The organism is Micromonospora zamorensis, assembly GCF_900090275.1.
Lineage (GTDB): Bacteria > Actinomycetota > Actinomycetes > Mycobacteriales > Micromonosporaceae > Micromonospora > Micromonospora zamorensis.
This window is the reverse complement of sequence record NZ_LT607755.1, coordinates 4,278,905-4,336,111: the sequence shown is the minus strand read 5'-3', so window position 1 is coordinate 4,336,111 and position 57,207 is coordinate 4,278,905. Positions and strand designations below refer to the sequence as shown.

General features: G+C 71.0%; 49 protein-coding genes, 1 tRNA gene and 1 pseudogene (2 of these 51 only partly in view). 31 read left to right on the top strand and 20 right to left on the bottom strand.

What is annotated here, in order from left to right; translation table 11 throughout:
- Positions 1–2,257 carry the 3' portion of a rhamnogalacturonan lyase family protein gene (locus GA0070619_RS18980; protein WP_088949301.1) on the top strand. Its footprint begins 5 nt before the window's first position, so 2,257 of the gene's 2,262 nt are visible here — the last part of the coding sequence; its start codon lies beyond the left edge, outside the window; its stop codon occupies positions 2,255–2,257.
- Positions 2,258–2,457: 200 nt separating this feature from the next.
- Here the strand turns inward: GA0070619_RS18980 and GA0070619_RS18975 are convergent, their stop codons facing one another.
- Together GA0070619_RS18975 and GA0070619_RS18970 are read right to left on the bottom strand one after the other, a co-directional pair.
- Positions 2,458–3,453, bottom strand: coding sequence for an LLM class flavin-dependent oxidoreductase (locus GA0070619_RS18975; protein ID WP_396679660.1), 996 nt, complete (start codon positions 3,451–3,453; stop codon positions 2,458–2,460).
- 87 nt (positions 3,454–3,540) lie between these two features.
- Entirely contained in the window at positions 3,541–4,020 is a 480-nt protein-coding gene (locus tag GA0070619_RS18970) for an Lrp/AsnC family transcriptional regulator (RefSeq protein ID WP_088949299.1), read from the bottom strand.
- Positions 4,021–4,103: 83 nt separating this feature from the next.
- Here GA0070619_RS18970 and GA0070619_RS18965 point away from each other — a divergent pair, with 83 nt between their 5' ends.
- A complete protein-coding gene (locus GA0070619_RS18965) occupies positions 4,104–5,282 on the top strand; it encodes a trans-sulfuration enzyme family protein (RefSeq protein ID WP_088949298.1) in 1,179 nt (392 codons plus the stop codon).
- 9 nt (positions 5,283–5,291) lie between these two features.
- Here GA0070619_RS18965 and GA0070619_RS18960 read toward each other — a convergent pair whose 3' ends face one another.
- From GA0070619_RS18960 to GA0070619_RS18950, 3 genes are all read right to left on the bottom strand, one after another.
- Positions 5,292–5,942, bottom strand: coding sequence for an NAD-dependent epimerase/dehydratase family protein (locus GA0070619_RS18960; protein WP_088949297.1), 651 nt, complete (start codon positions 5,940–5,942; stop codon positions 5,292–5,294).
- 92 nt (positions 5,943–6,034) lie between these two features.
- Entirely contained in the window at positions 6,035–6,538 is a 504-nt protein-coding gene (locus GA0070619_RS18955) for a hypothetical protein (protein WP_231927101.1), read from the bottom strand.
- A 279-nt stretch (positions 6,539–6,817) separates the two neighbouring features.
- Positions 6,818–6,895: transfer RNA gene (locus GA0070619_RS18950), tRNA-Leu, on the bottom strand.
- A gap of 97 nt (positions 6,896–6,992) precedes the next feature.
- On the opposite strand from GA0070619_RS18950, the gene GA0070619_RS18945 reads away from it, so the two are divergent.
- From GA0070619_RS18945 to polA, 8 genes are all read left to right on the top strand, one after another.
- Positions 6,993–7,616 (top strand): ANTAR domain-containing response regulator, encoded by a 624-nt coding sequence (locus GA0070619_RS18945; RefSeq protein ID WP_088951901.1) that lies wholly within the window; start codon positions 6,993–6,995, stop codon positions 7,614–7,616.
- Between the two features lie 65 nt (positions 7,617–7,681).
- Positions 7,682–8,869: a hypothetical protein gene (locus GA0070619_RS18940; RefSeq protein WP_088949296.1), complete on the top strand. Its 1,188-nt coding sequence runs from the start codon at positions 7,682–7,684 to the stop codon at positions 8,867–8,869.
- 365 nt (positions 8,870–9,234) lie between these two features.
- Complete coding sequence (locus GA0070619_RS18935) at positions 9,235–10,386, top strand: branched-chain amino acid ABC transporter substrate-binding protein (protein WP_088949295.1); 1,152 nt, start codon at positions 9,235–9,237, stop codon at positions 10,384–10,386.
- Positions 10,387–10,453: 67 nt separating this feature from the next.
- Positions 10,454–11,437 (top strand): branched-chain amino acid ABC transporter permease, encoded by a 984-nt coding sequence (locus GA0070619_RS18930; RefSeq protein WP_088949294.1) that lies wholly within the window; start codon positions 10,454–10,456, stop codon positions 11,435–11,437.
- Positions 11,434–12,612, top strand: a complete 1,179-nt coding sequence (locus GA0070619_RS18925; RefSeq protein ID WP_088949293.1) for a branched-chain amino acid ABC transporter permease — start codon at positions 11,434–11,436, stop codon at positions 12,610–12,612. Before GA0070619_RS18930 ends, GA0070619_RS18925 begins: the two co-directional genes overlap by 4 nt.
- On the top strand, positions 12,605–13,546 hold the full coding sequence (locus GA0070619_RS18920) for an ABC transporter ATP-binding protein (protein WP_088949292.1): 942 nt from the start codon (positions 12,605–12,607) through the stop codon (positions 13,544–13,546). The genes GA0070619_RS18925 and GA0070619_RS18920 overlap by 8 nt, the downstream gene beginning before the upstream one ends.
- Entirely contained in the window at positions 13,533–14,246 is a 714-nt protein-coding gene (locus tag GA0070619_RS18915) for an ABC transporter ATP-binding protein (RefSeq protein WP_088949291.1), read from the top strand. The genes GA0070619_RS18920 and GA0070619_RS18915 overlap by 14 nt, the downstream gene beginning before the upstream one ends.
- Before the next feature lie 134 nt (positions 14,247–14,380).
- Positions 14,381–17,080 (top strand): DNA polymerase I, encoded by a 2,700-nt coding sequence (polA, locus tag GA0070619_RS18910; protein WP_088949290.1) that lies wholly within the window; start codon positions 14,381–14,383, stop codon positions 17,078–17,080.
- A gap of 460 nt (positions 17,081–17,540) precedes the next feature.
- Here polA and GA0070619_RS18900 read toward each other — a convergent pair.
- From GA0070619_RS18900 to GA0070619_RS18885, 4 genes and pseudogenes are all read right to left on the bottom strand, one after another.
- A pseudogene (locus GA0070619_RS18900) lies at positions 17,541–17,888 on the bottom strand (DUF3140 domain-containing protein); the annotation flags it as partial.
- A complete protein-coding gene (locus tag GA0070619_RS18895) occupies positions 17,875–18,093 on the bottom strand; it encodes a hypervirulence associated TUDOR domain-containing protein (RefSeq protein ID WP_088949287.1) in 219 nt (72 codons plus the stop codon). The pseudogene GA0070619_RS18900 and the gene GA0070619_RS18895, both read right to left, overlap by 14 nt.
- 52 nt (positions 18,094–18,145) lie before the next feature.
- A complete protein-coding gene (locus tag GA0070619_RS18890; RefSeq protein ID WP_231927100.1) occupies positions 18,146–18,748 on the bottom strand; it encodes a Uma2 family endonuclease in 603 nt (200 codons plus the stop codon).
- A gap of 56 nt (positions 18,749–18,804) precedes the next feature.
- Positions 18,805–19,632 carry a class I SAM-dependent methyltransferase gene (locus GA0070619_RS18885; RefSeq protein WP_088949285.1) on the bottom strand — a complete coding sequence of 276 codons (828 nt, stop codon included), beginning with the start codon at positions 19,630–19,632 and terminating at the stop codon, positions 18,805–18,807.
- A gap of 469 nt (positions 19,633–20,101) precedes the next feature.
- Between GA0070619_RS18885 and rpsA the strand changes: the two genes are divergently transcribed.
- Together rpsA and coaE are read left to right on the top strand one after the other, a co-directional pair.
- Positions 20,102–21,610, top strand: coding sequence for a 30S ribosomal protein S1 (gene rpsA / locus GA0070619_RS18880; RefSeq protein ID WP_030337999.1), 1,509 nt, complete (start codon positions 20,102–20,104; stop codon positions 21,608–21,610).
- Positions 21,611–21,850: 240 nt separating this feature from the next.
- Positions 21,851–23,032 (top strand): dephospho-CoA kinase, encoded by a 1,182-nt coding sequence (gene coaE, locus GA0070619_RS18875; protein ID WP_088949284.1) that lies wholly within the window; start codon positions 21,851–21,853, stop codon positions 23,030–23,032.
- 10 nt (positions 23,033–23,042) lie between these two features.
- Here coaE and GA0070619_RS32500 read toward each other — a convergent pair whose 3' ends face one another.
- Entirely contained in the window at positions 23,043–25,121 is a 2,079-nt protein-coding gene (locus GA0070619_RS32500; protein WP_157744049.1) for a hypothetical protein, read from the bottom strand.
- A gap of 208 nt (positions 25,122–25,329) precedes the next feature.
- On the opposite strand from GA0070619_RS32500, the gene uvrB reads away from it, so the two are divergent.
- The 4 genes from uvrB (at position 25,330) to GA0070619_RS18850 (ending at position 30,021) form a co-directional block, all read left to right on the top strand.
- A complete protein-coding gene (gene uvrB, locus GA0070619_RS18865) occupies positions 25,330–27,438 on the top strand; it encodes an excinuclease ABC subunit UvrB (RefSeq protein WP_088949283.1) in 2,109 nt (702 codons plus the stop codon).
- A gap of 84 nt (positions 27,439–27,522) precedes the next feature.
- On the top strand, positions 27,523–28,377 hold the full coding sequence (locus tag GA0070619_RS18860; RefSeq protein ID WP_088949282.1) for a helix-turn-helix domain-containing protein: 855 nt from the start codon (positions 27,523–27,525) through the stop codon (positions 28,375–28,377).
- Between the two features lie 79 nt (positions 28,378–28,456).
- Complete coding sequence (locus GA0070619_RS18855) at positions 28,457–28,825, top strand: VOC family protein (protein WP_088949281.1); 369 nt, start codon at positions 28,457–28,459, stop codon at positions 28,823–28,825.
- Positions 28,826–29,163: 338 nt separating this feature from the next.
- On the top strand, positions 29,164–30,021 hold the full coding sequence (locus GA0070619_RS18850; protein WP_088949280.1) for a helix-turn-helix domain-containing protein: 858 nt from the start codon (positions 29,164–29,166) through the stop codon (positions 30,019–30,021).
- A 102-nt stretch (positions 30,022–30,123) separates the two neighbouring features.
- On the opposite strand, the gene GA0070619_RS18845 is transcribed toward GA0070619_RS18850, so the two are convergent.
- A complete protein-coding gene (locus GA0070619_RS18845) occupies positions 30,124–30,417 on the bottom strand; it encodes an antibiotic biosynthesis monooxygenase family protein (protein WP_088949279.1) in 294 nt (97 codons plus the stop codon).
- 488 nt (positions 30,418–30,905) lie between these two features.
- Between GA0070619_RS18845 and GA0070619_RS18840 the strand changes: the two genes are divergently transcribed.
- Complete coding sequence (locus GA0070619_RS18840) at positions 30,906–31,904, top strand: TerC family protein (protein WP_088949278.1); 999 nt, start codon at positions 30,906–30,908, stop codon at positions 31,902–31,904.
- Positions 31,905–31,942: 38 nt separating this feature from the next.
- On the opposite strand, the gene GA0070619_RS18835 is transcribed toward GA0070619_RS18840, so the two are convergent.
- Together GA0070619_RS18835 and GA0070619_RS18830 are read right to left on the bottom strand one after the other, a co-directional pair.
- Positions 31,943–32,869 carry a C40 family peptidase gene (locus tag GA0070619_RS18835; protein ID WP_088949277.1) on the bottom strand — a complete coding sequence of 309 codons (927 nt, stop codon included), beginning with the start codon at positions 32,867–32,869 and terminating at the stop codon, positions 31,943–31,945.
- A gap of 58 nt (positions 32,870–32,927) precedes the next feature.
- Positions 32,928–34,025, bottom strand: coding sequence for a mandelate racemase/muconate lactonizing enzyme family protein (locus GA0070619_RS18830; protein ID WP_088949276.1), 1,098 nt, complete (start codon positions 34,023–34,025; stop codon positions 32,928–32,930).
- Between the two features lie 44 nt (positions 34,026–34,069).
- Between GA0070619_RS18830 and GA0070619_RS18825 the strand changes: the two genes are divergently transcribed.
- Entirely contained in the window at positions 34,070–34,867 is a 798-nt protein-coding gene (locus GA0070619_RS18825) for a tyrosine-protein phosphatase (protein ID WP_088951900.1), read from the top strand.
- On the opposite strand, the gene GA0070619_RS18820 is transcribed toward GA0070619_RS18825, so the two are convergent.
- The 3 genes from GA0070619_RS18820 to typA all read right to left on the bottom strand — a co-directional run bounded on the left by GA0070619_RS18820 (position 34,836) and on the right by typA (position 38,430).
- Positions 34,836–35,537, bottom strand: coding sequence for a lysoplasmalogenase (locus GA0070619_RS18820; protein ID WP_088949275.1), 702 nt, complete (start codon positions 35,535–35,537; stop codon positions 34,836–34,838). The genes GA0070619_RS18825 and GA0070619_RS18820 overlap by 32 nt on opposite strands.
- Before the next feature lie 53 nt (positions 35,538–35,590).
- Positions 35,591–36,442 carry a serine hydrolase gene (locus GA0070619_RS18815; protein WP_088949274.1) on the bottom strand — a complete coding sequence of 284 codons (852 nt, stop codon included), beginning with the start codon at positions 36,440–36,442 and terminating at the stop codon, positions 35,591–35,593.
- Positions 36,443–36,561: 119 nt separating this feature from the next.
- Positions 36,562–38,430: a translational GTPase TypA gene (typA, locus tag GA0070619_RS18810; protein ID WP_088949273.1), complete on the bottom strand. Its 1,869-nt coding sequence runs from the start codon at positions 38,428–38,430 to the stop codon at positions 36,562–36,564.
- A 133-nt stretch (positions 38,431–38,563) separates the two neighbouring features.
- Between typA and GA0070619_RS18805 the strand changes: the two genes are divergently transcribed.
- Both GA0070619_RS18805 and GA0070619_RS18800 read left to right on the top strand, forming a co-directional pair.
- Positions 38,564–39,982 (top strand): DedA family protein, encoded by a 1,419-nt coding sequence (locus GA0070619_RS18805; protein WP_088949272.1) that lies wholly within the window; start codon positions 38,564–38,566, stop codon positions 39,980–39,982.
- Between the two features lie 35 nt (positions 39,983–40,017).
- On the top strand, positions 40,018–40,899 hold the full coding sequence (locus GA0070619_RS18800; RefSeq protein ID WP_088949271.1) for a lytic transglycosylase domain-containing protein: 882 nt from the start codon (positions 40,018–40,020) through the stop codon (positions 40,897–40,899).
- Between the two features lie 52 nt (positions 40,900–40,951).
- On the opposite strand, the gene GA0070619_RS18795 is transcribed toward GA0070619_RS18800, so the two are convergent.
- Positions 40,952–43,075: an MMPL family transporter gene (locus tag GA0070619_RS18795; RefSeq protein ID WP_088949270.1), complete on the bottom strand. Its 2,124-nt coding sequence runs from the start codon at positions 43,073–43,075 to the stop codon at positions 40,952–40,954.
- A gap of 122 nt (positions 43,076–43,197) precedes the next feature.
- Here GA0070619_RS18795 and GA0070619_RS18790 point away from each other — a divergent pair, with 122 nt between their 5' ends.
- The 5 genes from GA0070619_RS18790 (at position 43,198) to GA0070619_RS18770 (ending at position 48,386) form a co-directional block, all read left to right on the top strand.
- Positions 43,198–43,713 carry a MarR family winged helix-turn-helix transcriptional regulator gene (locus tag GA0070619_RS18790; protein ID WP_088949269.1) on the top strand — a complete coding sequence of 172 codons (516 nt, stop codon included), beginning with the start codon at positions 43,198–43,200 and terminating at the stop codon, positions 43,711–43,713.
- Between the two features lie 3 nt (positions 43,714–43,716).
- Positions 43,717–45,393 carry a CocE/NonD family hydrolase gene (locus GA0070619_RS18785; RefSeq protein WP_088949268.1) on the top strand — a complete coding sequence of 559 codons (1,677 nt, stop codon included), beginning with the start codon at positions 43,717–43,719 and terminating at the stop codon, positions 45,391–45,393.
- Between the two features lie 159 nt (positions 45,394–45,552).
- Positions 45,553–46,422, top strand: coding sequence for a hypothetical protein (locus GA0070619_RS18780; protein WP_088949267.1), 870 nt, complete (start codon positions 45,553–45,555; stop codon positions 46,420–46,422).
- A gap of 111 nt (positions 46,423–46,533) precedes the next feature.
- Entirely contained in the window at positions 46,534–47,109 is a 576-nt protein-coding gene (locus tag GA0070619_RS18775) for an ArsR/SmtB family transcription factor (protein WP_088949266.1), read from the top strand.
- Complete coding sequence (locus tag GA0070619_RS18770) at positions 47,106–48,386, top strand: MFS transporter (protein WP_088949265.1); 1,281 nt, start codon at positions 47,106–47,108, stop codon at positions 48,384–48,386. The genes GA0070619_RS18775 and GA0070619_RS18770 overlap by 4 nt, the downstream gene beginning before the upstream one ends.
- A 48-nt stretch (positions 48,387–48,434) precedes the next feature.
- Here GA0070619_RS18770 and GA0070619_RS18765 read toward each other — a convergent pair whose 3' ends face one another.
- The gene (locus GA0070619_RS18765; RefSeq protein WP_007462771.1) at positions 48,435–48,638 is read right to left on the bottom strand and encodes a cold-shock protein; all 204 of its coding nucleotides are present in this window, start codon (positions 48,636–48,638) and stop codon (positions 48,435–48,437) included.
- A 193-nt stretch (positions 48,639–48,831) separates the two neighbouring features.
- Between GA0070619_RS18765 and GA0070619_RS18760 the strand changes: the two genes are divergently transcribed.
- Together GA0070619_RS18760 and GA0070619_RS18755 are read left to right on the top strand one after the other, a co-directional pair.
- Positions 48,832–49,515: a class I SAM-dependent methyltransferase gene (locus GA0070619_RS18760; protein WP_406083423.1), complete on the top strand. Its 684-nt coding sequence runs from the start codon at positions 48,832–48,834 to the stop codon at positions 49,513–49,515.
- A gap of 102 nt (positions 49,516–49,617) precedes the next feature.
- A complete protein-coding gene (locus GA0070619_RS18755) occupies positions 49,618–50,226 on the top strand; it encodes a DedA family protein (RefSeq protein WP_088949263.1) in 609 nt (202 codons plus the stop codon).
- A 137-nt stretch (positions 50,227–50,363) separates the two neighbouring features.
- On the opposite strand, the gene GA0070619_RS18750 is transcribed toward GA0070619_RS18755, so the two are convergent.
- A complete protein-coding gene (locus tag GA0070619_RS18750; RefSeq protein WP_088949262.1) occupies positions 50,364–51,017 on the bottom strand; it encodes an MBL fold metallo-hydrolase in 654 nt (217 codons plus the stop codon).
- Between the two features lie 7 nt (positions 51,018–51,024).
- On the bottom strand, positions 51,025–51,741 hold the full coding sequence (locus tag GA0070619_RS18745; protein WP_088949261.1) for a maleylpyruvate isomerase family mycothiol-dependent enzyme: 717 nt from the start codon (positions 51,739–51,741) through the stop codon (positions 51,025–51,027).
- Positions 51,742–51,920: 179 nt separating this feature from the next.
- Between GA0070619_RS18745 and rsgA the strand changes: the two genes are divergently transcribed.
- The 4 genes from rsgA to uvrC all read left to right on the top strand — a co-directional run.
- Positions 51,921–52,991, top strand: a complete 1,071-nt coding sequence (gene rsgA, locus GA0070619_RS18740; RefSeq protein ID WP_088949260.1) for a ribosome small subunit-dependent GTPase A — start codon at positions 51,921–51,923, stop codon at positions 52,989–52,991.
- Between the two features lie 271 nt (positions 52,992–53,262).
- Positions 53,263–56,208, top strand: a complete 2,946-nt coding sequence (gene uvrA, locus GA0070619_RS18735; protein ID WP_088949259.1) for an excinuclease ABC subunit UvrA — start codon at positions 53,263–53,265, stop codon at positions 56,206–56,208.
- A gap of 228 nt (positions 56,209–56,436) precedes the next feature.
- Complete coding sequence (locus GA0070619_RS18730; protein WP_088949258.1) at positions 56,437–56,928, top strand: Rieske (2Fe-2S) protein; 492 nt, start codon at positions 56,437–56,439, stop codon at positions 56,926–56,928.
- Between the two features lie 172 nt (positions 56,929–57,100).
- Positions 57,101–57,207: the beginning of an excinuclease ABC subunit UvrC gene (gene uvrC, locus GA0070619_RS18725; RefSeq protein ID WP_088949257.1), read on the top strand. It continues 1,882 nt past the right edge of the window; 107 of the gene's 1,989 nt are visible here — the first part of the coding sequence; the start codon lies at positions 57,101–57,103; its stop codon lies beyond the right edge, outside the window.

The following is a 57,207-nucleotide window of genomic DNA, read 5'->3' as shown; positions in this document are numbered from 1 at the left end:
CCCGTCCAGACATCGGCTGATCCTGCTCGCCGGTACGACGGCCGCCGCCGTCGTGGCCGGCACCCTCGGCACGGTCGCCGCTTCGGCCGCCGCCGTCGGCTGCCGGGTCGACTACCAGATCACCAACCAGTGGCAGGGCGGTTTCGGCGCCAACGTCACCGTCACCAACCTCGGCGACCCGGTCAACGGGTGGGCCCTCACCTGGTCGTACACCGCCGGGCAACAGGTCACCCAGGCGTGGAACGCCACCGTCACCCAGTCCGGTGCCCAGGTCACCGCCCGCAACGTCGACCACAACGCCGCCATCGCGACCAACGGCACCGCCACGTTCGGCTTCAACGGCTCCTGGACCAGCAGCAACCCGGTGCCGGGCAGCTTCGCGCTCAACGGCACCACCTGCACCGGCGCCCCACCCACCGGCGAACCGACCACGCCACCCCCGACCACGCCACCACCCACCACGCCACCCCCGACCACGCCACCACCCACCACCCCGCCGCCGTCGGCTGGCGTGTTGCAGATGGAGAACCTGGACCGCGGGTTGATCAGTGTCCGCTCCGGAAGCGGCAACCTGGTCTCCTGGCGGCTGCTCGGCACCGAGACCTCCGGGGTCGCGTTCAACCTCTACCGGGGGGCGACAAAGGTCAACGCCAGCCCGATCACCGGCGCCACCAACTACCTCGACAGCGGCGCGGCGGCCGGCTCGGCGTACACCGTGCGGGCCGTGGTGGGCGGCGCCGAGCAGGCGGCGTCGGCACCGGCGTTGCAGTTCGGCGCGGGCTACCTGGACGTGCCGTTGCAGGTCCCGGCCGGCGGCAGCACCCCCAGCGGCGAGAGTTACAGCTACAGCGCCAGCGACGCCTCGGTGGGTGACCTCAACGGCGACGGCAGCTACGAGATCGTGCTCAAGTGGGAGCCGTCCAACGCCAAGGACAACTCCCAGTCCGGCTACACCGGCAACGTCCTCGTCGACGCGTACACACTCGGCGGCACCCGGTTGTGGCGCGTCGACCTGGGCCGCAACATCCGCGCCGGCGCCCACTACACCCAGTTCCAGGTGTACGACTACGACGGTGACGGCCGCGCCGAGGTGGCCATGAAGACCGCCGACGGCACCCGTTCCGGCACCGGCCAGGTCATCGGCTCGTCGTCGGCGGACCACCGCAACTCCAGCGGCTACGTGCTGTCCGGTCCGGAGTACCTGACCATGTTCAACGGGCAGACCGGCGCGGTCCTCTCCACCGTCAACTACGACCCGCCGCGCGGCACCGTCTCCTCCTGGGGCGACTCGTACGGCAACCGGGTGGACCGGTTCCTCGCCGGCACCGCCTACCTCGACGGGCAGCGCCCCTCCCTGATCATGGCCAGGGGTTACTACACCCGAGCGGTGATCGCGGCCTGGGACTTCCGCGACGGCACGCTGCGCAAGCGCTGGACGTTCGACTCGAACGCCTCCGGCAACGGCGCCGCCGCCGGGCAGGGCAACCACCAGCTCTCCGTCGCCGACGTCGACTCCGACGGCCGGCAGGAGATCGTCTACGGGGCCGCCACCATCGACGACAACGGCCGGCTGCTGCACTCCACCGGCAACGGGCACGGCGACGCCATGCACGTCGGGGACCTCGACCCGGGCCGCGCCGGCCTTGAGGTGTTCAAGGTCGACGAGGACGCCAGCAAGCCCAGCTCCTACTTCGCCGACGCCCGTACCGGTCAGATCCTCTGGTCCACGCCGGCCTCCGGCGACAACGGCCGGGGAGTCTCCGCGGACATCTGGGCCGGCAGCCCCGGCGCGGAGTCCTGGTCGTCGGCGGCCACCGGGCTGGCCAACACCCGGGGGCAGAACATCGGCCGCAAGCCGTCGTCGGCGAACTTCCTCGCCTGGTGGGACGGTGACCCGGTGCGGGAACTGGTCGACGCAACGAAGATCGACAAGTACGGCACCGGTGGCGAGACCCGGCTGCTCACCGGCAGCGGGGTGGCATCCAACAACGGCACCAAGTCCACCCCGGCGCTCTCCGGCGACATCCTGGGCGACTGGCGTGAGGAGGTGATCTGGCGAACCACCGACAGTCGGGCGTTGCGCGTCTACAGCACGCCCACACCGACCAGCACCCGAATCCACACCCTGATGCACGACCCGCAGTATCGGGTGGCGATCGCGTGGCAGAACACCGCCTACAACCAACCGCCACACCCGGGGTTCTTCATCGGCAACGGGATGGCCGACCCGCCCACGCCGAACATCTACCTACGCTGATCTGACCCCTGGTGGTCCCGAACGGGGCCGCCTAGGGTGGCAGGCACCGGGCCGCAGCCGCGGAATCCGCTCAGCTCCGGCCCGGTGCGCCACACCGCGGCATTCTCGACCCGTCCCGACCGAGAATGCCGTACCACCACCGGCACCAACATTAGGCACCGTCCGGGTCGGCCGGGTGACGCTGACGTGAAGATCGTGTTTCACGCTGCCCGGTGCAGACCGCCCGCCACCTGCTCGGCAATCAACTCGTACGACCGCACCCGGTCCTCGACGTCGTACACGAGCGTGGTCAGCATCAGCTCGTCCGCGCCGGTGCGCTCGATCAGCTCGGTCAGCTGTCGGCGCACCGTCTCTGGCGAACCCATCGCCTGACCGTCTCGGCGTTGCAGGACGAACTCCCTCTCGAACTCCGAGTACGGGTAGGCCGCCGCCTCGTCCGGCGTCGACAGCGGCTCCGGCCGGCCGGAGCGAAGCTTCAGGAACGACAACGCGCTGGGCCCCGTCAGCCACTCGGCCCGCTCGTCGGTCTCCGCGCACACCGCGTTGACCGCCACCATCGCGTACGGCTTGTCCAACCACTGCGACGGCCGGAAGTTCTGCCGGTAGAGGGCCAGTGCAGGCAGGGTGTTCGCCGAGCTGAAGTGGTGCGCGAACGAGAACGGCAGGCCGAGCAGACCGGCGAGCTGGGCGCTGAAACCGCTGGAACCCAGCAGCCACACGGCCGGCTGCTCACCGTGACCCGGGGTGGCGATGATCTGCCCAGGCTTCTCCCCGCTGAAGTAGTTCATCAGGTCCGCCAGCTCGCGCGGGAAGCCCTCCGCCGACAGGCCCTCCATGGTGCGCCGCAACGCCAGCGCGGTCACCTGGTCGGTGCCCGGCGCCCGGCCGATACCGAGGTCGATGCGACCGGGGTGCAGCGCCTCCAGGGTGCCGAACTGCTCGGCCACCACCAGCGGCGCGTGGTTGGGCAGCATCACCCCACCCGACCCGAGGCGGATCGTCGAGGTGTTCGCGGCCAGGTGCGCCAGCAGCACCGCGGGCGCGGAGCTGGCGATCGCCGGCATGTTGTGGTGCTCGGCCACCCAGAACCGGTGGTAGCCCAGCTCCTCGGTGCGTCGGGCCAGCTCGGTGGTGGCCTGCAACGCCGCACCAGCGGAGGTGCCCTTGGCGACCGGGGCAAGATCAAGAACAGACAACGGTACGGTGATCACAAGGTCAACCAACCCGTCAACGGGCGGCTTTGTTCCGCCACGCGGGTTTTCGTCGGCCAGCTCACCCGCTGCTCAGCCCATCCCGCGCGCCTGCTCGAAGATCAGACTGGTCTGGGTGTGCTGCACCACCGGGTCGACCGCCAGATGGTCCAGCACGAAGTCCCGCAACGCGTCACCGGACGCCGCCCGCACGTGCAGCACATAATCCTCCGCGCCGGCCACGTGGAACACCGACACCACCCCCGGCAGCCGCACCGACCGGGCCCGGAACGCGTCGACCGCCGCCCGCTCGTGCGCGGTCAGCCGCACCGACACCAACGCCTGCAACGGCAGGCCGAGCGCGGCCGGATCCACCTCGGCGTGGAAACCACGGATCGCGCCACGCTCGCGCAGCGCCCGCGTACGCGTCAGACACGTCGACGGCGCCACCCCCACCCGCTCGGCGAGGGCGTTGTTCGGCAGTCGACCGTCAGCGGCCAGCTCGCTCAGGATCGCGCGGTCCACCTCGTCCAGGGCCGGATACGGCCGCACATCGTTCGGCTCAGGAGGCATCCCGCCATCATCGCCCGAATCCGCCATCAAAACCAAGCCGATCGACAGAATGATCTGCCGAACCATTGCCCATCAGGCGGTATATGTTCGACGCTACCGGCATGACGACGGTGGACACCCGGGCCGTACACGCCGGCCGCGACGACCTACGCGCCCTCGGCGTGCACGTGCCACCCATCGACCTGTCCACCACCAACCCACTGCCCTCGGTCGACGACGGCGGCGCCGCGTACGAGCAGCTCGCCACCGGCGGCACCCTCCCCGCCGAGGGCGGCGCCGTCTACCAACGGCTCTGGAACCCCACCGTCGCCCGCTTCGAAACCGCCCTCGCCGAACTGGAGGGCACCGCCCAGGCCGTCGCCTTCGCCAGCGGCATGGCCGCCCTCACCGCCACCCTGCTCGCCGCCGCCCGCGACGACCGCCGGCACGTCGTCGCCGTCCGGCCCCTCTACGGCGGAACCGACCACGTCCTCGCCACCGGCCTGCTCGGCACCACCGTCACCTGGGCACGCCCCGACGAGGTCGCCGCCGCCATCCGCCCCGACACCGCGCTGATCATCGTCGAGACACCCGCCAATCCCACCCTCGACCTGGTCGACATCGCCGCCCTCGCCGCCGCGGCCGGCGACGTCCCGCTGCTCGTCGACAACACCGTCGCCACCCCCGTACTGCAACAACCCGCCCGACACGGCGCCACCCTCGTCCTGCACAGCGCCACCAAGAGCATCGGCGGGCACGGCGACGTGCTCGCCGGCGTCGTCGCCTGCGACGCCGACTGGGCCGCGCGACTACGCCAGGTCCGCGCGGTCACCGGCGCGATCCTGCACCCACTCGGCGGCTACCTGCTGCACCGCGGCCTGCAAACCCTGCCGCTGCGGGTCCGCGCCCAACAGGCCAGCGCCGAGAAACTCGCCGGCTGGCTCGCCGACCACCCGGCCGTACACCGGGTGCACCACCCCTCGGTGTACGACCCGGCGGCGCTGGTCGGCCGGCAGATGGCCGGACCCGGCAGCCTGCTCGCCTTCGAGGTACGCGGCGGCGCACCCGCCGCGGCCGCCGTCACCAGCGCCTGCCGCCTCATCACCCACGCCGTCTCCCTCGGCGGCGTCGACACCCTCATCCAGCACCCCGCCTCGCTCACCCACCGACCCGTCGAGGGCGACGCGAAACCCGTCGCCGCCCTGCTGCGGCTCTCGGTCGGTCTCGAAGACCCCGAAGACCTGCGCGCCGACCTCGCCCAGGCCCTCGACACGATCGCCTGACGGGCCCGGTCAGCGCAGCTCGCGGTTGCCCAACACCCGACGCGGCGAGCCCTGCCGAGCCACCCGCAGCATCGCCCGACCGATCCCGTCGGTGGTGGTGACCTGGTTCGGCAGCAACCGACGCAACACCGGAAAGAGCGGCCGCGCGACCGCGTACCCGAACCGGTACAACCGGGTCTTCGACACCGCCCCGTAGGTCGGCTGGATGAAACCGGGACGCGCCGCGTAGCCGTTGGGCAGCAGCTCGATGATCGCGTTCTCGGCCCGACCCTTGACCCGCGCCCACATCACCCGACCCCGACCCGACGAATCGGTGCCCTGGCCCGACACGTAGACGAACGTGACCTGCGGGCTCACCTCCGCCAACAACCGTGCCGCCGCGAGCGGGTAGTCGTAGCTCACCCGCGTGTACGCCGCCTCGTCCAGACCCAGAGAGGACACGCCCAGGCAGTAGAAACACGCGTCCACACCGGTCAACTCGGCGCGCACCGAAGCCAACTCACCCACGTCCGCGACCGTGAGCTCCCGCAGCTTCGGGTCCTGCCGACCGGTCGACCGGCGACCGACAGTCAGCACCTCCCGCACGTCGTCGGCGAGCAGGCACTCCCGCAACACGCCCTGGCCGACCATGCCGGTCGCACCGAAGATGACCACCCGCATCAGTTCCCACCCCTGTCGTCGACCCCGTCACCGGCCACCCGCCCGCGCGTCAGCCAGGCTCCCACGATCGACACGACCCGCGCCGGCGGCGGTCAGGACTTCGGGCCCACGTGCCGGTCCAACACGGCGACCGCGCCCCGTCGCGCCACCGAGAGCGAGTTGCGCCGGTTCATCCGCCAGTCGATGCCGAGCAGGTCGAGGCCCCACTGGCACAGCTCCATGATGTCCGTCGACTCGTTGACGAACATGTACCGCGGGTAGACGTACGCCCTGCCGCGCACTGTCACCCGGTTGGCGACGCGGCAGCCGTCGGAGTGGAACAGGCCGCGCAGGAAGTCACCGGGGTGGTTTTCCAGAATCGGTCGCTGCCAGTCGGCCAGGACGATCGGGCGCTCGTGCTTCTTACCTGGGCCGTGCTGCGGCAACAGGCACGGCCAGTGGACGCCGTAACTCTGCACCCCGACGCAACCCTGTTTCTGGACCCGTTGCACCTTCGACGCGAGCACGGCCCGCATGGCGACGTCACACGCCTCGATGAGCCCCGGCCATGCGTCGGAGCAGTAGATGCGCAACACCGGCACGCGTGCCGTCGTCACCAGGTGGCCATCGCCGAGGTAGAGACCGAGCAGATAGGCATAGGCCTGCGGGTCTGTCGGACTGTCGACACCGTCACGGCAGCGAAAACACCGGTGTTGGGTGCCCTGGAACTTCGTCTCTGGTCGGTCGTTGCACCAGTGCCAGACAGTCCGATAGGGCAAGCCGACCGCACGAGCGGTGTCGGCAACCGTGCCGCCAGCGAGGAAGAGCTGTCGCGCACGGGCACGTATCTCGGGTGGATGCACGAGAAGATTCTCGAACACCCGTACGACAAATTTTGGTGCCCTCGGTGGGATTCGAACCCACACTGTATGGAGTTTGAGACCATTGCCTGCTGCCAGTTGGGCTACGAGGGCGCTTCCCTGATTCAGCACTGACAGGATACCCACTACGCTGAGGGCGGTGACACCCGGCTGGGCGGGTGACGCGTTCGAACTGGTGGGGGTAGGGCTGGTGGCTGAGATGCCGACGGATACCGAGCGCAGGCGCGTACTGATCGCCGAGGACGAGGCGCTGATCCGGCTGGACCTCGCCGAGATGCTGGTCGAAGAGGGTTACGAGGTGGTGGGGGAGGCCGGCGACGGCGAGACCGCCGTTCGCCTCGCCGAGGAGTTGAAGCCCGACCTGGTCATCCTCGACATCAAGATGCCGATCATGGATGGCCTGGCTGCCGCCGAGCGCATCGCCGGTGCCCGGATCGCCCCGGTGATCATCCTGACCGCGTTCAGCCAGCGTGATCTGGTGGAGCGGGCGCGGGCGGCGGGCGCGATGGCGTACCTCGTGAAGCCCTTCCAGAAGAGTGACCTGGTCCCGGCGGTGGAGATCGCGCTGTCGCGCTACTCGGAGGTCGCGGCCCTGGAGGCCGAGGTCGCGAGCCTGACCGACCGTCTGGAGATCCGCAAGGCGGTGGAGCGCGCCAAGGGCGCGCTGATGACCACGTACGGCATGACCGAGCCGCAGGCGTTCAAGTGGATCCAGCGCACGGCGATGGACCACCGGATGACCATGAAGGAGGTCGCCGAGCGGATCCTCGCGGAGACCGCCGGCGGCGAGGTGTCGCAGCAGCCGACCGTCTGAGCGCTCCGCGCGACAACGGGCCGTGTGGGCCGCCGTGAGCGGCCTCCGGTGGTTAGCATCGGCGGATGTCCGTCCGACGGGTGATCGCGGTGTTCGGCCTCTTTACGCTGGTGCTTGCCGGGTGCGACGGGTCGGCCGCGCCCGACGGCGCGGGGTCGGCGACGCCCGCCGCGCCGGCGTTGCGGCCAGCTTGGCAGCCGCTGACGCTGCCGGCGCCGCCGGGCGGTGCGGGGCGTCCTCTGATACGTGACGCGGCGTCGTGCGCGAATCGGTGGTTCGTGGTCGGTGGCGTCGTCGATGCCGAGGGCGGCACACGTCCGGCGGCCTGGACCAGTGTGGACGGTACGACCTGGACGCTGCTGCCGGTTCGCGCGGAGTCCTTCTACGGTCGGCAGAACGTGTTCCTGTCCGTGGCCTGCCGGGACGGGAAGGCGGCGCTGATCGGCGCGAAGGTCGGTGGCGCGCACGGCTACCCGCGGGTGAGCACCTGGCGGCAGGTGGCTGACGGTGCGCTGGTCGAGGTGCAGGCGTCGTTCGAGACGTACGGCGGGCCGACGGCGGTGAACGTTTCCCGCCTGACGGCGGGTGCGCAGGGCTGGTTGATCGTCGGTAACCGTTCGGCGGGCGCGGCCTCCTGGGTGTCGTCGCCGGACGCGGCGGAGTTCGCGCTGGTCGAGGGTGCGCCGGAGCTGGCGAGTGACGCGGTGGGGGTGACCTGGGCGTTCGACTCGGTGGCGACGTCGTCGGGCTGGTTGGCGGTGGGCGGCCTTCTGCCAGCCGGCCGGATCGACCGTGACCCGGCGGTCTGGTCGTCACCGGACGGGCGGTCGTGGCGGCGCACCGTGCTGCCGGGCGGTTCGGAGTACGAGGAGTTGCAGCGGGTGGTGCTGGTCGGCGGGGTGGCGGTGGCGGTCGGTCTGCGTGGGGCGGTGTTCGGCGCCTGGCGGCAGGAGGCGGAGAGTTGGGTGTCCGCCGGGACGTTCGGGCGGCGGGCCGGGGCCGGGGTGCAGAGTGTGACGTCGCTGGTGTCGTCCGGGGATCGGTTGTTCGCCGCGGTGACGGACGGGGCGCGGCACTCGGTGTGGGTGTCGTCGGACCGGGGCGGGTCGTGGCGGGAGGTCACGGCGCCGCTCGATGTGCCGGCCGGCGTTGATCGGGACGTGACGCTGGTGGCGGTGGGTGACCGGTGGTGGTTGGCGGCCGACGACGGGACGCGGGCCGGGCTGTGGTGGGCGGCCGGTGTGGGCGTCTGAACGCCGACGTTCACGTGGTGCATGGGTCCGGTTGTGGTCCCGCTGAGGCGTTTCAGCAGGTCAATCGGCCTTTTCGGCAGCAGTGCCCGGTCCGGGCGGGTGCGGACGGACTGCGACCCGCCGTGGATTTAAGGACCGTCCGGCGGATTCACCTGTTACGGACATCGACATGATTGCCCACGTCTTCGTAACGGTTTCGCAGACCCAGCGTTCAGGTCTTCCGGGACGGTATGCGGTGTCGGTACGCTCCGCCATCACGAGCCGTAACGCAGGGGCAGTCCCTGCGGGGTGGGTGGAATTGCGGTCTGCTGCTGTCGCCGTCGCAACGGGTCAGCCGCGTCCGCATCTGGAGGAGGTCTGAAGCCGTGAGGCGAAGCTATGTACGGGCGCTGGGCACCGTTGCGCTCGCCGCGACCCTGGTGGTCGCGGCTGGTTGCCAGGATTCGGGTGGCAGCGAGGGTGGAACCGCGTCCGGTGACTGCGGTGGCAAGATCGCGATCTTCGGCGCGTTCACGGGTGACAACGCGGGTCTGGTGATCCCGTCGCTGAACGGCGCGAAGCTCGCCGTGGAGCAGTTCAACGCGGCGAACGCGGACTGCAAGGTCACCATGCAGGAGTTCGACACCCAGGGTGACCCCGCGGTGGCGACCCCGTTCGCGAACCAGATCGCGGGGGACAACTCGTTCCTCGGTGTCATCGGTGGTCACTTCTCCGGTGAGTCGGACGCGACGATGCCGATCTACCAGGCCGCTGGCCTGGCGATGGTCAGCCCGTCGGCGACCCGGACCGACCTGACCCAGAAGGGCAACAAGTCCTTCTACCGCGTGGTCGGCAACGACGGCACGCAGGCCGGTGCGGTGGCGAGCTACCTGAAGACCCAGAACGCGCAGAAGGTCTTCATGGTCGATGACGCCAGCGCCTACGGCGCCGGTATCACCGACGAGCTGGGCAAGCAGCTCGGCCCGCTGGTCGTGAACAAGGACAAGATCCAGGAGCGGCAGACGCAGTTCGACGCCACCGTCTCGAAGATCAAGTCTTCGCAGGCTGACTTCGTCTTCTACGGCGGCTACACCCGTGAGGCCGCCCCGCTGGTGAAGCAGATGCGTGCCGCTGGCGTCAACGCCAAGTTCGTCGGTCCGGACGGTCTCTACGACACGGCGTTCCCGAAGGGTGCCTCCGGCGGTGCCGAGGGCGCGATCATCACCTGCCCGTGCCTCCCGGCCGACAAGGCCGGCGGCACCTTCTCCGCCGACTACCAGAAGAAGTTCGGCATCCCGCCGGGCTCCTACGGTGCGGAAGGCTTCGACGGCGCCACCATCTACCTGGACGCCTTCAAGGCTGGCAAGAAGACCCGGCCGGACATCCTGGCGTTCGTGAAGTCGTACGACAAGCAGGGTGTGTCGAAGTACATCAAGTTCGACTCCAAGGGTGACGTCGACCCGTCGAAGGTCGTCATCTGGGCCTACCAGATCAAGGGCGAGGCCATCGAAGCGCTGCAGGAGCTCAAGCTCAGCTGACGCCCCACGCAATGGAGTGCGGCCGGGGTGTTTCACCCCGGCCGCACTCGATTCAAGGAGACCCCCGGTGCATTTCGATGAACTGATCGGCCATCTCGGCCAGCACACGGTCGACGGCCTGTCCAAGGGTGCGATCTACGCCCTGATCGCCCTCGGCTACACCCTCGTCTACGGCGTCCTTCGCCTGATCAACTTCGCGCACTCCGAGGTGTTCATGGTCGGTACCTTCGCGGTGCTGATCGTCTGGAACCAGCTCGGAGTGCAAAATAACCCGCCTATCGGCCAGGCGATCCTGTTACTGGTGCTCGGTCTGGTCGTCGCGGCGGTCGCCTCCGGCGGCACGGCCCTGGCGCTCGAACGGATCGCGTACCGGCCGTTGCGACGCAAGAACGCGCCGCCGCTGATCTTCCTGATCACCGCGATCGGCCTGTCGCTGGTCTTCGTGGAGCTGTTCGGGCAGGTCCTGCCCAAACTGCTTGGTGGCGCGTTGCCGGATGTGTTCGGCCGACCCCGGCAGATCGTCGGTATGCCGACGATCATCCAGCAGGAGACCCTGTTCACCATCGGCAACACGGCGATCACGAACATCCAGCTCATCGTCTTCGTCTCGGCCGTGGCCATGATGGCGCTGCTGGACTGGTTCATCAACCGCACCCGGTACGGCCGGGGTGTGCGGGCCGTGGCCCAGAACCCGGAAACCGCCGCGCTGATGGGCGTCAACCAGGAGCGCGTGATCATGCTGATCTTCGTGCTCGGAGGCATCATGGCCGGCGCCGCCGCGCTGTTGTGGAGCATGCGGTTCGGCTTCACGCAGAACAGCATCGGCTTCGTGCTCGGCCTGAAGGCGTTCACCGCAGCGGTGCTCGGCGGCATCGGCAACCTGCGCGGTGCGCTGCTGGGTGGCCTCTTCCTCGGCATCGTCGAGGTCTACGGCGCGACGCTCTTCGCGTCCAACTGGGAGGACGTCATCGCCTTCGTGGTGCTGATCGTGGTGCTGATGTTCCGGCCCACCGGCCTGTTGGGTGAGTCGCTCGGGAGGGCCCGCGCATGATCGACAAGATTCGCTCCGCAGACCGCCGCCGGGTCGGTTTGTTGACCTCGGTCAGCGACCGTTGGCAGGCCCTGCCGAAGTGGCAGAAGGCCATCGGTGTGGTGGCTCTGCTCGTCTTCGTCTACCACCTGCCGTACCTGGGCAAGCTGCCCGGCGGTCTCATGATCCCCGGTCTGAACAACCTGCGTACCGACTCGATCGAGGGCGGCAACAACTGGGCGGGTGTGCTCTTCATCTGCGCCATCTATGTGCTTGTCGCGATCGGTCTGAACGTGGTGGTCGGCCTCGCCGGCCTGCTCGACCTCGGCTACATCGGCTTCTTCGCCATCGGCGCGTACAGCGTGGCGCTCTTCGGCTCGGTGAACTCGCCGGTCGTCAAGTGGATCCAGCAGGAGTTCAACCTGCCGCCGACCTGGGCGGTGACCTGGGGGATCTGTCTCCTGCTCGCGATCGTGCTGACGATGATCTCCGGTGTGCTGCTGGGTTGGCCGACGCTTCGGTTGCGCGGTGACTACCTGGCCATCGTGACGCTCGGCTTCGGTGAGATCATCCGCATCGTCGCCCGCAACGCCACCGGCGTCACCAACGGTCCGGTCGGTATCTCGGCCATTCCGGGTCCGGAGGGTCCGCCGTCGGCGGACAACAAGGTCTTCGGTCTGATCGACGCGAAGCCCTGGTACTGGCTGGCGATCACCTTCGTCCTGCTGATGGTGATCCTGGTTCGCCGGCTGGAGCACAGCCGGGTCGGTCGCGCCTGGCTCGCGGTCCGCGAGGACGAGGACGCCGCCGCGGTGATGGGCGTGTACCCGTTCAAGTTCAAGCTGTGGGCGTTCGCCATGGGCGCGGCGCTCGGTGGCCTGTCGGGCTTCCTCTTCGGCAGCCGTAACGCGTTCATCGACCCGACCCAGTTCAACGCGAACCTCTCGATCCTCTTCGTCGCCATGGTCGTGGTCGGCGGTTCCGGCAACATGATCGGCGTCTCGCTCGGCGCGGTCCTGCTGGCGTACCTGCCGGAGCGGTTCCGCGACTTCGCCGACTACCGGTGGCTGGTCTTCGGGTTGGCCATGGTGCTGGTGATGATCCTGCGTCCGCAGGGCCTGATCCCCAGCCGGCGGCGGGCCCGTGAGTTGAAGGACCGCGCGGCCGAGGCAGAGGAGGCGCCTGCTCATGTCTGACCAGACCACCAGCACGTCCGCGCCGAAGATCCCGGCCCAGCCGGGGCCCCGGTCGGTACTGCTCGAAGTCGACGACGTCACGCTCCGCTTCGGCGGCGTGGTGGCCCTCGACAAGATCAATTTCAAGATCTACGAGGGCGAGATCCTCGGTCTCATCGGGCCCAACGGCGCCGGCAAGACCACCAGCTTCAACGTGATGACGGGGGTCTACAAGCCGACCTCCGGAGCGGTACGGTTCCAGGGCCAGCAGGTGACCGGCCGCAAGCCGCACCAGATCAGCCAGCTGGGCATCTCCCGGACGTTCCAGAACATCCGTCTCTTCCCGGAGATGACGGCGCTGGAGAACGTCATGGTCGGCACCGACTCCCGGCACAAGACCAGCGTGCCCGGGGCGCTCTTCCGGTTGCCTCGGCGCAGGCCGAAGCAGCACGAGTTGCCGCAGGTCACCGCCGAGTCGGGCATCCAGCGGTCGTGGCAGGAGATTCGCCGGACGTTCGCCAAGACGTTCGGGTTGTCCCGGCACATCCTCGAGGAGCGGGCCGCCGAGGCCAAGGCGCTCGAGCTGTTGCGCTTCGTCGGCATCGCCGACCGGGCCAACGACGAGGCACGCAACCTGCCGTACGGCTACCAGCGCCGGTTGGAGATCGCCCGCGCGCTGGCCACCGAGCCGAAGCTGATCTGCCTGGACGAGCCGGCTGCCGGCTTCAACCCGGCGGAGAAGGAGGAGCTCCTCACCCTGATCCGCAACATCCGTGACATGGGCCTGACCGTGCTGCTCATCGAGCACGACATGCGGCTGGTCATGGGTGTCACCGACCGGATCGTGGTGCTGGAGTTCGGCCGCAAGATCGCCGAGGGTGCGCCCGCGGAGGTCAGCCGCGATCCGAAGGTGATCGCCGCATACCTGGGGGAGCCAGCCGATGACGCTGCTTGAGCTCGAGAACGTCGCCGTCGCGTACGGCCGGATCGAGGCGCTGCACGGCATCAGCCTCACCGTGAACGAGGGTGAGGTGGTGGCCCTGATCGGCGCGAACGGCGCCGGTAAGACCACCACGATGCGGGCCATCTCCGGGACCCGGTCGCTCGCCAACGGGAAGATCACCTTCAATGGTGAGGACATCAGCAAGCTCCGGGCCGACCTGCGGGTGGTCCGGGGGCTGTGTCAGTCGCCGGAGGGGCGGCAGATCTTCCCGGGTATGACGGTGATGGAGAACCTGGACATGGGGGCGTACACCCGGCGGGACTCCGCCGGCATCGCCGCCGACCTGGAGCGGGTGCTGACCCTCTTCCCGCGGCTGGCCGAGCGGCGCAAGCAGGCCGGCGGCACGCTCTCCGGCGGCGAGCAGCAGATGCTCGCGGTCGGCCGGGCGTTGATGAGCCGTCCGAAGCTGCTGCTGCTCGACGAGCCGTCGATGGGTCTGGCCCCGCTGGTGATCCGGCAGATCTTCGACATCATCACGGAGATCAACCAGCAGGGCACCACCATCCTGCTGGTGGAGCAGAACGCCCAGCAGGCGTTGTCGCGGGCACACCGCGGCTACGTGCTGGAGACCGGTCAGATCGTGAAGGAGGGGTCCGGTCAGGACCTGCTGCACGATCCGTCGGTCAAGGAGGCGTACCTCGGCGTGGCCTGAGCCAACCGAGCGACGGCCGGTCACCCCTGCACGGGGTGGCCGGCCGTCGGCGTTCGGGGCGGACGCCGTTTCGGCGTCGTGTCACCCGGTGCCGCCGGCCAGGGATGTCGGTGCGACGGGCTAGAGTCGCTGCCGTGACAGCTACGACGCCGCGCCTGCTCCTCGTCGACGGACATTCCATGGCATACAGGGCTTTCTTCGCCCTGCCTGTGGAAAACTTCTCCACCACGACGGGTCAGCCGACCAACGCGGTCTACGGCTTCACCTCGATGCTGATCAACGTCCTGCGCGACGAGCAGCCCACCCACATCGTCGTCGCCTTCGACGTCTCCCGCCATTCCTTCCGCACCGACAAGTACGCGGAGTACAAGGCCGGCCGCAGCGAGACCCCGACCGACTTCAAGGGGCAGGTCAGCCTGGTCAAGGAGGTCCTGGCCGCGCTCCAGATCCCAGTGGTGGAAAAGGAGGGCTTCGAGGCCGACGACGTGATCGCCACGCTCGCCTGCCAGGCCCGCGACCAGGGCATGACGGTGCTGATCAGCAGCGGCGACCGGGACGCGTTCCAGTTGGTCGACGACCAGATCACCGTCCTCTACCCGCGCAAGGGCGTCTCCGACCTGGCCCGGATGGACCCGGCGGCGATCGAGGCGAAGTACGGCGTTCCGCCACAGCAGTACCGGGACCTCGCCGCGCTCGTCGGCGAGACCAGCGACAACCTGCCCGGCATCCCCGGCGTCGGCCCGAAGACCGCAGCCAAGTGGATCATCACGTACGGCGGCGTGGAGGGCGTTATCGCCCGCGCCGACGAGATCAAGGGCAAGGCCGGCGACAGCCTTCGCGAGCGGCTCGCCGACGTGATCCGCAACTACGAGATCAACTGCCTGGTCTCCGACCTGGAGCTGCCGCTGCGCCCGGAGGACGCCCGGTGGACCGGTTGGGACCGGGAGGCCGTGCACCAGGTCTTCGACACCCTGGAGTTCCGCATCCTGCGCGACCGCCTCTACCAGTACCTGGAGGCGGTCGAGCCGGAGGCCGAGTCCGGGTTCGACCTCACCGGCGAGGTGCTCACCGAGCCCGGCACGCTGGCCGGCTGGCTGACCACGCATGCGCCGACCGGCACCCCCGTCGGTTTGGCGGTCAAGCTCGACACCGGCCCCAACCGCCGGCACACCGCCTCGATCACCGGTCTCGCGCTGGCCACCGCCGGCGGTGCGGCGGCCTGGGTCGACCCGGCAACGCTCGACCCGACCGACGAGGGCGCCCTGGCCAGCTGGTTGGCCGACGAGCAGCGCCCCAAGGTGCTGCACGACAGCAAGCCGGCCGTGCTGGCCTGCGCCGCGCACGGCTGGCAGCTCGCCGGCATCGTCCGGGACACCCAGATCGCCGCGTACCTGGCCCGCCCCGACCAGCGGTCCTACGACCTGACCGACCTGGCGCTGCGCTACCTGCACCGGGAGCTGCGCGTCGACGTCCCGGAGTCCGGCCAGCTCACCCTCGACGGGCTGGGCGACGAGGGTGTGGTCGAGCAGAACCTGATGCTCCAGGCCCGGGCCACCCTCGACCTGGCCGACGCGATCGACGCTGAGCTGTCTCGCGACGGCGAGCAGTCCGCCCGCCTGATGGCCGGGGTCGAGCTGCCGCTGATGCGGGTGCTGGCCGGCATGGAGAGCACCGGCATCGCCGCCGACACGCACTATCTGTCCGAGTTGGAGGCGCACTTCGCCGCCGAGGTGAAGGCCGCCGCTCAGGGCGCGTACGAGGCGGTGGGCCGGGAGTTCAACCTCGGCTCGCCCAAGCAGTTGCAGGAGATCCTCTTCACCGAGCTGGGCCTGCCGAAGACCAAGAAGATCAAGACGGGTTACACCACCGACGCCGACGCCCTGCAGTGGCTCTACGCGCAGCAGCCGCACCCCGTGCTGGCCCACCTGCTGCGCCACCGCGACGTCGCCAAGCTCAAGTCGACAGTGGACGGTCTGCTCAAGTCGGTCTCCGACGACGGCCGGATCCACACCACCTTCAACCAGACGGTGGCGGCCACCGGTCGACTCTCGTCCACCGAGCCCAACCTGCAGAACATCCCGATCCGCACCGAAGAGGGCCGGCGGATCCGCCGGGCCTTCGTGGTGGGAGAGGGCTACGAGTGCCTGCTCACCGCCGACTACAGCCAGATCGAGATGCGCATCATGGCGCACCTGTCGTCGGACGACGCGCTGATCGACGCCTTCAACTCCGGCGCCGACTTCCACGCAGCCACCGCCTCGTCGGTCTTCGGGGTGCCCCTCGACCAGGTCACCCCCGACCAACGCCGCAAGATCAAGGCCATGAACTACGGCCTGGCGTACGGGCTGAGCGCCTTCGGCCTGTCCCAGCAGCTCGGGATCAACACCGAAGAAGCGCGCGGGCTGATGGAAAACTACTTCGCCGGGTTCGGCGGGGTGCGCGACTACCTGCACCAGGTGGTCGCCCGGGCCCGTCAGGACGGCTACACCTCCACCATCCTGGGTCGCCGCCGCTACCTGCCCGACCTGGTCAGCGACAACCGGCAGCGCCGCGACATCGCCGAGCGGATGGCGCTCAACGCCCCGATCCAGGGTTCCGCGGCTGACATCATCAAGGTGGCGATGCTGCACGTCGACACCGCGCTGCGCGAGGCCGGGCTGCGCTCGCGGATGCTGCTGCAGGTGCACGACGAGTTGGTCTTCGAGGTGGCCCCCGGTGAGCGGGAGGCTCTGGAGGCGCTGGTCCGGCACGAGATGGGCGGGGCGTACCCGCTGTCGGTGCCGTTGGAGGTGTCCGTGGGCGAGGGGCGGGACTGGAACAGCGCTGACCACTGAGCCTTTTGGCGGTCGCGGTTGGGCTTCGGGCTTCGTCGCGGTCGGGGTTCCTGGGTCGGTCGCGGTTGGGGGTTCCGGGGCAGCCCGACCCGCTCCGGGCGGTCAGGCTTGATCCCTGCGCGGGTCGGGCTGCCCCGGAACCCCGACGAGGTCTCTGCTGTCGGTCCAGCTCGGCGTGGTGGAAAGCGCCCTTGATCGCCAGGTCTGCGCTGCTTTCGTCGCCGTCTGCTGACGCCGGGTCGCCAGGTCCACGTCGTGCGCGCCGATGGGCGCCGCCGTCTTGATCGCAAGGTCCGCGCCACGCCACGCCACGCCGCGTCCGCTTCCGTGCGCCGACGCGGCCCAAGATCCGCGCAACTTCGGGGAAAGTGCTGGGTCGCGGGGTTCTGAGGCACCAACTTCGCCGAAGTTGTGCGGATCTTGCTGTGGAGTGACGTGGTTCAGGCGTGCTCGCGGGCTACTTCAGGGGGTCGTGGCCCCAGTTCATCAGGGACCAGCGCCACTTGGTGTCGCGGACATTGCCGGACGGGCGTTGCGCCATGTGCCGTCGGACGTAGCCGACCACCTTGCGCATGTGCTTGTAGTCGCCCTCGGACAGGTCGCCGCGTTTACGACGCAACAGGTTGATGATCTTCCGGCCGGACTCGTGGCCGACGGACTCGCCGCCACCGGAACGGCCGCCCTTGTGCCAGCCGACCTGCTTCGACTCGTCGGTTTCGAGCCACGTGGACAGCTCGCCGGGCTTCATGTTCACCGCCTCGGTGAACTCCCGGTAGGTGTCCCGGCCCGGGTCGTCAGCCTTGCTCATGACGCAGCGCCTCAGGCCGGTGGGCCACGTCGCGGCCCGTTCCGTCACTGCGGACCCGGTACTGCGGGTCATCGGGGGCCGCGTTCACGGCTCGCCCACTGATCCGCGTCCGCTCGGTGATCCTTTCCTGCACCACGCCGTACGCGCGGCTGCCGTGGGCCGACCAGGAAACCTGGTCGCCTCTGCGGAATCGCTGCTCGGCCATGCTCCTCGGCTACCCGACACCGGGACGGCGAAACGGCCGTTCCGGCGAGGCGCTACGGGGTGATCTCGGCGATCGGCAGCTTGATGTCGAACGGCTCGGCCAGCTCGATCACGTCGGCGCCGTCGGCGACCAGCTCGTACTGCCGCTCACCGCCGGGACCCACCCGGTCGCCGATCCGATACGCGTAGACGTGCACCGGGTCCTGCTCGATGCGCCAGTAGAACGGAATGCCGGCGGCGGCGTACTCGCCGGGCTTAGCGAACCTGTCGATCCGTCGCGTACCGGGCGAGACGATCTCCACGGCGAGGACCACGTCCGCCGGACGCAGCGAGGATCGGGAGGAAGACCCGCCGGCCCGCCGCAGCAGAACGTCGGGCTGTCGGCTGGTGTTCGAACTCAGCCCGACTCCGACGGCCTGCACGACCCGGAGGTCGGCCGGCACATGTTGCAGCAGCCAGTGCGCAAGCAGTAACGAGATGTCTTGATGGCCCAGGGTGGGGGAGGGCGTCACCTGGATGACTCCGTCGACGAGTTCGACACGGGGGGCGTCGTCCGGCAGGGTGAGCAGGTCCTCCAGCGTGTAGTCGGCACGCTGCTGCCGCATCGGGTCCGGACACCAGGGGCCAGGTGATGTCCGGATGGGCTCGGCGCTCATGGGACGAGCCTATCGGCGGTCGCTGCGACGTAGGGCGGACTGCGGGTGCGACGCGCTCACTCCGCGGGCTTCTCAGTGACGAAGATGGCGGTACCGGGGAAGAGCCGACCGCGCAGCGGGCTCCACTGCCCCCAGATCCCCTCGTGCCCCTCCGGCCACTCCGGCTCCACCAAGTCCAGCAGTCGGAACCCGGCGCCGACCAGCTCACGGATCCGGTCGCCCAGGGTGCGGTGCTGCTCGACGTAGGTGGCCACGCCGGACTCGTCCTGCTCCACGTAGGGGGAGCGGTCGAAGTACGAGTGGACGGCCGTCAACCCGCCCTCACCCGGGTCGTCGAGGAAGATCCAGCGCATCGGGTGGGTCACCGAGAACACCCACCGCCCCTCGGGGCGCAGCACCCGGTGCACCTCGGCGTGCAGGGCCGCCGAGTCGTCCACGAACGGGATCGCCCCGAACGCGGTGCAGGCGAGGTCGAACGACCGGTCCGCGAACGGCAGGGCGAGGGCGTCGGCCTGCACCAGCGGTACGCGTACCCCGGTGTCGTCGGCGGCCTTGGCGGCGTGCCGCAACATGCCGGCGGACAGGTCGAAGGCGACCGGCCGGGCACCCTGGGTGGCGAGCCAGCGGGCAGCTGCCGCCGCGCCGCAACCAACCTCCAGCACCCGCCGCCCGGACAGGTCGCCCAGCAGCCGGGCGTCGGCCTCGCGCAGCCCTTCCGGACACCAGACGAAGTCCACGTCGCCGAGGAACGCGCCGTGCTCGGCCTGGTAGTCGTCGGCGTCGGTGTCCCACCAGCCGCGGTTGGCCCGCCGGGCCTCGGCGTCACCCACCCGGCGCCGGGTGACCCGGCTGTCGTCATCCACGGCGCTCACGCTAGGCCCCATCGCCCCGTTCGGTACGGCGGCGCGTCCGAGATCCTGCGACTCCTCGCGCGGTGACGCCTGATCGACTCGGTTTCGGTGAAGTCGCGGTGTCCGGGCCGGTGGGACACGCCGATGTTCAGAAACCGGGTCGATCACGCGGAGCACATGTCCGCTGGATGATGCGACGGCTGGGGCTGTTGTGACGCAGGAGACAGGAGAGGCCGTTTACGGGCGATTGTTCGCCTTTCGCAGGTCACCGCACGGAGAGAAGCCGGGAGGGCTTGCACGCTGTGGTAATGCGCACGGTAGGCTAGACGATGCGCTCGCGGATCGCGTTGCCTCGGCAGGGAGCAGGTACGCGGTCGTCGGAGCCACATCATGATCTCACTAGGCGATCGTTCGGTGTGCCCGGCGGCGGATCCGCTGGCGCGAACAGGTCACTGCGACACCAGCCTGCTGTGACAACCCACCGACCGGAGCAACCGCCCACATGACGAGCAGCATCGAGGCCCCCTCGAGCGCCACCCGGGTCACCCACGACGATCTCGGTTCCGAGGAGGCATTCCTCGCCGCGATCGACGAGACCATCAAGTACTTCAACGACGGCGACATTGTCGAAGGAACCGTCGTCAAGGTCGATCGGGACGAGGTCCTGCTCGACATCGGCTACAAGACCGAGGGTGTCATCCCCTCTCGGGAGTTGTCGATCAAGCACGACGTGGACCCCGCCGAGGTTGTGACGGTTGGCGACCACATCGAGGCCCTGGTCCTCCAGAAGGAGGACAAGGAGGGTCGTCTGATCCTCTCCAAGAAGCGGGCACAGTACGAGCGGGCCTGGGGCACGATCGAGAAGATCAAGGACGAGGACGGCGTCGTCCGCGGTTCGGTCATCGAGGTGGTCAAGGGCGGCCTCATCCTCGACATCGGGCTGCGGGGCTTCCTGCCCGCGTCCCTGGTCGAGATGCGTCGTGTGCGCGACCTGCAGCCGTACGTCGGGCGTGAGCTCGAGGCCAAGATCATCGAGCTGGACAAGAACCGCAACAACGTGGTCCTGTCCCGCCGGGCCTGGCTGGAGCAGACGCAGTCCGAGGTGCGCACCGAGTTCCTCAACAAGCTGCAGAAGGGCCAGGTCCGCAAGGGCGTCGTGTCCTCGATCGTCAACTTCGGCGCCTTCGTGGACCTTGGCGGCGTCGACGGTCTGGTGCACGTCTCCGAGCTGTCCTGGAAGCACATCGACCACCCGTCCGAGGTTGTCGAGGTCGGCCAGGAGGTCGAGGTCGAGGTCCTGGACGTCGACCTGGACCGCGAGCGGGTCTCGCTGTCGCTGAAGGCGACCCAGGAAGACCCGTGGCGGCAGTTCGCCCGCACCCACGCGATCCAGCAGATCGTGCCGGGTAAGGTCACCAAGCTGGTTCCGTTCGGTGCGTTCGTCCGCGTGGACGACGGCATCGAGGGCCTGGTCCACATCTCCGAGCTGGCCGAGCGCCACGTGGAGATCCCGGAGCAGGTCGTCCAGGTTGGCTCCGAGGTCATGGTCAAGGTCATCGACATCGACCTGGAGCGCCGCCGGATCTCGCTGTCGCTCAAGCAGGCCAACGAGGGCTTCGTCGAGGGCGAGGAGCACTTCGACCCGACCCTCTACGGCATGGCCGCGACGTACGACACCGAGGGCAACTACATCTACCCGGAGGGCTTCGACCCGGAGACGGGCGAGTGGCTCGAGGGGTACGACAAGCAGCGCGAGACCTGGGAGAACCAGTACGCCGAGGCTCGTCTGCGCTGGGAGGCCCACACCAAGCAGGTGCAGACCTCTCGGGCTGCCGACGCCGAGGCCGCTGCCAACCCGACTCCGGTCGTCCCGGCCGCTGCCGGTGGCGGCGGTGGCACCACCTCCTCGTCCAGCCCGGCCCCGAGCCGGCAGGCCGAGGAGCCGGCCGGCACGCTGGCCACCGACGAGGCGCTCGCCGCACTGCGGGAGAAGCTCGCCGGCGGTAAGTGACCCGCTGAACGACGACGGGCCCCGTCCCCGCGATCTTCGGATCGCCGGGGGCGGGGCCCTCGCCGTGGGTGAGGCCCGCTCGTTGTGGGAGCAGCCCGGGCCTCTCGACGAGCCCGGTCCGAGACGAGGCGGGCAGGGCCGGGTCGGCCGGCTGCGCGGGCCTCGGCCGTTCGGGCCGGGTCGGTCGGGACGATGGCGGCGGGTTTGGCGACGGGCTCGGGGATCCGGTTGACTGGTCGGGTGCTGAGAGTGGGGTTGACCGGCGGGATCGGGTCGGGAAAGAGCGCGGTGGCCGCGAGGCTGGTCGAGCGGGGCGCGGTGCTCATCGACGCCGACCAGGTGGCCCGGGAGGTCGTGGCGCCGGGCACTGAGGGACTGGCCGAGATCGTTGCGGCCTTCTCCGACGCGGTGTTGGACGACGATGGTGCGCTGGACCGTGTCGCGCTGGGCGCTGTGGTGTTCGCCGACGAGAAGGCCCGCCGTCGGCTGGAGTCGATCACCCACCCCCGGGTTCGGGCTCGCACCGCAGAGCTGGCCGCCGCAGCGGCACCGGGCGCGATCGTCGTCAACGACGTGCCGCTGCTGGTCGAGGTGGGGCTCGCGCCCACGTACCACCTGGTGATCGTGGTGCAGACGGCCGTGACGACCCGACTGGAGCGGCTGGCGCGCGACCGGGGGATGGATCGCGCGGAGGCGGAGCGGCGGATCGCCGCCCAGGCCGACGACGCCCGTCGACGGGCCGCCGCGGACGTGGTGCTGACCAACGACGGCAGCCTGGCGGATCTGCACGACGCCGTCGACGACCTCTGGCGGCAGCGGCTGCTGCCCTACGAGGACAATCTGCGCGAGCGGCGGGTGGTCCTGCCGGGCCGGGTCGACCCGGCGGGGACCGACGCGAGCTGGCCAGAGCAGTACGAGCGGCTGGCCGCCCGGATCCGGCACACGCTCGGCTCGGACGCCCTGCGGATCGACCACATCGGCTCGACCGCGTTGCCTGGCCTCGCCGCCCAGGACGTCATCGACGTGCAGGTGGCCGTGCGCAGCCTCGCCGACGCCGACGGGGCGCTGGTCGACCGGCTGGCGAACGCCGGGTTCCCCCGGGTGCCGGGGCACTGGTGGGACGACCCACGCCCGGCCGGCAGCGGTCGGTGGGAGAAGAGGTTGCACGGCAGCGCGGACCCGGCCCGCCCGGTTCGCCTGCACGTGCGGGTGGCCGATTCGCCGGGTTGGCGGTACGCGCTGCTGATGCGCGACCACCTGCGGGCCGACCCGGATCAGCGGGCCGCGTACCTGCTGCTCAAGAGGGACCTGGTCGACGCCGCACCGGAGGCTGGCGATTCGGGCACGGCCCGCGACCCGTGGTTCGACGAGGAGTACCTGCGGGCGGAGCAGTGGGCCGAGCAGACCGGCTGGCGGCCCTGAGCGTTACCGCTCAGCGGGGCCGAGGTGTCGTGGGTCGAGGCTTGGCGGCCGGGCGGGGCACTGGAATCAGTCGGGGCACCACGGCGGGCTGGAGGTCCAGTTGGGCCCAGGCGTTGGCGTTGGTGTGCAGCTCCAGCCGGCGTAGCGACCCGTCGCGGTCGATCCAGTAACGCAGTCGGGCGTCGGCCGGGCCCACCTCAACGACGTCCACGGTCCGTCCGGCGGTGACGTCCTCGCGTACCCGGAGGGCCGTTCCTGGTGGCCCGACCGACCCGGCGGCCACCGCGGCCTCGACCAGCACGTTCAGGTCGTCGCCGCCCGATCGCTGGGCCCGCCAGGGCCCGGCCGGGGGCGGCAGCGGTGGTCGGCCGGGCGCTTCCGCGGTGCCGCCACCGGCGGCGGCCGCCGGCAGATCTGCCCGGGCCAGACCGGCGGTGTCGCGCCGCAGCAGGGTCCGGCGGTCCGGCACGCCCAGGTCGGCGACCGCGAGGTACGCGGTACCCGTGGTCCAGCTCACCCAGCCAGCGCCCCGCAGGTTCGTGTCCGTGCCGACGGGCGCGGTCAGCGTCATCGTCGCACCGCGCTGGGCCCGGAGCCGGGCCGGCAACCGGTCCAGTCGACGCCGCTCGGCGTCGGTCAGCGCGCGGGGCAGGCCGGGACGGCCGCCGAGTGCGTCCACCGGACGCAGCGTCGGCCGGTCCGCCCGGTTGAGGATCATCGTGACCGGGCCGACGCCGGGCAATCGGGTCACCAGCTTGTGCAGTCGGGCGTCCTGGTCGAGCCAGAACCGGGTCTGCCCGTTCGGGTCGGTGCTCGCCGGCGCGGCGCTCGGCGTGGGTGCCACCGTGCTGCCGAAAGCCGGGCTGCGGTGTGGCGGTCCGGCCGGCAGCGACGCCTCAAGGACGTCCACCGGACCGGCCGCCACGGTGTCCTGAGCGATCCAACGCGCACCGCTGCCGGGCACCGCCTGGGTCTGGTCCGGGCGGTCGGCGGCGAGGTCGAGGAGCAGGTCGAGCACGGGTGCCAGGTTCGTCCCGGGTGCCAGTCGGTGCAGCCGCCAACGGTCCGCCGGAGGCAGCAGGGGCGGCGCGGCGGGGGTGGGCACTGCTGCCGGGTCGGGTCGGATGACCAGGACCGGGCCGACCCGCTGCACCAGCCCGCGTTCGGCGCCTGCGCCCGGCCCACCCACGTCGAGGTAGAGCAGTGACCGCGACCAGTCCACCCAGCCCACCAGTTCGATCCGGGCGGCGTCGGCGCCGGCGGTGATGCGGACTCCGGCGCGCAGGTCCCGGAGGTTGGTGACCCGCACGGCGGCCAGCCGCTCGCCCTCCGCGAGGGTCAGCGGCCGGGTCGGCTCGGGCGGGTCGGGCGCCCAGCTCAACAACCCGAGCACCAGCGCTGTCGCGGACGTCGCGGCGGTCAGGGCGAGCAACAGCAGCAGGGTACGTCTGCGGCGGCTGACCGGGGCCGGGCCGGTGGCGTCCGCCGTGTCGGTGGGGGGTTCGGCAGTGGCCTCGCGGCGGGTGGTCGTCCCGGCTGTCCCGGGACCTCGCCCGGTGGCGGTTCGGCTCTGCGTGGGGCCCTGGCCGGTGGTGGTCCGTTTCTCCGTGGGCCCGTCGCCGGTGGTGGCCCGGATCTCCGTGGGCACCTGGCCGCCGGTGGTCCGGTCCTTCTCGGGCCTGCGCCCACTGCCGGTTCGCTGAGCGGCGGTGGGCAGCCCCGGGCTGGTCGAGCGGGCGTTTGCAGGTCGGCTGGCCCTGGCTGCGGCGTCGGTCGGGCGGTCGGTGGCGGCTCGGCGGGCGCCGGTGGGCCGGCCGGTGGTGGAACCGACTCCGGTGTCCGTGCTCCGGGTGGTCTCTGAGGCGGTGCCGGAGCGGTGCCGCCCGCTGCCTGACCGCCCGACCTTGGGGGAGTTGGGCCGCCCGGCGGCGGTGACGTCTGGCCGGGGCGCGCCGCGGGGAGTGGTGTCGGGTGCCGGGGTCGGAGAGGTGTCCACGGAGATGAAACGGGCGGGGAGGCGTCGGGGTGACGAGCAGGGGCGCTCGCGGCGGCCGGTCTGCGCCTCGAGCGCGACCACACGGGTGCGCACGCCGGGCGAGCCGGGTGCTGCGACCGCAGTGCCGGGGGCGACCGGCCGTGATGTGACGGCCTGGCCACCTGCCCGGTCGGCCGCCGCGAGCGGCCTACATGAAGAGGGTAGTCCCGGTGACATGGGCCACACAATGGGAATATTGAAGCTGATCACGTACCTGGCGTGACGGCCGTTCCTGTCGGACCTCCGGCGTACCGTTGACGGTATGGCGCTCGACATTCCTCGGCTGGACAGCCGCTTCCAGGTCGTCAGTGACTTTCAGCCGGCCGGCGACCAACCGGCGGCCATCGACGATCTTGAGCGTCGGGTTCGGCGCGGCGACCGCAACACCGTGCTGCTCGGCGCGACCGGCACCGGCAAGAGTGCCACCACCGCGTGGCTGATCGAGCGGCTGCAGCGCCCCACCCTGGTGCTCGCCCCGAACAAGACGCTCTGTGCGCAGCTGGCCAAGGAGTTCAGCGAGCTGCTGCCGCACAACGCCGTCGAATACTTCGTCTCGTACTACGACTACTACCAGCCTGAGGCCTACATCCCGCAGACCGACACCTACATCGAGAAGGACTCCTCGATCAACGAGGAGGTCGAGCGGCTGCGGCACTCGGCGACAATGTCGCTGCTCACCCGGCGCGACGTGATCGTGGTGGCGACCGTCTCGGCGATCTACGGTCTGGGCACCCCGGAGGAATACCTCAACCGGGCGGTGAAGGTGCAGATCGGGCAGGAGCTCGACCGCGACCAGTTGCTGCGCCGGCTTGTCGACATCCAGTACACCCGCAACGACATGGCCTTCCAGCGGGGCACCTTCCGGGTCCGCGGCGACACGCTGGAGATCATCCCGGCGTACGAGGAGCTGGCGGTCCGCATCGAGCTGTTCGGTGACGAGGTGGAGAAGCTCTACTACCTCAACCCGTTGACCGGTGACGTGGTCCGCGAGGTCGACCAGCTGGTGATCTTCCCGGCCACCCACTACGCGGCCGGTCCGGAGCGGATGGAGCGGGCGATCCGTGACATCGAGGTGGAGCTGGCCGAGCGCCTCGCCGAGCTGGAGCGCCAGGGCAAGCTGCTGGAGGCGCAGCGGCTGCGGATGCGCACCACCTACGACATCGAGATGATGCGGCAGGTGGGCTTCTGCTCCGGCATCGAGAACTACTCGATGCACATGGACGGGCGGCTGCCCGGCAGCCCTCCGCACGCCCTGCTCGACTACTTCCCCGACGACTTCCTCACGGTGGTCGACGAGTCGCACGTGACCATCCCGCAGATCGGCGGCATGTACGAGGGCGACGCGTCCCGCAAGCGGATGCTCATCGACCACGGCTTCCGGCTGCCCAGCGCCGCCGACAACCGGCCGCTGCGCTTCGACGAGTTCCTGGAGCGGGTCGGCCAGATGGTCTACCTGTCCGCGACCCCCGGCACCTGGGAGATGGAGCAGGCCCAGGGCGAGTTCGTCGAGCAGGTCATCCGGCCGACCGGTCTGGTCGACCCGCAGGTCGTGATCAAGCCGACCAAGGGCCAGATCGACGACCTGATGCACGAGATCAAGCTACGGACCGACCGCGACGAGCGGGTGCTGGTCACCACGCTGACCAAGAAGATGGCCGAGGACCTGTCCGACTATCTCCTGGAGAACGGCATCCGGGTGCGCTACCTGCACTCGGAGGTCGACACGTTGCGCCGGGTCGAGCTGCTGCGTGAGCTGCGCAAGGGCGACTACGACGTGCTGGTCGGCATCAACCTCCTCCGCGAGGGTCTGGACCTTCCCGAGGTGTCGCTGGTGGCGATCCTCGACGCCGACAAGGAGGGCTTCCTGCGCAGCGGCCGGTCGTTGATCCAGACCATCGGCCGGGCCGCCCGTAACGTGTCCGGTCAGGTGCACATGTACGCCGACAAGATCACCCCGTCGATGGCGGCGGCGATCGACGAGACCGACCGGCGTCGGGCCAAGCAGATCGCGCACAACGAGGCGCACGGGATCAGCCCGGAGCCGTTGCGTAAGAAGATCCACGACATCCTGGACGACATCTACCGCGAGGCGGAGGACACCGAGAACTCCCGCGTCGGGGGCGCGGTGCGTCAGCTGTCCCGAGGCAAGGCGCCGGTCAAGGAGACCCGCAGCCGGAGCCGGTCCGCCACCACCACCCCGTCACGGGAGGGGATGGCCCGCGCCGACCTGGCCCAGCTCATCCAGGAGCTCAACGACCAGATGCTGGCCGCCGCCCGCGAGTTGCAGTTCGAGCTGGCGGCTCGGATCCGCGACGAGGTTTCCGACCTGAAGAAGGAGCTGCGCGGCATGGACGCCGCCGGCGTGAAGTGACAGCCATCCGGCCGGCCATCAGCGCTCCCCGGGGCGCGGCCGGCCGGATCGCGACCGTGCGAAGGGCGGGCGGGGTTGACTGCGGTGGCACCGGTCGACGAGTTCGTCCTCGGCCTGCCCGAGGTCAGCCTGCGTCCGTTCGTCGACCGGTACGTCGGCTACCGGCAACGGGCGGACATCCCGCTGGTGCGCCGCGAGTCGGCGGGCGTCTTCGTGGTGCTGATCCTTGGCTGGGGCGCTCCGCTGGACGTGACCGACCCGCGCAGCGCGCAGCGCGGCGTCACGATGGTCGACTCGTTCGTGGCCGGCACCTTCGACGGCTGGTGCACCACGCGCACTGTGGGTGTGGGGGAGGGCGTCGAGCTGCTGCTCGCCCCACTGACCGCCCGGCGGCTGCTCGGCCTGCCGCTGAGTGAGCTGACCAACCGGGCCGTCGACGTCGGGCAACTCCCGGGCCGTTGGCTGCATCGGCTGCGTGGCCGGCTCGCGGAGACGCCCGGCTGGCCGGAGCGGTTCGCCCTGCTCGACGGGGTCCTCGCGGCCCGGCTGGCGGCGTCCCCTCCGGTCGACGCCCGGCTCGACCGGGCGTGGCGGTGGCTCGTCTCCAGCGGTGGGCAGGGGAGTGTCGGTGTGTTGGCCGACGAGCTGGGCTGGAGCCGGCGACACCTCGCGTCCCGGTTCCGGCAGGAGGTTGGTCTGCCACCCAAGATGGCCGCCCGGTTGCTGCGTTTCCAGCGGGCGTACGCGGTGCTCACCGACGTCGGACCGACCGCCGGGGCGCCGGTCGGCGCCGATCAGCCCGAGGTGGGCGCCGTCGACTGGGCCACGGTGGCGACGCGCTACGGCTACTACGACCAGTCCCACCTCATTCGGGACTTCCGCCAGTTCGCGGGGGCCACTCCGGCCGCCCTGCTCGCCGCCCGCGCTCCGGCCGGCTGACACCACTTGGTCGACAGGGGACGCGCCGAGGTCACATTCGTCCAATCCGGATCGGGGCCGTCGGCAGCAGAATCAGGTCATGCGAACCGTCTACCCGATCTTCCGTTACCCCGATCCCCGGGCCGCCATCGACTGGCTCTGCTCCGCCTTCGGCTTCCAGGTGCATTCGGTGCACGAGGCGCCGGACGGCACTGTCGCGCACGCCGAACTCGTCCTCGACACCGGCATGATCATGTTGGGTGGTCGGGCCGACGCGGCATCTCGACCGGCCGACGACGACTGGTCGGTCTACGTGGCGGTGCCGGACGTCGACGCCCACTGCGCCCGGGCACGCGCCGCCGGTGCCGAGATCACGCGCGAGCCGTTCGACACCGACTACGGCTCCCGTGACTACGCCGCCCGTGACCTGGCCGGCACCGTCTGGTCCTTCGGCACCTACCGGCCCTGAGCCAACCGCGCGGCACGCCGGGAGCCGTGCGGCACTCCCGGGCCGCACAGCACCGCAGGGCGGCACAGCACCGCAGGGCCGCATTGCACGCCGAGGCCGCGTCGCGCTCCAGGGCCGCACAGCACCGCAGGGCTCCGTCGCACGCGGGACTCCAGGTGCGCGGGACTCCGGTGCACGGGACTGGACAGCACGGCTCGATACCCCGCCTGACGTGCGCAAACGCCGGACAATGGCCGGTCCGACCGCCGGACGGCACCAGGTCCCCTGATTGCGGTGCGCGAGCGAGCTATTGCACTGGGTGATCGTCCTGCGTACTCTCCCTCGGTGGGGAGGCCGGGATGCCGCTGCCAACAAGTCCTGTCATTCGACGTGCACGTCTCGGCGCAGAGTTGCGCCAGTTACGCCGGCGCGAGGCGCTGACCCTGGAACAGGTCTGCGACCGGCTTGGCTGGGCCTCGACGTCGAAGTTGTCCCGCATCGAGCTGGGTCAGAGCCGTCCTGACCTCGCCGATGTGCTCGATCTGCTGGACATCTACAAGGTGCCCTCGCCCGCCCGGGACGAGCTGATCGTGATCGCCCGGGACGCGGCGACCAGCCGCGGCTGGTGGAAGACGCTGGGCGAGATGAGCGAACGGCAGCGCACCTACGCCGAGTTGGAGGCGGGTGCCGCCGACATCGTCGAATACCAGCCGGCGATCGTGCCGGGGTTGCTCCAGACGCCCGCGTACGCCAGGGTGCTGGTCGCGGCCGGCGCGCAGCTCACGCCCGAGGTCGACGTGGAGGCCGAGGTGCGTGCCCGGGCGCTGCGGCAGGAGGTGTTGCGGCGGGCCTACCCGCCGCGCTACACGGCGGTGCTCGCCGAGGCCGTCTGTGACAGGGGAGACCTGCCGGACGAGGTCTGGCGTGAACAGTTGCGGCATCTGGTCGCCGTGACCGGGCTGTCCCATGTCACGGTGCGGCTGCTGCCCCGCGGGGCGGCCGGTGGTGGGCTGCACCCGCTGACCCCGTACTCCTGCTATGCCTTTCCCGACCCGGCGGACCCGCGGACGGTGATGTTGGAGGCGTTGACCACCGACGTGCGGTTGGCCACCGTGCTCGACGTCGACCGCTACCAGCGGATGACCGAGGCATTGCTGGCGGCCGCGCTGTCACCGGAGGAGACGGTCACCGTGCTGGCCCGCCGCGTCGGCGAGTAGGAGCCGCGCCGCGCGGCCACCGGGCCCGGCGCCCCCGAGCCCGTCGGGACCGGCGGCCGGCGCGTGCGCAGGGCACGATAACCGCGGGGTACGACAGCAGGCTCAGGCCGGCACGTCGAGGAAGTGCTCGACCACGGGCGGCCCGGCGAAGTGTGGCCCGATCAACGCCCGCCACTGCTCGAACCGTTCGGTGGCCCGGAAGTTCTCCTCGTGCGCCTCGACCGAGTCCCATTCGACGAGCAGCACGAAGCGGGTCGGGGACTCGATGCCCCGGGTCATCCGCACGGACCGGCAGCCGGTTGCCCCGGCGAGCACCGGGTGACCCTCGGCGTACGCGGCGGCGAACGCGTCCTCGTGTCCGGGCAGTACGTCGATGAGCGCGACCTCAAGCACCATGTCGGACAGCCTCGCATGGCGGGCCGCGTCGGCGGTGTCGCGGGGTCTGTTCCGGTGTCGACGGTGCCCGCCGCTGCATGTGCTGACTGACTGCCGGTCGCTCAGCGACCCGAAAACCGCACCCGACCTGCACTAGCCTCCTAGGACACCACAGCGGGTGTGACGCGGCGGTCTGACGCGGCGGGCGCTGCCCCCGGTATTCCCCGGCGAGGGGTGGTTGGCGCCACCGGGTGCCCGGGGTGTGATCACGGCGCGTGGTGGGCAACAATGGTCACCGAGGAGGGGAGTATTCCTTCGCGACGGAGTCGTCAGCACGGTCGATCGTCGGAACCACGGCGACCCGACCCGGCCCCGTAGGTCGCCGTTCCGTTCGCGGGCGGCGGCGGAAGAGACCTCCGACAGTCACCAGAGTGAGCGACAGCGGCACACCGGCCTCTCCGGGGGCGTACGGTGTGCCCGACGCCGCGTGTCTGCCGGAGGAATGAACGTTGGACGTGTCCGGATTGGTGTGGGCGGGAACGCTTGTCGCACTGACTGCGGTCCTGCTCGTCGACCTGTTGATCATCGGTCGGCGCCCGCACGAGCCGAGTGTGCGCGAGTCGAGCCTCTGGGTCGCCTTCTACGTCGGTCTCGCCCTGATCTTCGGCGTCGGTGTCTGGTTGACCTCGGGCGCCAGCTCCGCGGGGCAGTTCTACACCGGTTGGCTCACCGAATACAGCCTGTCGGTGGACAACCTCTTCGTCTTCGTGATCATCATGGCGCGCTTCGGGGTGCCCCGGCAGTACCAGCAGAAGGTCCTGCTCGTCGGCATCGTGCTGGCGCTGGTGATGCGCGGTGGGTTCATTGCCGCCGGTGCCGCACTGATCTCGCAGTTCTCCTGGGTCTTCTACATCTTCGGCGCGTTCCTGATCTACACCGCGGTCAACCTGGCCCGGCAGGGTGAGCCGGACGAGGACGAGTTCTCCGAGAACCTGCTGATCCGGTGGAGCCGTAAGGCGCTGCCGATCTCCAAGGGCTACGACGACGCGAAGCTGATCACCCACGAGAACGGCAAGCGGCTGTTCACCCCGATGCTGATCGTGATGATCGCGATCGGCACCACCGACCTGATCTTCGCCCTGGACTCGATCCCGGCGATCTTCGGTATCACCCAGGAGCCGTACCTGGTCTTCACCGCGAACGTCTTCGCGCTGATGGGCCTCCGTCAGCTCTACTTCCTGCTCGGTGGCCTGCTCGACCGGTTGATCTACCTGAGCTACGGCCTGGCCGTCGTGCTCGGCTTCATCGGGGTCAAGCTGGTGCTGGAGGCGTTGGCCGACAACACCCTGCCGTTCATCAACGGTGGTGAGCACGTCGGCTGGGCGCCGCACATCCCGATCTGGCTGTCGCTGCTGGTCATCCTCGGCACCCTTGGCATCGCCACCGCCGCCAGCCTGATCAAGTCCTCCCGGGACCGGCGCCGCGAGCTGACCGACGCCCGACGCTGACGTGTCGCCGGCCGGGTGCGGGAAACGCGCCCGGCCGGTCAGACGCGGTGTGCGCCCACCAGCGTCGCGGTCCGGTCGGCCGGCAGGGGCTCCTCGATGACCCGCCGCCGCCGGTAGCAGGCGTGCAGCATCCGCCGCTCGCCACCGTTACCGGGCGGGGCGGTGACGATGCCGATGTGGTGGATCTTGCGGCCGGGTCGGGCGAAGAAGTAGAGATCACCGGGGCGTTCCGCCCCCAACGCCAGCGGCGTGGTGGCGACGGCCTGGTCATCGGCGTCGCGGGGCAGCAGCACCCCGAACCGCCGCCAGGCCAGGTGCACCAGCCCGGAGCAGTCGATGCCGTGCGCGGAGAGACCGCCCCAGATGTAGGCCACGTCCAGCAGCCGCTGCGCCACCGCGAGCGCCTGCGCTGCGGCCGGCGCCTCGGCCGACGTGGCGACGAGGTGGTCGTCGGGCAACCAGAGTGGCGCGGCGTGACCGGGGACGTGCACCGGCCGCCAGTCGTCGCGCGCGGGGCCGGCCGGGACGAGGCGGGTGCCGACGACGACGCCGGGCAGCACCACCGGACCGTTCGGAGCGGCGTGCAGCCCGGTGACTGTGGAGTCGACCACCAGCGGCGGGTCGGTGCCGGTGTCGGTGGACGGGTCGACGGGGGTCAGTTGCTCGGTGGGGAGCCAGCCCGGGTAGCCGCGCGGGTCCAGCTTGGCGGCGGGCTGCTCGACGGCGACGACCCGGGCCCAGCCGTCCGGGCGCAGCTCGCTGACGAGGACCCGCTCGCCGAGCAGGAGCTGGCTCAGCACGCAGTCGCCGACCTGCTGGTCGGTGTCCAGGCCGGAAACCCAGGTCAGGATGTCGGCGCCGGCGGTCAGCGCCGGACGGTCGACCGGGCGGACCGCCTCGGGGGAGGTCCACAGCGTCGCCACCGCGACCCGGACGACGGCCTCGCGGCCCGGTTGCAGCTTCACGTCAACCCCCAGATCGAGTCGGCTGTCCAGGGAACCCTATGAAAGAAACCAACGCTCATCAACCACGCGCCTGCACCTTTGCTTCAGCAAGGCCGGAGATGCCCAGGCCAGGCGCGTCGGGCAACACCACGGTCGCCCCCTCGTAGCGTATTCCGCCCTGCACCGGTGACCAGGCCAGCCACCAGGCGGCGTCCAGGTCGGGCACCGCGGTGGTGCCGTACGCGGCGACCAGGCTCGCCGCCGCACCGATGCCGACCTGGCTCTCCATCATGGAGCCGACCACCGTGCCGAGCCCGTGGGCGGTGGCAAGTTCGAGGAGGGTACGCGCCGGGTGCAGCCCACCGCACTTGGCCAGCTTGACGTTGACCAGGTCGGCGGCCCGACGACGGATCACCTCCACCAGGTCACGGACCCCGAAGACCGCCTCGTCGGCCAGGATCGGCACGGACACCCGGTCGCTCACCCAGGCCAGGCCGTCCAGGTCCCAGCGGGCCACCGGCTGCTCGACCAGCTCCACGTCGAGGCCGGCGTCCTCGATGCCCCGAATCACCCGGACCGCCTCCCGGGGCGTCCAGCCCTGGTTGGCGTCGAGCCGGATCCGCACCCCCGGGCCGACGGCCGCGCGAACGGCCCGGACCCGGTCCAGGTCGGTGCTCGCGTCGGTGCCGACCTTCAACTTCAGCACGCCGAAGCCGTCCGCCTGCCGCTGCCGCGCCGCCGCCGCCAGGTCCACCGCGTCGCCCGCCGCGAGCGTGACGTCCGTCGGCACCCGCAGCCTGGTGCCCCCGAGCAACCGCACCAGGGGTACGCCCAACCGCCGGGCGGCGAGGTCGTGCAGGGCGACATCCACCGCGGCCTTCGCCGCCTCGTTGCCGACCACCGCGCGCTGCACCTCGGCGCATCGGGCCACCAGGTCGTCCGGGTCACGGCCGATCAGCTGGGGGCCGAGCAGTTCGCGTACGCACGCCCGTGCGCCGGCGACCGACGCGCCGGTGACCTGCCACACCTGGGGGGCCTCGCCGAAGCCGGAACGGCCGTCGGAGTCGACCAGTTCGACGACGAGGGTGTCCACTGTGGTGGTACGACGCAACGCGGTGACGAACGGGGTGTGTAAGGGGGCCGAAACCCGGTGGGTGCGTACCTCCGAGATCGTCATGTCAGGCACCCTATACGCAGGCGCACGTCGGGATGGGAGACCGGATGACCGGGCAGGGCTGGGAGCTGGTAGGTGCACCGAACGCACGCGATCTGGGTGGGCTCGTCGGTGCCGACGGGAGGCGGGTCCGGGCGGGGCAGTTGCTCCGCACTCCCGCGTTGGGTCGGCTGACCGACGAGGATCTGCCGGTGCTCGCGAAGCTGGGGCCGGCGTGCGTGCTCGACCTGCGCGCCCCCGCGGAGATCGAGGTCGCCCCGGCGGATCGACTGGCCGGTGAGCCACGGGTGGTGTGCCTGCCGGTGCACGACCCGGAGCACCCGGTCTTCACGTACGTGTCGGCGGTGCTGCTCGGCCACGACCTGAACGCGTACGCGGAGCTGGCCCGGCAGGGCACGACGGGGGCGATGGCCGCCATCTACCGGTGGTTCGTGACCGGCAAGTCGGCTCGGGTCGGCTTCGCGGAGGCGGTGCGGCTGGCCGCCCAGCCGGAGAACCTGCCGCTGGTCTACCACTGCTCTGCCGGCAAGGACCGCACCGGTTGGCTGACCGTCATCCTGTTGACGGCGCTCGGGGTGGACGAGGCGGCGATCCGCGCCGACTACCTGCGCAACAACGAGCTGACCGACAGCCTGCGGGCGGTGATCATCGAGGCGATGCGACGACGGCAGCCGGAGCTGGACGTCGACGCGGTGCTGCCGGTGTTGGAGGTCCGCGCCGAGTACCTCGACGCCGGCTACGACGAGGTACGCCGGGTGCACGGCTCGTTCGACGCGTACCTGCGGGACGGGTTGGGGTTGACCGACGAGACCCTCAGCGCGTTGCGGGCGCAACTGCTGGAGTGACCGGCGTGCCCGGGGGTGTGCCGACGCGGGCGGCCAGGCCGAGGACGATCAGCGCCTGGCCGGCGGCGTAGGTCGCCATGACCAGCACGGGTGCGCCGGGTGGTTGGGCCACCTCGGCCACCCCGGCCGCGATCAGCAGGTCGGAGCCGAGGAACAGCGCTGCGCCGAGACCGACCCGCCAGCCCTTGGTGGTGGCGGTGGTGGCCATCGCGGCCAGCGCGAGCGCGTAGCCGGCCACCGGCACGGCGAGCCCGGCGTCGGTCAGTCCCGCCCACATCCACCACAGCGCGACGACGGTCAGCACCGCGTACGTCAGTGGGACCGCGAGCAGCGGCGCACGCCGCAGCGCGGTCGCGGCGCCGTGTCGGGTGAACGCCGCGATGTAGCAGAGGTGCGTGCCGAGGAAGCAGGCCATGCCGGCGATGAACCAACCGGTGCCGTCGCCGAGCAGGAACACGTCGCCGCCGGTGGAGAAGGCCAGCCCGACGAGCACCAGCCGGTCCGGGCGGGCGCCGCGCTCGGCGGCGGCCCGCCAGAGGTACGCGGCCAGCAGCGGCATCAGCAGCGGCTTGCTGAGTGCCTCGGCCACGCGGCCATCGGTGGCGTTGGCCAGCAGGTTCGCCGCCGTCACGACGAGGAAGGCGATGAGGATGGTGCGACTGCGGGGCATCGGCAGCTCCGGGGTGGGGGTGCGAGCAGCCTAGCCGCAACGGCGGGTCGTGGTCAGAGCTGGTGACGGGCGGCCCAGACCTGCGCGGAGATGTGTGCGAGCAGCCGGCAGGCGTCGTCCTCGACCTCGTCGTCGCCACCGGCCAGGTCCGTGGTGGTGCAGACGGTGATCAGGTACGGCGGGGCGTCGTCGGGCAGGACCAGGCCGGCACCGTGTCGGACCCCGCGTACCCAACCGCTCTTGTGCGCGATGCGGGTGCCCTCGGGCAGGCCGGCGGCCAGGTCCTCGCGGTGCTCCTGGGCGATGAGGACGTCCAGCATGGCCGTGCAGCCGGCCGGCGAGGCGAGCCGGCCCGGGGTGTCGGCCCCGGTGGCCAGCGCGCCGAGCAGGGCGGCCAGGTCGGCGGCGGTGACCGTGTTGGTGATGCCGGCCTCGCGGGCGGCGAAGTCCTCGATGCCGCGGCCCGTGACGCTGGTGCGGGCGCCGGTGCGCGCCCACACCTCGGCCACCGCGGGCAGCCCGACGTGCCCGATGACCAGGTTGGTGGCCAGGTTGCTGGATCGCACGATCATCCGGTCGGCCAGCCAGCGCAGCGACGCCGTGCCGCCCAGCCGGTCCCAGACCGCGTCGTCGTTGTCGTAGTGCTGGGCGCAGGAGAACCGGGGCGCGCCGGGCTGGGCGGAGTCGAACTCGTTGACCACGGGGACCGGGGCGTCCAGGTCCAGCGTGCCGGCATCGGCGGCGCGGTGCAGGGCGGCGAGCACCGCCACCTTCATGGTGCTCGCCGCGTAGTGGGCGGCGTCCGGGTGGCGGGTCCAGGTCGGCGGCGCGTCGGGTCGGCCCACGTACGCCGAGACGGTGCCGGGCACCCTGTCCAGGTGGGCGTCGAGATCATCCCAGATCATGCCGGTGACCGTAGCCGATCGGCGGCAGCCGGTCGGGCTGGCCCGCGTACCCCTGGGAAAAACCGACGGGCGCGCCGGCCGCAAGCGGCCGACGCGCCCGGTGTCGGGTGCTGGTGTGCTCAGCCGGCGTGCTTGCGGCGGGCGGTGGCCCGGCCCCGCAGCTGCTGGTCGAGCACCACCTTGCGGATCCGGACCGTGGCCGGGGTGACCTCGACGCACTCGTCCTCGCGGCAGAACTCCAGTGCCTGCTCCAGCGAGAGCTTGCGCGGCGGGACCAGCTTCTCGGTCTCGTCGGAGGTCGACTGCCGCATGTTGGTGAGCTTCTTCTCCTTGGTGATGTTGACGTCCATGTCGTCGGAGCGGGAGTTCTCCCCGACGATCATGCCCTCGTACACCTCGGTTGTCGGGTCGACGAAGAGCTGACCGCGCTCCTGCAGGTTGGTCATCGCGAAGGCGGTGACCGCGCCGGCCCGGTCGGCGACCAGGGAGCCGTTGTTGCGGGTGCGCAGCTCGCCGAACCACGGCTCGTAGGACTCGAAGACGTGGTGCAGGATGCCGGTGCCCCGCGTGTCGGTGAGGAACTCGGTGCGGAAGCCGATCAGGCCGCGCGCCGGAACCAGCCACTCCATCCGGATCCAGCCGGTGCCGTGGTTGACCAGCTGCTCCATCCGGCCCTTACGGGTGGCGAGGAGCTGGGTGATCGCGCCCAGGTATTCCTCCGGGGCGTCGATGGTCAGCCGCTCGACCGGCTCGCAGGTCTTGCCGTCGATCTCCTTGGTGACCACCTGCGGCTTGCCGACGGTCAGCTCGTAGTTCTCCCGGCGCATCTGCTCGACCAGGATGGCCAGCGCCAGCTCACCGCGGCCCTGCACCTCCCAGGCGTCCGGCCGCTCGGTGGGCAGCACCCGCAGCGACACGTTGCCGATCAGCTCCTTGTCGAGCCGGTCCTTGACCATCCGGGCGGTGACCTTGGCGCCCTTGACCCGGCCGACCAGCGGCGAGGTGTTGGTGCCGATGGTCATCGAGATGGCCGGCTCGTCGACGGTGATCAGCGGCAGCGCGACCGGGTTCTCGAGGTCGGCGAGGGTCTCACCGATCATGATCTCCGGGATGCCGGCGACGGCGATGATGTCGCCCGGGCCGGCGGTCTCGGCCGACGTGCGCTCCAGGCCCTCGGTCATCAGCATCTCGGAGATGCGGACCCGCTGGGTGCTGCCGTCGGTGCGGCACCAGGTCACCGTCTGACCCTTGTTGATGGTGCCCTGGCGGACCCGGCACAGCGCCAGCCGGCCGAGGAACGGCGAGGCGTCGAGGTTGGTGACGTGGGCCTGCAACGGCGCGCCCTCGTCGTACGAGGGCGGCGGGATGGTGTCGAGCAGGGTGCGGAACAGCGGCTCCAGGGAGGTGCTGTCGTCGGGCACCGAGCCGTCGGCGGGCTGGGTCAGCGAGGCGATGCCGTCGCGGGCGCACGCGTAGACGATCGGGAAGTCGATCTGCTCCTCGTCGGCGTCCAGGTCGAGGAAGAGCTCGTAGGTGTCGTCCACGACCTCCTTGATCCGGGCGTCGGGCCGGTCCACCTTGTTGATCACCAGGATGATCGGCATCCGGGCCCGCAGCGCCTTGCGCAGCACGAAGCGGGTCTGCGGCAGCGGGCCCTCGCTGGCGTCGACGAGCAGCACCACGCCGTCGACCATGGTGAGGCCGCGCTCCACCTCGCCACCGAAGTCGGCGTGGCCGGGGGTGTCGATGATGTTGATGGTGACCGGGTCGGAGCCGTCCGCGGGCAGGTAGCGCACACCGGTGTTCTTGGCCAGGATCGTGATGCCCTTTTCGCGCTCCAGGTCACCCGAGTCCATCACCCGCTCGGTGTTCTCGCCCCGGGCGCCGTACGCCCCGGCCTGCCGCAACATGGCGTCGACCAGGGTGGTCTTGCCGTGGTCGACGTGAGCGATGATGGCGACGTTGCGGAGGTCGGTGCGAAGCTGCATACCCTCTATCCTTCCGCCTGCGCTCGCGCAGGCTGCGTCGGGGTCACCCCCAGGTGCCCCTGATCTATGGTGAAACTGCTGTGCCGGTGGTTCCCCCGGCTGGCATGCTGGCTCCCGTGTCCCGGGGGCCTGAGTGCACGACCTGCTGACCTGGGTGCAGGGTCTGCCCACCCTGTGGATCTACCTGGTCGCCGCGCTGATCGTGGCGGGCGAGACCGCGGTGATCTTCGGCCTGCTCGTGCCGGGTGAGGCTACCCTGCTGCTCGTCGGCTTCCTCACCTACAACGGTACCTTGCGGCTCGCGCCGGCGTTGCTCGCGATGATCGCCGCGGCGGTCCTCGGTGACGGGCTGGCCTTCCGCGCCGGACAGCGCTACGGCCCCCGCCTGCGCGCCGGGCTGGGCCACCGGGTCGGGCCGCAGCGGTGGGGTCGGGCCGACGCCATGCTCGCCCGGCTGGGTGGTCGGGGCGTGTTCGCGGCCCGTTGGGTGGCGTTCGCTCGCACGTTGGTGCCCCGGTTGGCCGGTGCGGCCGGCATGCCGTACCGCCGGTTCGCCCTGTGGAACCTGGCCGGGGTGGTGACCTGGGTGGGCGGCTCGATCCTGCTCGGTCACCTCGCCGGTGAGTCGTACGACACGGTCTCCCGACTGCTCGGCCGGGCCACCGGCGCGGCGCTGGTGCTGCTGGCCGGCCTGCTGGGTGTGGTGCTCGCCGGCCGGTGGCTGGGTCGCAATCCCGACCCGGTCCGCGCGCTGCTGTCCCGGGCGGGCGCGCTGCCACCGGTGCGCTGGCTCACGGCCCGCTACGGGGTGCTGTTCTTCCTGGTGGCCATGCGGATCGGGCCGGGGTGGACGCTGCTGCTCAATCTGGCCGCCGGGCTCCTGCTGCTCTTCGTCGCCGGGCTCGCCATCGCGGGTCTGCTCGGCGTGGCGGTCCGCAACAGCGGGTTGGCCGCCCTGGACGGCGCCATCGCGGGCTGGTTCGCCTCCCGGCGCACCCCCGGCGCGGCCGACGCCACGATGGTCGTGGTGTCGGTGGTACGAGGGTCGGTGCTGATCGTGCTGGTGGCGCTGGTGGCCGCGGTGCTGGCGTGGCGTAACCGACCCTGGCGGGCGGACCTGCTCAGCGTCGTCGGCACGGTGGGCGCGTTCGTGCCGCTGGTGGTGCTGGCCGTGGTCGCCGAGCTGACCGGGCCGCACGGCAGCGCGCCGGGTGGCGGCGACTCGGCCCCGCTGCCGACCCAGAACGCCGTGGTCGCGGCGAGCCTGTGCACCCTGGCCTGGCTGGTGTCCCGCAGTTCCCGCTGGCCGGTGGCGGTGGCCGCCTGGACAGCCGCCGCCGCGGGGGTGCTCGGGATCAGCGGCGCACGGCTCTACCTCGATCTGGACACGGCGAGCAGCACCGCCGCGGCGGTGCTGCTCGGGGTGCTCTGGACGGTGGTCTTCGTGGTGGCGTGGGCCACCCGGGACCGGGCGGTGGGGGATCTGGAGCAGCCGGTGGAACAGGCCCGGCCGCCGTCGCAGGGGCACCGCCGCCCAGTTGAACCTTGCTAGGGTGCGGCGAGGATCACATCGGGGGAGGCAAGGGCATGGTTCGACGGACGAGACGGCTGGGCACCGCGGTGCTCGCCGGGTTCCTGTTGGCGAGCACGCTGGTCGGCTGCGCCACCAAGGGGGAGAGCCCGCAGGACCTGGCCGCCCCGGTGGCGGTCACCGACGCGCCGACGGACGCCCCCGCCGACGAGCCCACCGGGGAGCCGAGCCCGTCGGTGAGCGCCCTGGAGTCGATGGGCGCCGCGCCGAGCCTCAGCGCGACCCCGACGCCGACGAAGAAGCCGACGAAGAAGCCGACCCGCACGGCGCCGAAGCCACGCGCCGTGGCGAAGCCGCCCACCGAGACGCAGGTCCCGCCGGCCCCGCCGAAGCCCGCACCGAGTTCCTGCAAGCCGACGTACAAGGGCACCCAGGCGACCCGGGCCGAGGCGAAGGCGGCGCTGACCGACGCGGCCGGGCGCACCTACTGGCCGACCTCCGCGCCGGACATCAAGGTCCCGCTCACCCTGCTCAAGGCCACCGCCTGGCAGGAGAGCGGCTGGCAGTCCAACATCTACGCCTGTGACGGCGGTGTCGGGCTGATGCAGGTGATGCCGGGCACCGCGACCTGGATGAACCAGCGGTTCGAGAAGAGCTACGAGATCGACGACTACCGGGACAACGCCTACCTCGGCGCCACCTACCTGGCCTGGGCGACGAAATACATCGGCGACATGTACTTCGAAGCCGACTACCGCCTCGATCCGGCCCTGTGCACCGCCGAGCTGAACTCCTGCCTGCTCAACGCGGTCATCGCCTCGTACAACTTCGGGCACGGTGCGGTGGCGCAGGAGGGCAAGCCCCTGGCCATCCCCAACCCGTCGTACGTGCGCAACGTGCGGGCGCTGATGACCGAGTGCGTCTGCCTGGACTACTGACCTCGACGGGGGCCGTGACGTTGTCGTCACGGCCCCCGTCGCTACCTGTCGGTCAGTCGCGGGCGGCGACCAGCTCCGGCGACGCCGGGAGGTCCTCCGGGCGGTCGCGGGTGATTCGCCCGGGCCACCAGAAGCGCTCACCCAGCATGAACGCCAGCGCCGGCACCAGGACCGTGCGCACCAGCAGGGTGTCCAGCAGGACGCCGATGCAGACGATGATGCCGATCTGGGTCAGTGTGATCAGCGGCAGCACGCCGAGCACCGCGAAGACCGCGGCGAGCAGCACCCCTGCGCTGGTGATCACTCCGCCGGTGACCCGCAGGGCGGAGAGCATGCCGTCGCGGGTGCCCGCGCTGCGGGCGTCCTCCCGGGCCCGGGTGACCAGGAAGATGTTGTAGTCCACCCCCAGCGCCACCAGGAACACGAAGGCGAGCAGCAGCACGCCGCTGTCCAGGGCGGGGAAACCCAGCACGTGGTCGAAGAGCAGCCACGCCGCGCCGAGGCTCGCGAAGAACGACGCGATCACGGTGAGCACCAGCAGCAGCGGTGCGAGCAGGCCGCGCAGCAGCAGCACGAGCACGGCGCCGACCAGCAACAGGATGATCGGCAGGATCAGTCGCAGGTCGCGGTCGTTGGCCTCGTCGGAGTCGTACGTGGCGGCCACGGAGCCACCGACGATCGCCCCGGACGGCGCGTCCGCGCCGGCCGCAGCCGGGGGAGCGGAGCCGGGAACGGCGGCGACGGTCTCGCGCAGCGCCTCGATCGCGCGGTCCGAGGCGGTGGTGCCGGGCTCGGCTTCCAGGATCACGTCGACCTGGGCCACGGCGTCACCGGCGTCACCGGGGCGTGCCGAGGCCACACCGGGCACGGCCGTGGCGGCGTCGGTGACGGCCCGCACCGCCGCCGGGGTGGTGAGCACGGCCACCGGCTGGGTGCTGCCGGCGGGGAAGGCCCTCGCGAGGGTCTGCGCCGCGGTCACCGCCTCGGGCTCGGCCCGGAACTGCTCGGTCTCGGACAGGCCGGTGCGGATCCCGAGCCCACCCAGCGCCAAACCGCCGAGCAGCAGGGTGGCCAGCACCGCGACCACCACCGGGCGACGTTCCACGGCGGCGCCGAGCCGGCCCCAGAGCCGTCCCTCACGGACCGGGCCACCGACACGGGGCACGAACGGCCAGAACAGACCCCGACCGAAGAGCACCAGGACGGCGGGGAGCACGAACAGGGCCGAGAGCATGGCGAAGACCACACCGGTGGCGCAGGCCACCGCCAGCGCCCGGTTGGTCTCCTGCTCGCTGAGCAGCAGGGTGAGGACACCGAGGATCACGGTGCCGCCGCTGGCGAGGATGGGCTCGGCGGTGCGGCGCAGCGCGGCGCGCATCGCCGCGAACCGGTCTTCCTCGCGCCGCAGCTCCTCCCGGTAGCGGGCGATGAGCAGCAGGGCGTAGTCGGTGGCGGCGCCGAAGACCAGCACACTGGCGATGCCGGTGACCTGGCCCTGCTGGAGGTTGATGCCGACGGCCGGGACGATGGTGTCCACCGCGCGCAGGGTGAGCTGCTCGGTCGCCGCGACCACGGCCAGCGGCACGATCCACAGGAACGGGCTGCGGTAGGTGATCAGCAGCAGCAGCGCCACGACGGCCGCGGTCACCGCGAGCAGGGTGATGTCGGCGCCGTCGAACACCGAGGAGAGGTCGGCGGTGAAGGCGGGGGAGCCGGTCACCTCGGCGGTCAGCCCGGGCAGGTCCGCCAGGGCGGTGCGCAGCTGGGTCACCGTCTCGGTGACGGCCTCCTGCCCGCCGGCGGTGTCGATCGGGATGGCGATGAGGGCCACCGTGCCGTCCGGGGAGACCTGTGCGGGGCTGACCTGCCCGCCCACGGCGAAGCGGCGCAGATCGCCGGCGCGGGCGTCGACGCTGGCCCGGTCGGCGTCGCTCAGCGCACCCCGGTCGCCTCGGCTGACCACCACGATCGCCGGTTGCACGTCGCTGGACGGCAGCTGGTCCTGTAGGCGCTGCACCTGGGTCGACTGCCACTCCACCGACAGGCCGGTGGCGGAGACCGGTGCCGGGTTGTCCGGCTGGGGTGTCCCGAAGACGGCCGCGGCGACGACGATCGCCGCGGCCACGGTGAGCCAGGCGGCCAGCCGGCCGCGGGCGACTCTGGTGAACACAGACATCAGTGACCTCAGGGTCCTTCGAAAGACGAGTATCTTGTCTATCGAGATTATCGACGGTTGTTCTATGCTGCAACCCGAGAGACCGACGACGGAAGAAGCGGCGCGAGGTGGCGACTCACGGCATGTACCGACGGCGCGACACGCGCCGCGAGCAGCTGGCCGCGGAGATCACCGACAGCCTCCGGCGGTATACGGCCGACGCCCAGCAGGTCGGCCACGCCTTCGCCAACCTGCACGGCCTCAACCCGACCGACCTGCAGGCCTTGATCGCCGTGATGGACGCCGAGCGGCTCGGTGATCCGATCACGCCCGGCCGTCTCGGTGAGCACCTCAACCTCTCCTCCGGCTCGGTCACCGCCCTGATCGACCGACTTGAGCGGGCCGGCCACATCCGCCGCGACCGCGACACCGTCGACCGGCGCAAGGTGCTGCTGCACTACGCCGACCAGGGCGCCGCCCTGGCCATGCAGTTCTTCCGGCCGCTGGGCGCCCGTACCGACGAGGTGATGGCCCGCTTCGGTGAGGACGAGCTGGAGATCGTGCAGCGGTTCATGGCGGAGATGAGCGAGTCTCTGCGGGGCCACCGCGACTCGGTCCGCGTCGCCCGTCCCGAGTCGCCCCGCCGCCCGACGGGCTGACCGGTGCCGGACCGGCTCGCCGCCCGCCTCGCCGCCGCAGCGCTGCGGCTGCCACCGATCCGGCCCGGTTCGGTGCGGGTCACCCGCGACATCCCGGTCCGGGCCCGCGACGGCGTGGTGCTGCGCACCGATCACTACGCCCCGGCAGTCCGGGACGCGCCGACCGTGCTGATCCGCACCCCGTACGGGCGGGGCGGCCCACTGCGGCTGCTCGGCCGGCTGCTCGCCGCGCGGGGCCGGCACGCGGTGATCCAGTCCTGCCGGGGCACCGACGGCTCCGGCGGGACCTTCGCCCCGCTCGTGCACGAGCGCGACGACGGGTTGGACACCCTGGACTGGCTGCGCCGCCAGCCCTGGTGGGCCGGCCGGCTCGGCATGTTCGGGGTCAGCTACCAGGGCTTCGCGCAGTGGGCGCTGGCCGCCGACGCCGGCGAGGAGCTGCGCGCGATGGTCGCGGTGGTGACCGCCTCGGCCACCCGCGACTCGACGTACGCGGGGGAGTCCTTCGCCCTGGACACCGTGCTGACCTGGGCGGAGCTGCTGCACGCGCAGACCGTGCCGTGGCTGGCCCGGCAGTGGGAGCTCAAGCGCGGGCAGCCCCGGCTGGCTGCCGCGCTGCGGCACCTGCCGCTCGTGGACGCCGACCGGGTCGCCACCGGCGTGACCATCCCCTTCTTCCAGGAGTGGCTGCGTCACCACAGCCCGGACGCCGTCTACTGGCGGACCCGGGTCTTCGCCGACCGGGTGGCCCGGGTGCGGGCGCCGGTGGTCATGGTCACCGGTTGGCACGATATCTTCCTGCCCGCCCAGCTCGACGACCACGCCACCCTGCGCGCCGCCGGCGCCCAGCCGCGACTGGTGATCGGCCCCTGGACGCACGGCAGCCCCGGCCTGTTCGTGGCCGCTCTGAGCGAGGGGCTGGCCTGGCTCGACGAGCACCTCACGGCCACGCCACCGGCGGACGAACACCCGCTCCGGAAACCCCCGGTACGGCTGCACGTGAGCGGTCCCGGCGGCGGCTGGCGGGACCTGCCGGCCTGGCCACCACCGGCGGTCGAGACCCCCTGGCACCTGCATCCGGATGGTGAGCTGGCGGTGCGCCCGCCGGTGACCTCGCCGCCCGACGAGTTCCGCTACGACCCGGCCGACCCCACCCCGTCGCTGGGCGGGCCACTGCTCGTCGCCCAGCGGGCCGGCCCGGTGGACAACCGGCCCGTCGAGGCCCGCCCCGACGTGCTGACCTACACCAGTGCCCCGCTGACCGGGCCGGTCGAGGTGATCGGCCCGGTACGCGCCGAGATCCACGTCCGCAGTGAACTGCCCTACCTGGACGTCTTCGTGCGACTGTGCGACGTGGACCGCCGGGGCCGCTCGTGGAACGTGTGCGACGGTCTGGTGCGGGTGACGCCCGACCGCTTCCCGGCCGACCCCTGCGGGGCGCTGCGAGTCCCGGTACCGCTCTGGCCGACCGCCTACCGGTTCGCCGCCGGGCACCGGCTGCGGGTGCAGGTCAGCGGTGGAGCCCATCCGCGCTGGGCGCGCAACCCCGGCACCGGGGAATCCCTCGGCACGGCGGTTACGCTGCGTGCCGGCTGGCGGCAGGTTCTGCATGACCCGACTCACCCCTCAGCGGTGCTGTTGCCGATCGTCCACTCTGCCCCGGTGCAACCTCCAATCTGAACAGAGCCCCTCTGAGCTGGGCATTTACCGGAAACACGGGCTATGGTTGTGTCAACGCCCGGCGCCGTGCATCAGCAGACCGGGCTCGTCCAAAGCCCAGCACCGCGTACGCGGTGTGACGTCGTGCCCGGTCCCCGCCCCATTTGAGAGGGGGACCCCATGACCCGGGCCCCGGCTAATCTGTTGGCCCTTCGAAGCCTGCTCCTCACTCACCTCGACAACGCCCCCGGCCCGGACGACCTGGATCCGGCGGAGGTCGGCATCGTTGGCGACCCGTCCCACCGGGGCGGCTACCACTGTGGATCCGACCGGGTGGTCAAGAACGACTACTCGGTGGTCGAGTCATCCCGGGACCGGGCCGGACTGACCCTCGACGCGGCGGCGCTGGACGTCGGCCAGTTCCAGGTCCGCTCCGGTGGCCGTACGCACACCCTGGCCAGCTTCTCGGCCTGGTGCGTGGCCCAGTGCGCCGCGAACGCCGCCGACACCCGGGACATCCGCGAGATCATCTACAGCCTCGACGGCAGCACGGTGAAGCGGTGGGACCGCCTCGGCAAGCGCAGCAGCGGCGACAGCTCGCACCGCTGGCACACCCACTTCAGCTTCTTTCGTGACGCCATCAAGGCGGGCCGCGACCAGCGGCCATTGTTTCGCCGCTACCTCACCACCATCGGCCTAATCGCCACACCACCGTTGACGGAGGAGACTGAGATGGAACTCACCGACAAGATCCAGCGCGACACCGGCCGCCCGCAGCGCACCGTCGACGACGTTCTGGCCGACCTGTCGAACCTGCGGAACTGGCTCGTGTCGGCGCCCGGCTCGCCCGGTGTGGTCGGTGCCCCGGCGCCAGGCTCGCCCATCGCGGTCATCGCCGCGGCGGCTGACCGGCCGGCCGGGGATCGGGACGAGCAGGCAATCATCGCCGGCGTGCTGGCCGGGCTGACGCCGGAGAAGATCGCCGCCGCGATCCCGCCCGCCATGGCCAAGCAGGTCGCCGACGAGTTGGCCCGCCGGCTCGTCGCCTGAGCGAGGGGCGGCCCGCCCCCACCGGGCCGCCCCTCTTCGCAGTTCCAGTCCGCAAGAGCTGTTGGGCAATAACCATTGCGCAACAGCTGTTGCGGATGGCATGGTGGCGGTATGGAGACCCCCGCCGTACGCCAGATCACCGACTCGCGGGTGCTGGCCGCCATGGCCCACCCGCTGCGTCGCCGCCTGATGGACGTGCTGAAGGTGCACGGGCCCTCGACCGTCGGACTGCTCGCCGAACGCACCGACCAGGCGCCGGCGAACGTCAGCCACCACCTCAAGGTCCTCGCCGCCGCGGACCTGGTCACCGAGGCCCCCGAGCTGGCCCGCGACCGGCGCGAACGGTGGTGGCGGCTGGTCACCCGCGGGCTGCGCTGGTCCAACACCGACTTCGACGCCGACCCGGCCGCCCGGGCGGTCGCCGACGCCGCCACCTCGCTCAACCTCGACCGGCACGTCGCACTGGCCCGCGCATGGCACGCCGCCGACGAGGCCGAGCAGGCATCCTGGCACGACGCCGCGTTCTCCACGGACCACTGGCTGCGCCTCACACCCGAGGAACTGGCCGAGCTGAGCCGCGAGATGATCGGCATCCTCTCGCGCTGGGCCAACCGGGACCTGCCCGACGACGAGGCCGAGCGCCGACCGGTCTTCGTGTTCGTCCACGGCGTGCCGGCGCGACCGTGACCGCCGCCACCCGCAGCGACCCGACCCCCGTCCGCCAGGCCGGCGGATTGCTGCGGCACCGCGACTTCCGGCTGCTCTGGACCGGTCAGACGGTCAGCAGCATCGGCAGCAACGTCACCACTGTCGCGCTTCCGCTGGTCGCGGTCGCCGTCCTGGACGCCGGCACCTTCCAGGTGGCGGTGCTCACCGCCGCGGCCTGGCTGCCCTGGCTGCTGATCGGCCTGCCGGCCGGCGCGTGGGTGGACCGGCTGCCCCGCCGACCCGTGATGGTGGCGTGCGACCTGTTCCGCGCGCTGCTCTTCCTCAGCGTGCCGCTCGCCGCCGCACTCGACCGGCTCACCGTCTGGCACCTGCTCCTGGTGGCGCTCAGCGCCGGCGTCGCCCGAGTCTTCTTCGAAACAGCCGACCAGGTGTACCTGCCGGTGCTGCTGCGACCCGAGCAACTGCCGGAGGGCAACGCGAAGCTGCACGCCGCCCAGACCGCGAGCTATGTCGTCGGCCCCGGCGTCGCAGGTCTGATCGCCCAGCTCATCGGTGCGGTCACCGCTCTGCTGCTGGACGCGATCAGCTTCCTGGTCTCCGCGGTGTGCCTGCTGCGGATCCGCACCGTCGAACCGCGCGTTCGCCGAGTGGACCAGTCCCGGTCACTGCGCCGCGACATCGCCGAGGGGCTGCGCTTCGTCGCTCGAGACCCGTACCTGCGGGTGCTGACGGTCTTCGGCGCGGCCAGCAACATCGGGCTGACCGGCTACCAGGCCGTCCTGGTGGTCTTCCTGGTCCGTGAGTTGCGTCTCGAACCGGGCCTGGTGGGCGTCCTGATCGCCGTGATGAGCGCCGGAGGGATAATCGGGGCGTTGCTCGCCACCACGCTGGGCCGGCGCTGCGGCACCGCGCGGGCGCTGCTGATCGGGGCGGCGTTCACCGGCCCGCCGGCTCTGCTCATCCCGCTCGGCGCACCCGGCATCGGGCTGGCCTGGCCAGCCCTCGGAGGTCTGCTGATCGGCCTCGGCGTGGCCATCGGCAACGTCGTCAAGGGCGCCTTCCGGCAGACCTACACGCCGCACCACCTGCTGGGCAGGGTGACGGTGAGCATGCATCTGCTCAACTACGGAACGATCCCGCTGGCGGCCCTGCTGGCCGGTGCGATCGGCGCGCGCTACGGCGTCGCGACAGCAATATTCGTGATGACCGCCTGGTTGGCGCTCACCCCGTTGATTCTGTTGATCGGGCCAATCCGGAGGCGGCGGGACCTGCCCGCCGCCCCGGCGGCGTCTTGAGTGCGCTGCGACGGCGGCCGGAGACCGGCCGCCGTCACCGGCACGGAGCTACATCGGGCGGACGTTGTCCGCCTGCGGACCCTTCTGCCCCTGGGTCACCTCGAACTCGACCTTCTGGCCCTCGTTGAGCTCCCGGTAGCCGCTCGAAGCGATCGCGGAGTAGTGGACGAACACGTCCGGCCCTCCGCCATCCTGCTCGATGAAGCCAAAGCCCTTTTCCGAGTTGAACCACTTAACCGTGCCGGTTGCCATGCATCTCTCCCTGTTCAAAGCGGCTGACCCTCGGCCTCTGGCCGATGATCGCCCGTACCTGTTCGACAGTAACGGGCAAAACCCCGATCCGCTGGCCGAAGTGCCGTAGGTCTTTGTGTGAAGTCGGGTGAACTCTGCGCGGCGGCATGTGAAACCCGCCCCGAACACCCGCCGCTGGGGCATGCTTGCGCCGATGACAGGTGCTGCAGCCGACGCGCTGACCGAGCTGGAACGCGAAATCGACGCGCCCGGCGCCGGCCTGGACCGGCTCCGGTTGGTCCCCACCCCGTTCGTGCCCGAGGTGCGGTTGCACCTGGCCGAGGACGCGATCGTCTGGTGGGCCCGAATGGAAGCCGCCGCGGGCCACGCCCTGCCCGCACCGTACTGGGCGTCCGCCTGGGCTGGTGGCCAGGCACTGGCCCGGCACCTCCTGGACCACCCTGAGCTGGCCGCCGGGCGGCGGGTGCTCGATCTCGCCGCCGGGTCGGGACTGGTCGCCATCGCCGCCGCGCTGGCCGGCGCCACGCAGGTGACCGCCAACGACATCGACCCGTACGCCGTCGCCGCCGTCACGCTCAATGCGCGCGTCAACCGGGTCGCCGTCGACGCCGTCGGGGACGACCTGCTCGACAGCGCCGACCCGGAAGCCGACCTGGTGGTCGCCGGCGACGTCTTCTACGACCGCGAGATGGCCGACCGGATGCTGCCGTTCCTCCAGCGAGCCGCCGCCGCGGGTGCCGACGTGCTGGTCGGAGACCCGGGTCGGGGTCACCTGCCGACGGACCGCCTGACCGTGCTGGCCGACTATCCGGTGCCCACCACCGAACCCTCGGTCGACTCGTCGCTACGCCGGGTGCAGGTGCTGCGACCCGCCTGAGTGCGGACGCCGGCTCAGGGGCGACCCCGAGACCGATACCAGGGGTGCCTGGGGGCTGTAACCGGATGTCCGAAGTGGTGCCGCGGCCATAGCGTACGAGGCATGACGCAATGGCTGGCACAGATCGGTGAACTGCCCGTTCTGCTGCTGATGGGTGCGCTCGGGCTCGTCATGCTCTTCGACGCCGTACCCCTGCTGGGTGTCCTGATCCCCGGCGACGTGGCGATCCTGGCCGCCGTCGGGGTGGGACGCCCGACCACCGGGCTGGCCACGTTCGCCGCGGTCCTGGTCGGCTGCCTGGCCGGCTGGTCGCTGAGCTTCCTCGTCGGCCGCCGCTACGCCGAGCAACTGCGGCACAGCCGGATCGGCGGCTGGATCGGCGAGACGCGCTGGACGGCGGCGGAGGGCATCCTGCGTCGCGGTGGCGGTCGGATGATGGTCGTCGCGCCGTTCCTGCCCGTGTTCAACGCGCTGCTTCCGCTGGCCGCCGGTGGGCTGCGCATGTCGTACGGTCGATTCCTCGGTTGCGCCGCGATCGGCGCGACCGCCTGGGCCGGTCTCTACCTCGCGCTGGGCACCGCGTCGCGGTCGCTGGCCGGGCTGCTCCCCGGGGATCCCAGCCCGCTGCTGGTCACCATGGGGGTCGGGGTGGTGTTGGCTTCCGTCGTGCTGCTGGGGGCTCGGCGGCGGTTGTTCGCTGTGACTGGTTGAGCTTTTCTTGGTTGCGGTGTGGGGGCACGGCAGGCCCCGCCCCCGTTGCGGCTTCGGCTCGTGCGTTCGTGCCTTGCCCGCCGGGGGTTGAATGATCTTGGTGGTTCCTGGTCGACGTTGGGTCTTCTGTTTGGCTGTTACCAGCCTCTTGCTTTCCACTGGGGGAGGGCTGGGCGTTCGGCTCCCAGGGTGCTGTCGCTGCCGTGGCCGGGGTAGAACCACGTGTCGTCCGGCAGTTGGTCGAACAGCTTGTGCTCGACGTCGTCGATCAGCGCGGCGAAGCGCTCCGGGTCCTTGTCGGTGTTGCCCACGCCACCTGGGAAAAGGCTGTCCCCGGTGAAGAGGTGCGGGGTGCCGGCCGGATCGCGGTAGAGCAGCGCGATCGACCCCGGGGTGTGCCCCTTGATATGGATGACCTCCAGCGCGCAGTCACCCACCGACACGGTGTCGCCCTCGGCCAGACGCTCCGCCTCGATCGGCAGCCCGGCGGCGTCGTCGGCGTGCACCAGCGCCCGGGCGCCGGTCTTGGCGACCACCTCCTCCAGCGCCACCCAGTGATCCATGTGCTGGTGGGTCGTCACCACGGCGGTGAGGCCACCGTCGCCGATCAGCTCCAGCAGTCGGGGCGCCTCGTTGGCGGCGTCGATCAGCACCTGGTCACCGGTGCCCGTGCAGCGCAGCAGGTAGGCGTTGTTGTCCATCGGGCCCACCGACAACTTGCTGATGGTGAGCCCGTCCAGCTCCCGTACCGCCGGCGCTCCGCCGTGCGTGACGTCTCCGCTGTATGTCATGACGTTTCTAGATCCATTCCGGTGGAGTAGGCAGGGGACCGTCGGGCGTGACGGAGAGCGGTTCGCCGTCGGCGCGGCCGATCAGCCAGGCGGCGAGGTCGAAAACAGGACCGGTGACGATCGGGGCGCCGTCCCGGTCGCCGAGCACCACGTCGTGCTCGCTCCCGTCCAGGCGGAGCACCATCGACGGCGGTGTCGGCCCGGTGGCGTGATGGCTGGCAGCCTCGCGCAGCAGTCGGTGTGCGAACGTCTCCGACCAGTCGGCGGGTCGGTAGTCGGCGGCCAGGTCGAGGTGGTGCACCTCGATCTCCCGCAGGCGGCCCCAGACGAGCAGCGCGGCCGGCCACGGGCCCTTACGCGCCTGCACCGTCGCCGCCCACGCCTCGGCGGGCATCGCCTCGACCGCCTCGGCGAACAGGTCGGCGGTGCGGCGAAGGTCGTCCAGGTGCTCGTCGGGCGGGCGGCCCGAGCCGGCGTCGATGTCCGCGGTGCGGGCCGCCAACGACGAGTACATCGGCAGCGCCTGCCCGGTGCGGGCCGCGGTGAGCAGGTTGACGAAACCATCGGCGTTGCGGGCCACGTGCGCCAGCACATGGCCGCGCGTCCAGCCCGGGAGCAGCGACGGGGCCGCCAGGTCCGCGGCGTCGAAAGAAGCGGCGGTACGCAGAAGTCGGCTGGTGGCCGCGTCCACCTCGCCCATCAGCAGCAGCGGGTCCGTGGTCACCCGTCGACCCTAGCGGTCCGCCGTCAAGACGTCGCCGGGGAAATCGCTTTCGGCGCGTCGGCGCGCGACCTACCGTCAGCGGCAGACGCGGCACCGGGACATCGGACGGAGGTGGTTGATCATGCCGGACGTGGCACGCGTGTTCCGCCATCACCAGCTTCGACACCGATGAGGATGCCATGACGATCGATCTGACCGCCCTCGGCTGGGACGCCGAGCGGGCGGCGTACGCCGAACGACGCGGCGAGCACCACCCGGGTCGGGTGGCCCGGGTGGACCGGGGCGTCTGCACGGTGCTCACCGCGACCGGCCCGCTCCGGGCCAGCCTGGGCGGGGCGGTGCTCGCCGCCGCCGCCCGGGACCCGTCCGCGCTGCCCTGCGCCGGGGACTGGGTCCTGCTCAACCACTGGCCGGACCGCCGCGTCACAGTGGAGGCCGTGCTGCCCCGCCGGGGCGCGCTGATCCGGCGTACCGCCGGCAAGGACGCCAGCGGCCAGGTGCTGGCCGCCAACCTCGACGCGGCCGCCGTGGTGGAACCCGTGCACCCCGAGCCGGACGTGGGACGGATCGAACGGTTGCTCGCCCTGGCCCACGAGTCCGGCGCCCGACCGCTGGTGGTGCTGACGAAGGCCGACCTCGCGGCCGACCCGGCCGCGCTGGCCCGCCAACTCGCCGCGATCGCGCCCGGGGTGCCGGTGCTGCCGGTCAGCGCCGAGCATGGCATCGGGCTGGACCCGCTGCGCGCCGAGGTGACGCCCGGCCGCACGCTCGGCCTGCTCGGGCCCTCCGGTGCCGGCAAGTCCAGCCTGGTCAACGCCCTCGCCGGCACCGTGGTGATGCCGACACAGGCGATCCGCCGCGTCGACGGCAAGGGTCGGCACACCACTACCTGGCGGGCCCTCGTACCGATCCCCGGCGGGGGCGCGGTGATCGACACCCCCGGTGTGCGGGCGGTCGGCCTGCTGGACGGCGCGGCCGGGCTCGACCGGGCGTTCGCCGACATCGCCGGGTTGGCCGAGGGCTGCCGGTACGCCGACTGCGGGCACGACGGCGAGCCCGCCTGCGCGGTCCGCGACGCGCTGCACACCGGGGAGCTCTCCACCCGTCGGTGGGAGAGCTGGCGGCGGCTCCAGGGCGAGGTTGCCCACGAGAGCCGACGGCGGGAGGCGCGGGTGGCGGCGGAGCGGCGCGGCGGATGGCGGTCGGCTCGACGACGGACGGCCCGGCCGCCGTCGCCCGGGGGCTACTGACCAGCGGCCGGCGTTCTGCGCGGTCGAGGCTTGTGGCTCCGGGCGGTCGAGGCTTGTGGCTCTGCGCTGGCGGGCCTTCCGTCGGGCGCCGTCGTGGGCTTGACGCGGTGCGGCCGACCGGGCTGAGCTGGGGGAATGTGCGGGCGGGGGAAAGTGTCATACCTCGGGGCTAGAGTTGCCGAGGCGTGTTTTCCGCGCCCGCACGACCGCTCACAATCACCCAGAGCGGGACAGATCCTTCGCTTCGTCTTCTCCCGGGAGTACACGCACTGTGGCCGACCGACTGATTATCCGTGGCGCGCGCGAGCACAACCTGCGTGACGTCAGTCTCGACCTGCCCCGGGACGCACTCATCGTGTTCACCGGGCTGTCCGGGTCGGGCAAGTCGAGCCTGGCCTTCGACACGATCTTCGCCGAGGGGCAGCGCCGCTACGTCGAGTCGCTCTCGTCGTACGCCCGGCAGTTCCTCGGCCAGATGGACAAGCCAGACGTCGACTTCATCGAGGGTCTGAGCCCCGCCGTCTCGATCGACCAGAAGTCGACCTCGCGCAACCCGCGCTCGACCGTCGGCACCATCACCGAGGTCTACGACTACCTGCGGCTGCTCTACGCCCGCATCGGTGAGCCGCACTGCCCGGTCTGCGGTGAGCGGATCTCCCGGCAGAGCCCTCAGCAGATCGTCGACCGGGTCCTCGCGATGGCCGAGGGCACCAAGTTCATGGTGCTCGCGCCGGTCATCCGCGGCCGCAAGGGCGAGTACGTCGACCTCTTCGCCGAGCTGCAGGCCAAGGGCTACGCCCGGGCCCGCGTCGACGGCGTGGTGCATCCGCTGACCGAGCCGCCGAAGCTCAAGAAGCAGGAGAAGCACACCATCGAGGTGGTGATCGACCGGCTCACCGTCAAGCCCAGCGCCAAGCAGCGGCTGACCGACTCGGTCGAGGCCGCCCTGGGCCTGTCCAGTGGCCTGGTGCTGCTCGACTTCGTCGACCTCCCCGAGGACGACCCGGACCGGGAGCGCCGCTACTCCGAGCACCTGGCCTGCCCCAACGACCACCCGCTGGCCATCGAGGATCTCGAGCCCCGGGTCTTCTCCTTCAACGCCCCGTACGGCGCCTGCCCGGAGTGCACCGGCCTGGGCACCAAGAAGGAGGTCGACCCGGAGCTGCTGGTCCCCGACCCGGAGCGCAGCCTGCGCGAGGGCGCCATCCAGCCCTGGTCCACCGGGCACAACCTGGAATACTTCCTGCGCCTGCTGGAGGCTCTCGGCGAGGCCCAGCACTTCGACGTCGACACCCCGTGGCGGGCGTTGCCGGCGCGGGCGCAGAAGACGATCCTGCACGGCTCCGACGACCAGGTGCACGTGCGCTACCGCAACAAGTACGGCCGCGAGCGCTCCTACTACACCGGCTTCGAGGGCGTGGTGCAGTGGATCGAGCGCCGGCACTCCGACACGGAGTCCGAGTGGTCCCGCGACAAGTACGAGGGCTACATGCGCGACGTGCCCTGCGCGGCGTGCGGCGGCGCCCGGCTCAAGCCCGAGGTGCTCGCGGTCACCCTGGCCGGCAAGAGCATCGCCGAGGTCTGCAACCTGTCCGTGGGGGAGTGCGCCGACCTGCTCGCCGGCATCGAGTTGACCGACCGGCAGAAGATGATCGCCGAGCGGGTCCTCAAGGAGATCAACGCCCGGCTGCGGTTCCTGCTCGACGTCGGTCTGGACTACCTCTCCCTGGACCGGCCGGCCGGCACGCTGTCCGGCGGCGAGGCACAGCGCATCCGACTGGCCACCCAGATCGGCTCCGGCCTGGTGGGCGTGCTCTACGTGCTCGATGAGCCGTCGATCGGGCTGCACCAGCGTGACAACCACCGCCTGATCGAGACCCTGATCCGGCTGCGCGGGCTGGGCAACACGCTGATCGTGGTGGAGCACGACGAGGACACCATCCGCACCGCCGACTGGATCGTCGACATCGGGCCCGGCGCCGGTGAGCACGGCGGCAAGATCGTGCACAGCGGCTCGGTGCCGGCACTGCTGAAGAACAAGGAGTCGATCACCGGGGCATACCTGTCCGGGCGTCGCTCCATCCCGACGCCGTCGACGCGCCGCCCGCAGGATGCGGCACGGGAGCTGGTGGTGCACGGCGCGCGCGAGCACAACCTGCGCAACCTGACCGTCTCGTTCCCGCTGGGCCAGCTCATCGCGGTCACCGGGGTCAGTGGCTCGGGCAAGTCGACGCTGGTCAACGACATCCTGTACGCCGTGCTGGCCAACCAGATCAACGGCGCCCGACTGGTGCCCGGCCGGCACACCCGGGTCTCCGGTCTGGAGCACGTGGACAAGGTCGTCGGCGTGGACCAGTCGCCGATCGGCCGTACGCCGCGCTCCAACCCGGCCACCTACACCGGGGTCTGGGACCACGTCCGCAAGCTCTTCGCCGAGACCACCGAGGCGAAGGTTCGCGGGTACGGCCCGGGTCGGTTCTCCTTCAACGTTAAGGGTGGGCGCTGCGAGGCGTGCTCCGGTGACGGCACGATCAAGATCGAGATGAACTTCCTGCCTGACGTGTACGTCCCCTGCGAGGTCTGCAAGGGCGCCCGGTACAACCGGGAGACCCTGGAGGTGCACTACAAGGGCAAGACCGTCTCGGACGTGCTGGAGATGCCGATCGAGGAGGCCGCCGAGTTCTTCTCCGCCATCCCGGCCATCCACCGGCACCTCAAGACCCTGGTCGACGTGGGCCTGGGCTACGTACGCCTCGGTCAGCCCGCGCCCACCCTTTCCGGCGGTGAGGCGCAGCGGGTCAAGCTCGCGTCCGAGCTGCAGAAGCGCTCCACCGGGCGGACGGTCTACGTGCTCGACGAGCCGACCACCGGTCTGCACTTCGAGGACATCCGCAAGCTGCTGATGGTGCTGGAGGGTCTGGTCGACAAGGGCAACACGGTGATCACCATCGAGCACAACCTCGACGTGATCAAGACGGCCGACTGGCTGATCGACATGGGTCCGGAGGGCGGTCACCGGGGCGGCACCGTGCTCGCCACCGGCACCCCCGAGGAGGTCGCCGAGGTGGCCGAGAGCCACACCGGCGAGTTCCTGCGCCAGGTGCTCAAGCTCGACGGCAAGGCCAAGGGCGCGGCCGCCGCCACCACGCGGGCGGCCAAGGCCAACGGTGTGACCAAGGCGCGGACCAGCCGCAAGGTGGCGGCCAGCGCCCGCTGACCTCGACTTTCCGAGGGCAGGTCCGGCTGGGTTTGGTGTGGCGGTTGCGGGGCGGGTCCGATCGGGTTGGTGCGCGTCCATTGCGGCGCGGGCGAGCCGGTCCGGAGCCCGCCCCGTCCCATTTCCTGGGTCGGACAGATGCTGCGGTGAACCATCCGGCACAGTTGCCCGTGTGGAGAAGTGTGACCGGCTTTCGGACCGGCGCGGCGGGCTAGAGAGAGGCGAGGCATGAGTGACGATCAGGCGCTGACCGGTCCGGGTACGCAGACACGTCGTACCCTGCTCACCGGTGTCGGGGCGGTCGGCGCGGCCGTTGTCCTGGCTGCCTGCGGCAGCGACGACGGCGGCAACGGCAGCGGCAGTGACGCACCCACCAGTGGCGGCCCCGCCGTGCCCAGCACCGGTGACGCTGGCGGCGGCGACCGGCAGGGATCCCAGTCACTGGCCACCACCTCCGACATCCCGGTCGGTGGCGGCAAGGTCCTCGCCACCGACGGTGTGGTCATCACCCAGCCCTCCCCGGGCCAGTTCAAGGGCTTCAGCCCGATCTGCACCCACCAGAACTGCCCGGTCACGAACGTCGACGGCGGCACCATCAACTGCACCTGCCACGGCAGCAAGTTCTCGATCGAGGACGGCTCGGTGAAGGCCGGCCCGGCCACCAAGCCGCTGCCGCCGAAGAACATCAAGGTCACCGGCGACCAGATCTCGCTCGCCTGACCGTCCGGGGGCCGGCGACCGCCCCCGGCCAGGCGCGTGTCCGGCCGGCCTGATCGACTCGCGTTTCGGAAAGTCGGGGTGTCCGCGATCCCTCGACACCCCGACTTTCCTGAAGCCGAGTCGATCTAGAGCTTGAGTTGGGCTGTCGGTGCTGCGGACTAGGCTTGCTGACGTGGCTGACCCCTCGACCTACCGCCCCGCACCCGGCACCATCCCGGAGCTACCGGGGGTCTACCGCTTTCGCGACGGCACCGGCCGGGTGATCTACGTCGGCAAGGC

Excerpts from the sequence above, each read along its gene's own strand:
- GA0070619_RS18970 (WP_088949299.1), bottom strand. The coding sequence starts at position 4,020 with ATGCCTCCTGAGCCGAACGATGTGCGGCCGTATCCGGCCCTGGACGAG.
- GA0070619_RS18965 (WP_088949298.1), top strand. The coding sequence starts at position 4,104 with ATGTTCGACGCTACCGGCATGACGACGGTGGACACCCGGGCCGTACAC.
- GA0070619_RS18960 (WP_088949297.1), bottom strand. The coding sequence starts at position 5,942 with ATGCGGGTGGTCATCTTCGGTGCGACCGGCATGGTCGGCCAGGGCGTG.
- GA0070619_RS18940 (WP_088949296.1), top strand. The coding sequence starts at position 7,682 with ATGTCCGTCCGACGGGTGATCGCGGTGTTCGGCCTCTTTACGCTGGTG.
- GA0070619_RS18925 (WP_088949293.1), top strand. The coding sequence starts at position 11,434 with ATGATCGACAAGATTCGCTCCGCAGACCGCCGCCGGGTCGGTTTGTTG.
- GA0070619_RS18920 (WP_088949292.1), top strand. The coding sequence starts at position 12,605 with ATGTCTGACCAGACCACCAGCACGTCCGCGCCGAAGATCCCGGCCCAG.
- GA0070619_RS18915 (WP_088949291.1), top strand. The coding sequence starts at position 13,533 with ATGACGCTGCTTGAGCTCGAGAACGTCGCCGTCGCGTACGGCCGGATC.
- GA0070619_RS18895 (WP_088949287.1), bottom strand. The coding sequence starts at position 18,093 with ATGGCCGAGCAGCGATTCCGCAGAGGCGACCAGGTTTCCTGGTCGGCC.
- GA0070619_RS18890 (WP_231927100.1), bottom strand. The coding sequence starts at position 18,748 with ATGAGCGCCGAGCCCATCCGGACATCACCTGGCCCCTGGTGTCCGGAC.
- GA0070619_RS18885 (WP_088949285.1), bottom strand. The coding sequence starts at position 19,632 with ATGGGGCCTAGCGTGAGCGCCGTGGATGACGACAGCCGGGTCACCCGG.
- rpsA (WP_030337999.1), top strand. The coding sequence starts at position 20,102 with ATGACGAGCAGCATCGAGGCCCCCTCGAGCGCCACCCGGGTCACCCAC.
- uvrB (WP_088949283.1), top strand. The coding sequence starts at position 25,330 with ATGGCGCTCGACATTCCTCGGCTGGACAGCCGCTTCCAGGTCGTCAGT.
- GA0070619_RS18855 (WP_088949281.1), top strand. The coding sequence starts at position 28,457 with ATGCGAACCGTCTACCCGATCTTCCGTTACCCCGATCCCCGGGCCGCC.
- GA0070619_RS18850 (WP_088949280.1), top strand. The coding sequence starts at position 29,164 with ATGCCGCTGCCAACAAGTCCTGTCATTCGACGTGCACGTCTCGGCGCA.
- GA0070619_RS18845 (WP_088949279.1), bottom strand. The coding sequence starts at position 30,417 with ATGGTGCTTGAGGTCGCGCTCATCGACGTACTGCCCGGACACGAGGAC.
- GA0070619_RS18830 (WP_088949276.1), bottom strand. The coding sequence starts at position 34,025 with ATGACGATCTCGGAGGTACGCACCCACCGGGTTTCGGCCCCCTTACAC.
- GA0070619_RS18825 (WP_088951900.1), top strand. The coding sequence starts at position 34,070 with ATGACCGGGCAGGGCTGGGAGCTGGTAGGTGCACCGAACGCACGCGAT.
- GA0070619_RS18820 (WP_088949275.1), bottom strand. The coding sequence starts at position 35,537 with ATGCCCCGCAGTCGCACCATCCTCATCGCCTTCCTCGTCGTGACGGCG.
- GA0070619_RS18815 (WP_088949274.1), bottom strand. The coding sequence starts at position 36,442 with ATGATCTGGGATGATCTCGACGCCCACCTGGACAGGGTGCCCGGCACC.
- typA (WP_088949273.1), bottom strand. The coding sequence starts at position 38,430 with ATGCAGCTTCGCACCGACCTCCGCAACGTCGCCATCATCGCTCACGTC.
- GA0070619_RS18800 (WP_088949271.1), top strand. The coding sequence starts at position 40,018 with ATGGTTCGACGGACGAGACGGCTGGGCACCGCGGTGCTCGCCGGGTTC.
- GA0070619_RS18795 (WP_088949270.1), bottom strand. The coding sequence starts at position 43,075 with ATGTCTGTGTTCACCAGAGTCGCCCGCGGCCGGCTGGCCGCCTGGCTC.
- GA0070619_RS18790 (WP_088949269.1), top strand. The coding sequence starts at position 43,198 with ATGTACCGACGGCGCGACACGCGCCGCGAGCAGCTGGCCGCGGAGATC.
- GA0070619_RS18780 (WP_088949267.1), top strand. The coding sequence starts at position 45,553 with ATGACCCGGGCCCCGGCTAATCTGTTGGCCCTTCGAAGCCTGCTCCTC.
- GA0070619_RS18775 (WP_088949266.1), top strand. The coding sequence starts at position 46,534 with ATGGAGACCCCCGCCGTACGCCAGATCACCGACTCGCGGGTGCTGGCC.
- GA0070619_RS18765 (WP_007462771.1), bottom strand. The coding sequence starts at position 48,638 with ATGGCAACCGGCACGGTTAAGTGGTTCAACTCGGAAAAGGGCTTTGGC.
- GA0070619_RS18760 (WP_406083423.1), top strand. The coding sequence starts at position 48,832 with ATGACAGGTGCTGCAGCCGACGCGCTGACCGAGCTGGAACGCGAAATC.
- GA0070619_RS18755 (WP_088949263.1), top strand. The coding sequence starts at position 49,618 with ATGACGCAATGGCTGGCACAGATCGGTGAACTGCCCGTTCTGCTGCTG.
- GA0070619_RS18750 (WP_088949262.1), bottom strand. The coding sequence starts at position 51,017 with ATGACATACAGCGGAGACGTCACGCACGGCGGAGCGCCGGCGGTACGG.
- rsgA (WP_088949260.1), top strand. The coding sequence starts at position 51,921 with ATGACGATCGATCTGACCGCCCTCGGCTGGGACGCCGAGCGGGCGGCG.
- GA0070619_RS18730 (WP_088949258.1), top strand. The coding sequence starts at position 56,437 with ATGAGTGACGATCAGGCGCTGACCGGTCCGGGTACGCAGACACGTCGT.